The following is a 57,671-nucleotide window of genomic DNA, read 5'->3' as shown; positions in this document are numbered from 1 at the left end:
AAGAAATGGTTGGTTCCCATGATACCGAAGATATAAGCAAGGTCAGTTTAGCCACTGGATTACCTGTCATACTGGACGAAAGTCTTTGCACATTCAATGATTTATCACACTACATAGACCTCCCCGGAAAGTTTATAGCAAATATTAAAGTTTCAAGAGTTGGTGGGATTATAAGGGCGCTCAGACTGATTGAAGAATTGAAAAAACTGGGCTGGCCTATGATAGTTGGTTGTCATGTTGGGGAAACATCGCTATTAACACGAGCGGCTCTCATTCCAGCTTACGCAGCAGGGGATAGTCTTATAGCCCAGGAAGGCGCTTTTGGAGACTACTTGGTGGAAAAAGAGCCGGTTGATCCTATTCTGAAATTCGGCCAAAATGGGATATTGGATTTAAGTTATCCATATTATCTGGAAACTGTTCGAGGTTTTAAGTTAATACCGAAGGAAAACTGGAACATCGGTTTCGGTATGCAGTGCCGAATGCCTGATAGTATGGACCCTGACAGATAAATTATTTTAATTTATGAAATACCTTAAGGGGTTGATAATGAAATATTCCGTTTCATAAGTCGGTCATAATTTATAAGCTGAACCTATGAGTTATAGCAAAAACAAATAATGATTTACTTTTTATCTACTTAGACAATACTTATTTTCTGTTTTTAGGTATAAGATAAATATGGCTGAAAGACCTCGCAAAAAAAACGTTCAGATTCTCAATGCAAACACGGATATCACTTTACAAGAAAAGGAAGAAATTTTCCAAGCCACCCCGCAAGCAGCTGAAGCAAGCAATATTGGAACAGGCAAACAGCTTACTAAAGAATACCTGATTAATAAACTCAACTTCATCAACTTTCAAGATAGCACCATCCTTATTAATTTTAAACACATAAAATATGATCTGTCTATTTCCCTTCACGCCATGCCAAAACCCTGCTCTGGAAATCAGTTGGACTGTGTTTGGGTGGAAACAGATGGAATTGATAATAAAATACACTCCTATAAATTCAAAGACTTTTCGCTAGTAGACGGTACTAAACTTATTTCAGTGACACCGGAAGTGTCCGGCATGAATAATAAGGGAATAAGTTTTATACTGCCTGAAACATGTTATGAAATCAGTTATCGAAAAGTTGCCAGACATTCATGTGAAGGGATAAATGTTCAGTTCATCCAGAACAGTTCATTTTTTTATGGGATCCTCATAGATTTCAACGCTGTGTCTTTCTGTGTCGAACTCACAGCAGTACCTCCCCAGACCTTTCAGTGGCTTGATAAGAGTCTTAAAGTGAATATTATCTTATCCGACGAGAGTGAAACATTATACGGTGGGGAATGTAATATAATTAAAAGCACCGGAGGGCGTAAAACGAGACAATATATTCTTGAACCTTTGGAGCGCCAGATACAAAGATATCAGCAGAAAGATCACCGCAGCAAAAGACAGAAAATTATGCCTTCACCTGATATTGTCTTCAGGCATCCTTTTACCAAAAAACTGGTCAGATTAAAAGCCACTGATATATCGGGGTCCGGTTTTTCAGCTGAGGAAAAAGAGAATATGGCTGTGCTTTTACCCGGAATGATCATCCCTGAAGTGGAGCTTAACTTTGCAGACAAGTCATCGATCAAATGTAAAGCCCAGGTTTTATATAGACAAATCTCCTGCGGAGACGAAAGAGGTATACGGGTCAAATGCGGCATTGCTGTACTAGACATGCGACTTGAAGACAACATGAAACTTTTATCTATTTTGCATCATGAAAAAGAAAGCAATGCATATGTTTGCAACAGGGTGGACATGGATGATTTGTGGGACTTCTTTTTTGAAACCGGTTTTATTTATCCAAACAAATATGAATTTATTCAAAAAAATAAAGCGAAAATCAAAGATACCTACGAAAAACTTTACACCCAAAATCAAAACATTGCCCGACATTTCATATATCAGGACAAGGGCCGCATTCTTGGCCATATGGCTCTGGTACGTTTTTATAGCAACACATGGTTGATTCACCACCATGCGGCCAGGAAAGCAGCTCTGAACAGGGCGGGACTTATTGTATTGAACCAGCTCGGAGATTTTGCTTATAACTGTCACAGGCTTTATTCTCTCCATATGAGTTTTCTTATAGGCTATTTCAGACCCGATAATAAATTTGCTAACCGGGTTTTTGGAGGAGCTGCCAAGAATATAAAAAATCCAAAAAAATGTTCAGTAGATGCTTTTGCCTATTTTCATTTTGAAAACACACCTAGTATTAAACATGAGGTATCAGGACAGTGGGAATTGACCGAGACCCGGCGTGAAGACCTTGTGGAACTGGAAAAATTTTACGAACACGAATCCGGAGGGCTCATGTTGTCTGCGTTAGACCTTGAGCCGGAAATGGATGATCTTGATGAGCTCGTAAAAGAATATCAAAGGTACGGTTTTAAGAGGAAAAAATACTTGTTTTCATTAAAGATGAACAAAATGCTCAAAGCCATTGTCCTGGTAAACATATCAGATATCGGTTTAAATCTGTCTGATCTTACTAATGGCACCAAAGTGATTGTTTTAGATAATGATGAGCTTTCCCGGGGAGTGCTTTATTGGATGCTTTCATTGGTTTCAGAAAAGACAGGGCAAGAAAATGTATCCATACTTCTCTTTCCTGCTGTATATGCGGAGCAAAAGGCAATTCCCTTTGAAAAAATTTATAATCTGTGGATCTCAAGAACACAAAATTCAGACGAGTATTTCAGTTATGTTGATCGCCTGTTGAGATTTACTTAATATATATGATTTTTTATTGGTATCCAGCCTAATCATTCATAAGAATTCAATGATGAAATGGATCGAAGTAAAAGTAATTTTTGCTTGTCCTGCCAAAGAATTAGCCACGGATCTTATTTCAAACATATTTTATGAGTTAGGGCTTAAAGGGGTGGTTGTTGGAGACCCTGACATTAAACCGGCTGAACAACGGGGAAATAAAGATAAAATCAGTCCGGGTGATATTTCAGTCACCGGTTATATCCCGGAAGATAAACAGAGCCAAAAACATCTGAAAATTATAAAAGAAAAGCTATCCGCACTTGAAAAGGAATGGGGGATATTATCCAAAAGTATCTGCCGTACAATAGACGAACAGGACTGGTCTGAATCATGGAAAGAATTTTTCCACCCGCTCAAAATCACCCAGAAAATAGTGATCAAACCTTCATGGCAGGACTATGATGCCAATCCGGATGACCTTATCATTGAAATTGATCCGGGCATGGCTTTCGGAACAGGCACCCACCCCACCACAGCCTTATGCATCTCGATGATAGAAAAATATATCAAACAAGGTGATACCTTTTTAGATATCGGAACCGGTTCCGGCATACTGATGATCGTGGCAGCAAAGCTCGGCGCCCGGAAGGTCTGCGGTATAGATAATGATGAACTTGCCATAGACATTGCTGAAAAGAATCTAATACTTAATGGAATAGAAAATAAACATTTCAAACTAATGCCCGGAACTCTTACCGATAACGTAACTGAAAGATTTGATTTTGTTGCTGCCAACATTTTAACAGAAACCATATTGATTTTACTGGAAAGTATAAAACGTGTTCTTAAAAAGAGAAGTGTCTTTATCTGTTCAGGCATAATAGAAAAAAACAAAGACAAGGTGATTAAAAAGATGGTTGCATCCGGTTTTAAAATTAAAGAAATAGTTAAACGGGAAGAATGGGTTTCAATTGTCGGTGTTTTGCAGATGATTAGATTGTAGGTAAAAGTTTGAAGGTGGAAAGTAGAGGGAGAAAGCTTTTAGGGACAAATCATGCGCGATCACACAAAACTTAAGGCATTTGTGTTGGCCGACGAGGTGGTAATGATGGTTTGTCAGATGACCACAGAGTTTCCTAAATCGATTCATTGAGGTAACTGCACTATCAGCTAAGTTTGTCCAAACGTTTAGAATTCTTTCACAATCAAGATTCATCTCTGCTTGAAGCAAAGATTGTCGAAACAAAGAAGGTCTTGAATGGTTTAATTCGAGCGTTGCGAGATGATTGATATATTTCATCCCTCAGCCTTCCACCTTCTAGCTAAACACTTAAAAAAAGGAGGTAACTGGTGGCGAAAAAAAATCATGGGATAAAAGACTTAACGATGTTTGCAATGGATGTGATTAATAATTTAGGGGAAAAAGCGCTTTCTTATTACGGCAGAGGTAAGCCCCATATTAAATTCGATGAGAACCTTGTTACAGAGGCCGAAATCAGCCTGACCGAATCTTTTTCCGATCAGCTCCATTCTCATTTCCCTGAGCATCTGGTGTTCAAGGATAACCTGGAACTTACCGATTACTCCCATGAAGAAAACAGGTATTTATGGATCTTTGACCCCATAGATGGGGTTGCCAACTTTCAGGCGGGAATCCCCATTTGGGGAATGTCGCTGGCGCTTATTGAAAATTTCTGGCCGGTCTTCGGTGCATTCTATATGCCTGCCACCGGTGACCTTTTTCATGCCCAGGCCGGCAAAGAGGCTTTCCAGGGAAGCGAAAAGATACACATTTCAACTTCGGAGGCTTTTAATGACGAAAGCCTTCTTTTAACTTACTCAAGATTTCACAATCATTACAACTCCAATTTCCCTGGCAAAATGAGAGCGTTAGGATGCACAAGTGCTCATGTTTGTTATATTGCCATGGGCCGTGCCGATGCGGCTGTGATTACCAATGAGTCCTTCCAGGATCTTGCTGCTACCCGTGTGATTATTGAATCCGCCGGAGGAAAAATATTTAAAACCGATGGAAGTGAATTTTTCCTGAACGAGCATTTAAACGGAGAAAGAATTAAAGGACATCTTCTGGTCGGCAACCCGGACAATTTTTCGCAACTTAAGGATTATCTTCAAAAAATTTCCTGAAATATGAACAGCTCCGACGTTTCTGCAACACATATAAAAATTAGCAATGTTAAACGTCTAAAGGCGCTTTCGGAAAAAGAAATTAAAGATAAAGTCAGCGATTACTATACAAAATATTTTGCAGTGTACCACCTGCAGAGCCTTTCCCAAAGCAATCCCGACGTAATTGACCCGGAAACCATTGCAACCGTACACGACCTTCTGAAAGATCCTCAATATTCAGGACAGCGACAGGGCCTTTTTATTTTCCGACAGGCGGCTGAAACGCTTGGATCTATTATCATCCATTCCGATACAAAATACCTGGCCGAAATGGCTCTTTCCGCCATAAAAAATGTCCTGAAAACAACCACCGGATATGCGCACAGGGCTTGTGCTGAAACCCTGGGAGCTTTTCCTTTGAATATCAGCGGACCCAGCTTAAGGGATGCCGATATTAAGCGCATACCACTTGTGAACTGGCAGGAAATATCGAACAATCATTCCACCAATGGTATGCCGCCTGTCTTTTTCGGCAGAAGTCTTGCCATTCCGCTTGATAGTGCCAACCGGATGCTCGTACTCAAATTTGCCAGAAATAAGGACACTCCCCAGGACCTCCTCCAAGAATCCCTCTGGATGGAACATCTTCATCTGGCAAATTATTCTTTCCCCCTTAAGTTTAAGATCCCCCGGGCTATGAAGTTTAAAAATTCCCATGTCATCAGAATAAAAAATCTGCCTGCAAAATTACCTGAAAAGATCGATTTTCACCGGAAAGGATATGCCATAGGCTTTGTTGCCCACAAAGACTATTTTAGCTATCCGAACGATTTCAACAAGGGAAAACAACTCACTGAAAACCGGTTCAAAGAGGTGATCTTCCGCAATGCCTGGCTTTTGGGCGAGTTAACTTCCACAGGGATTATCCATTATGCGCCCATCCCGCTTTTCCACAACAGGGTTCAAAGGAACCGAAGGAGGGATCGGGGCGTTTATGAATGGTTTCGGGCTGGAAGACTCGACCGGTGGCTGGAGTCTTGCCTGTTTCCCAATTTTGGCCTTACAGGCATCAGGGATTTTGAACACTTCGTTTCGTTAAATGGCTATAACATTTATCGTCATATTGGCAATCATTTTCTAAGCCTGCTGCTGGTAACCGGCAGTTATTTCCGCATAAAGGATATCAACCGAATCGGTTTCGATAAAAACGGTAAACCCATTGACACCCGTGATCTCTTCACCAAACCGTTATTAAAAAAATTGATCCAGGGCATATTTTTAAATTATTTTCATGCTTTTACAAAAACAAATTTTACCGGCGAGCTTCCTCTTAACGTCGACGAACTTAGTTTGAGAATGATTGAAGAGATGGGAGTTGATCGTCATATGGAAGAAATATTCAGAGTTGCTGATCAAGAGGAAATGACGGATACGGAATTTAAGCGGTTTTTAAAAAATAGAAACTACTCTGATGAAGAAATCAATGATTTTCAAAAGGGAGAAAAAGATATCATCATCATGAGCGGTCCCCACCTTGGCGAATTTAACCATGATATTTCCCTGCCTGAATTGATCGAAGCAGTTGAAACAATGTCGGCATTATGTATCGCTGGAAAGTATCTACAAGGAAAAAATATTGACGGGGTTGAAAAAAAATCGGAAATGAGCAACAATGCGTACGTTGCCTGACAATAAAATATATTTATCAATTTGTAACCGTTCACCAAACATTGAAACTATAAAATAGAAATTGGAAATTTGGCTCAGATAAAACGTTTCATTAGATGCGTTTTCCATACCATGGTTTGAATTTCTTTAAATCTGCCGAATTTCCCATTTCAAGTTTCAAGCTGTGAACCACTTCATCTATTTAAAGCGAAAGGAAAAAAACTATGGCGAAAAAAAAACAACCCGCTGACAAGAAGGCACCGGCAAAAACCAAAAAAGCGCCTGTAAAGGCAAAAAAAGCACCGGCAAAAAGCAAAAAAGCTCCGGTAAAGGCCAAGAAAACCGCAGCACCTGTGAAGAAAGTCTCCAAAAAGGCAACAAAAGCTCCGGCAAAGGTGATAAAAACTGCGGCAGATCCAAAGAAGACAACCACCCGATCGAAAAAAGCATTTTCGGTTACCGAATTTAGTGAGATGACCTATTTGACTGAAAAAGGCGTAAACGATTGGCTAAAACAGGGAAAGCTCAACGGCGAAAAAGACGATAAAGGCAACTGGCTGGTTGACGCTACCAGTCTTCAGCTTCCTGTTATGAAAAATTTAATTCGCTGATATATCAGTTAGTTATCAGAGAACTACTTCGACTGTCACACACCCATGAAGTCTACTATAAATGGTGGCATGGCGCAGTTGCAGCCTGAATTCATCTGTGAAGAGGAAACAGAATGAGGATTAACTGGAATACAATCTGCAAAGCATATCCGGTAAACAAAGAGATGATCTGGCTCAACAACTGCGGCACCACACCTGCGGGAAACCATATCGTAAAGACTCTTTCCCGATTCATCGAAGGTTATGCTAAAAAGGGGGTTTTGACTGAGACCGCCGTTTATCCTGAGGTTCAGCATAATATAAAAAAAATTCTGGGCAATCTGTTAAATTGCTCTCCTGATGAGCTGTCACTTATACACAACACAGCTGAAGGTATGAATTTTATTTCCCACGGGCTGAATCTTTCCAGCGAAGATGAAGTTATTCTGCTGGAAAACGAATACCCCAGCAATATTTACCCCTGGAGACACCTTGAGGAAAAAGGGGTAAAGCTCGTCATTACCCCCATGGAAAGCTCCCCTGAAGCCTTTTTTAAAGCCTTTGAAAGGTCGATTACTAAAAAAACCCGTGTGGTTTCACTATCGGCTGTACACTGGTGCACCGGAATGCCTTTTCCTTTAAATCAGGTTGGGACCCTGTGCAGGGAAAACGGGATCGATTTGGTGGTGGACGGTGCCCAAGGGGTGGGGATGCAACCCATTGATATCCAAAAAGACAACATTTCCTACATGGCTTTTTCCGCATGGAAATGGTTATTGGGCCCCTTGGGAATGGGAATTCTTTTTGTTGCCAAAGAAAAACTTCCGCTTCTCAAACCGGTATTTATCGGAACGGATTCGGTGGTAGGGGCCGAAGAATATCTACCTTACAAATCGGAACTCAAACCATCGGCTGATCGATTCACTTTTTCTACCGCCAATTTCAATGACTGGGTATATTTAGAGGCTTCACTTAAATTTTTGTATGATATCGGGTTTGTTTCCGTACGTGAAAGAATATTCGAACTGAGCGCCCGCTTAAGCAAAGGGCTGACTGACATAGGCTTTAATGTTTTTTCAAACCAGTTTCCATCTTACCAAACAGGAATTGTGGCCTGTGAAAAGCATGGAGTCAATCCAGATGTCGTTATGAGCCATCTTAAAAGAAATCAGATCGTGGCTGCCAAGCGTCTGGGAAGAGTCAGATTTTCTCCCCATGTATATAATTCCAAGAAACAGATAAATGAAGTCATTCGTGTGCTTGAGAAAGTCTGAAAAAATATTTTCGCGCGAACCCTAAGTACATATATTCTTAAATACGATTACATATCATGCTTTATTTTCACCACAAAGCCGCAAAGCACACAAAGAATCTATTTTGATATAAAACATATTGTTGCAGCAATATAAACGCTGATTGATTCTCTCTTGCCGGCGTCCCTGTCCCGCAACGAGCGGGGTCAGCGGCAAAGGAGAAAATACTTTAAACTGCGGGTTCTCTGTGTCTTTAGCGAGTCCCTGCGAAGCAGGAAGAACCGGAGCGGTGAAAGGCATCTATATAAACCACATGATCGAATTAACCAATAAGCGCTTTAAAATAAAAATGGAGGTTGGAAAATGAAAGCATCTTTTACCCTTATACCTGCCGAATCCCGGCGGTTGATCGCAAAGGCGATCGTTCAAATGGAAGAAGTCAAAATTGCCCTGAAAAAAGCTTACATTGTGATAAACGGAGGTACCACCAACGGATATGTCGCCCAGGAATTGGCAGGGGTGGATGTTAAACCGGAGGAATTCACCGCAGGTACGGTTTCCCATCGGCTGTTGTGTGTGACCGATCTGCCACCAAAAAGGAAATTACCCTTTCCCATCATTCTTTATAAGGGGCAGCAAGTCGATAAAACAATTCCTGAAGTTTTTCAGGATTTTCATGTTGAAACAGTTCTGATCAAAGGGGCAAACTGCATTGACTCACAGGGCAATGTTGGTGTTATTTCTGCCGGCTTTGACGGAGGAACAGTCGGGGCAACCATTGGGACGGTGGTCTCCCAGGGCCTGAAGTATATTGTGGCCGTAGGATTGGAAAAACTTGTTCCTTCTGTGGATAAGGCTGCATCTGTTGCCGGTGCCAAGTCCCTGGATTATTCAATGGGTGCTGATTACGGCATATTCAAGCTTCCCAACGCCGTGGTGGTAACTGAAATTGAAGCCTTTAACATATTGGCCGGCGTAGAAGCCACCCACATCGGCTCAGGTGGCATCGGTGAGGCCGTCGGTTCTGTTAGCCTGATAGTTGAAGGGGAACAAAGCAGAGTAAAAAATGCCATCAGAATGGTCGAATCGATCAAAGGAGAACCGGTATTGCCCGGATTTAAGGGAACGTGTGAGACCTGTCCCTATTCCTGTATATTTGCCGGAAAAAAGGTGCAAGATCTTCCGCCATGGCTGGTTGATTAAGGGCTTTAAACCCTGCATCCAAAGGCATATGCGGGTGGCGAAATAATACCCGCACTGAACAAGTAAAATTTTTTATTGAAAAATATGCGATTGATCATCTTTCTAACAGTATTTTTAAGCTTATACGGCGGTCTTCATCTCTACGGATTTCTATCGGTGAAACGCGCGCTGGCCCTTGGGCCGAGGGAAAACACGGCTCTGATTCTGTTTATGGCCCTCATGATTTTCGCCCCGATCATTATTCGGATTCTGGAAAGAAACGACCTGGTCACCCCGGCCCGTTTTTTGGCCTATATCGGGTATGTATGGATGGGCATTTTGTTTCTGTTTTTCTCCTTTGCGGTGGCGCTTGATGCCTATCGCTTGATATTTGAAGCGATACAGCGGGCATATCATGCGGATTTTTCTCGTTTCAGTTTATCCAAGGCCCAATGCTTTTACATTCCTCTTGTTCTCTCTGTATGCATCACCCTGGTTGGTTTTTTCGAAGCCCTCAATATAAGGACGGAACGAGTGGTGATCAAAACCGACACGATTACAGCGAAAATCGGTCGACTCAAAATAGTTCAGATATCGGATGTCCATCTGGGTCTCATCGTGGGCAAACATCGGTTGAAACGGATTATAAAACAGATACAGGCGGAAAAGCCGGACATCCTGGTTTCAACCGGAGATCTTGTGGACGGACAAATGAACAACTTATCCGAGCTTGCCGGGTTGATTCGCAATATTCCCGCTAAATACGGCAAGTTTGCCGTCATGGGCAACCATGAGTTTTACGCCGGTCTGCAAGATGCCTTGAAAGTCACCACAGCTGCAGGCTTCAGGGTTCTTCGTGGAGAAGGGATGAACATACCCGGAGTTATCAACATCGCCGGAGTGGATGACCCTGCCGGGAAACGACACGGTCTGGAGCCAAATGTCTCTGTCAAGGACCTGCTGTCGAAACTTCCCCGGAAATATTTCACCCTGCTGTTAAAACACCGCCCACGGTTAAATGAGGACGAGATGGGGCTTTTTGACTTGCAGCTGTCCGGGCATACGCACCAGGGCCAGATATTTCCTTTCAGCCTGATTGTGAAATTGTTCTATCCGAATTTCAGCGGGCTGATCAATCTCAAAAATAATTCCTACCTTTATGTAAGCAGGGGAACCGGCACATGGGGTCCTCCAGTGCGGTTTCTGGCTCCACCAGAGGTTACCGTTTTCGAACTGATTCACCAAAGCAAAGCCAATCATCAAACAACCCTGAGGGGAAATTCTTAAATATAGATGCAAATGACATCCACACCAAAGCCACCACCCCTGCGTATAGATCAGGTCAAGAAAAACCCAATGTACCTGTTTCTGGCGGTACTGACCATCGCGTCCACGATAGGTTTGCAGGCCTGGATCACCTTGTTTAACAATTTTGCCGTTGAGATTGCCAGCCTGGACGGTGACCGCATTGGTATCATTCAGTCGGTCAGGGAAATTCCCGGCTTTTTGGCCCTGCTGGCCGTATTTGTCATCCTCTTTATCAAAGAACACCGGCTTTCAGTTTTGTCCATCCTCTTTCTGGGTATAGGCCTGGCTGTTACCGGCCTGTTTCCTTCCTTTGCAGGATTAACCCTGACCACCCTGGTAATGAGTTTCGGCTTTCATTATTACGAAACCACCAACATGTCATTAACCCTTCAGTATTTCAACGAAAACGAGTCGCCGTGGGTGTCCGGCAAACTGCGTAGCCTGGCCGCGGCGTCAAGCATCGGCATCGGGCTGTTTATTTTTCTACTGGCACCCATTTTGAATTTTACCCAGCTTTACCTCGTCACTGGCGGGCTGATTGTTGCCGCAGCCGTGTGGGGATTTGCCCAGCATCCGGCAGACCCCCACATTATCCCCCAGCGAAAAAAGCTGATTTTTCGTAAAAAATACTGGCTGTTTTACTTCCTGTATTTCATGGCCGGAGCCAGACGACAGATATTTATGGCCTTTTCCGTTTTACTGATGGTTCAAAAATTCCATTACTCGTTGCAGGAGGTCACCCTTTTATTTGTGATCAACAACATTATCAATTATTTTTTAAGCCCCATGATCGGTAAAGGCATTATCCGTTTCGGTGAGCGCAGGGTATTGTCCATGGAGTACCTTAGCCTGATTTTTGTCTTTCTGGCCTATGCGTTTGCCAACTCCAAAATGATTGTGGCCGGGTTATATATTCTGGATCATATCTTTTTTAACTTTTCCATCGCCATCCGAACCTACTTCCAAAAGGTGGGGGATCCCCGGGATATTGCCCCCACCATGGCCGTGGGATTTACCATCAATCATATTGCGGCCGTTTTTCTGCCAGCCATCGGCGGTCTGCTGTGGGTGATAAATTACCGTATCCCTTTTATCGGCGGTGCGGCCATGGCTTTAATCTCACTAATTGCCGTACAAAAGATTAAAACATGAATCGCTAAATAAGAACTCGCCCGGGTAAGCCTAAGCCCCGAAAATGTCTCCATATTTTATGCATCCCGTGCTGGCCGGCTTTACATGATCATTGCCTTCTTTTTTATCTGTTGACCTAAAATAAAAAACCCATATTTTTAATACCTGTTAGATAATATAACATTTTCTTGACATAAAATCTAACATGTTTTAAAGTATCTTTAAAAGGAGGAAATAAAATCATGGATAGGTTTTATAAAAATCTAGGTGTAAAGATTAAAAAGATAAGAGAAAAAATAGGCTTATCTCAAGAAGCATTGGCCATTAAATTGGAAATAAGTAGGGTCGCTATTTCTCAGATAGAAAACGGGAGCAGAAAAATTAGTGCCCAAGAAATAGTTAGGTTTGCTAAAATGTTTAATATTCCTACGGATGTACTGTTAGATGTTAAAAAGGATATTGAGATTATTTTTGAAAAAGTCATGAAGAAAACCAAAAAAAAACAAGAAATTAGAATTAGCGTTCCTCAACGGAACCTGCAAAAATTCAAGGAGGTATTAATTTATATTCTTGAGCAGGTGGGGTCTAAACCAAATGTAGGGGAAACCGTTTTATATAAACTTCTTTATTTTATAGATTTTAACTTTTATGAGAAATATGAGGAGCAATTAATAGGAGCAACCTATATCAAAAACCATCATGGACCCACGCCCAAAGAATTCATAAAGGTTGTAAGTGAAATGGAGGGTAAAGACTTGGTAAAGGTGAAAGAAAAATATTTTCAATATCCTCAGACTAAATATTTACCTTTAAGAAAATCCGATCTTACCCAGTTCAAAGCGCACGAAAAAGAAATGATTGATGATGTTTTAAGCAATTTATCGAATATGAGTGCTTCTGAAATTAGTGAGTACTCCCACAACGATGTTCCCTGGCAAACCACCGAGGATGGGGAAGTGATTGAATATGAATCGGTATTTTATCGGACTTCCCCGTATTCAGTGAGGAATTATAGTGAAGAAAATATTTACTGAAGTACGGAGACTTCCTGAATTTGACAAAGATTTCAAAAAGCTGACCAAAAGGTTTAAAACCCTTCATGATGATATGGAAACTTTTATTAATAAACAGCTCAAACTTACTCATAAGCTGGGAGTGAACAATAAAGGCGTTGTTCATATTCCGAAGTTAGGAATTGAAACTCCTAAGATATACAAAGCAAGAAAATTTGCCTGCAAAGCTCTAAAAGGACGTGGAGCAATGAGCGGCATAAGAATCATCTATGCATATTATGAGAATGAAGACGTTATTGAGTTTATTGAAATCTATTTTAAAGGCGATAAGACAAACGAAGACGAAAAACGAATTATGAAATATTACAAGCATAAGTAGGAAAGGCTGAGGCGGAAAAGCACTTGACCCCTTGCTTCCTGGGCGTAGCCAAAAACGAAGCCTGGAATCCCCGAACCCCTGGACCCTCTTCTCCAACTAATTTGAGAAAAACCAAAAAAAGGAGGAAAAAATGAAAAAATCTATGGCAATCCTTACATTATGTTCATTTCTATTCGTAACGGGCTGTGCGACCCTTTTCCCTGCCGGTTCTATCTACACCAATATAAAACTTCCAGTGACAGCCACCGCAAACAGCGGAACCGCAACCAAAATAGGCACATCCCAATGTACCAGTATTCTTGGTGCCGTTGCGATTGGCGATGCCAGCATTGAAACTGCTAAAAAGAACGGTGACATAACCAAAGTGTATCATGTTGATTATGATGTAAAGAACATCCTGGGGATCATCGGCACATACAAGACCACCGTTTACGGAGAATAACCCCATTAAACAACCGCTGAATAAATGAGTACATCCGATGTCGGTGAGATGCAATACCCCTCATTAACGCGGTTGATTTGTCCGAATAGGCAATTGAGTTGCGACACCCATAGGCTAGAAAATTACATTAATTATCAAAATGAATTGCCAGAATACATTTTCTTTAATAGTATAAAGTTTCAACACAATAACTTAGGCCCCTTAAAATAGCACCTGAAATGGTTTAATCAGAAGAAAAATAGAATAAACATGACATACAAAATTGGACAAGTCTTTCCTGGGGAGTTGACTCCTGACCAAATCTTGCAGGCACCTGTTTTGGTGCGAGGCGAGGGTGTTTATTTGTTCGATGAATCCGGCAAAAAGTACTTGGATGCCATCGCTGGCATCGCAGTGGTGAATGTTGGCTACGGGCGAGAGGAAGTTATCGAAGCGATGCAGCGGCAGGCCAGAGAATTGCCCTATTGCATCTCCAACATCTTTGCCAATCAGCCCTCGCAACTACTGGCAGAACGATTGGCAGGTCTAACTCCGGGCGATTTGAATCAGATTCACTTTGTCTCCGGTGGGTCCGAAGCCGTTGAGACGGCGATCAAGCTGGCACGCCAATATCACATAGAAACCGGGCAACCCGACAGACATCTGGTCGTCGCCCGCCGACAAAGTTATCACGGCGCGACTCTGGGCGCTCTCTCAGCTACCGGTATGAGCGGACGTCGAGATAAATACCTCCCCTTACTCCTCGATTTTCCTCATATTGCGCCGTCTTATTGCTATCGCTGCCCCTTTGGTCAAGAATATCCCGGCTGCGACCTAGCCTGTGCTCAAGAATTGGAGAAAGCTATCCTCAAAGCAGGTCCGAATAAGGTCTCCGCTTTTATCGCCGAGCCGGTGGTAGGCTCGGCTAGTGGCGCAACGGTACCGCCACCGGAGTATTTCCCTCGCATCCGCGAGATTTGCTCTAAGTATGGTGTCCTGTTCATCGCAGACGAGGTTATCACCGGACTGGGTCGGACGGGTAAGAACTTTGGCATTGACCATTGGTCTGCCGTACCAGACATGATGACGTTAGCTAAGAGCCTGGGCGGCGGTTACACTCCCCTGGGCGCGGTTGTTGTCAATGACAGATACCGCCGAGTCTTTGAAGACAAAGGTAGTGCATTCGAACATATTTTTACCTACGCATCCAACCCTCTTTCTACGGCGACCTCTTTGGCGGTACTAGATATTCTCGTCGAAGATGACCTAGTCAACAGATCGGCTCAAATGGGCGAAATTTTGTTCCTTAGAATTGGTGCTCTTCGGAAAAAACATACCACGATAGGCGATGTGCGAGGCAAGGGTCTCTTATTGGGAATCGAACTGGTTCACGATCAGGAAACCAATGCACCCTTTTCTCCTGACCTGAAGGTTAGCAAGCAGTTAGGGAGTGTGGCTATGAAAAATGGGTTGATCATCTATCCCGGAGCTGGGAGTATCGACGGTGTGCAGGGCAACCACTTTCTCATTTGCCCGCCCCTTATAATCAGCGAAGAAGAAATTGACGAGCTGGTAGAAAAACTGGATGTGTCTCTCTCCCAACTGGAGCAAAAAGTACACTGACGGTGTCTCAAGTAAAGCGCAATAGTTTGATGAGGCTGGAGCAGAGGAATATTTTAAAAAACCTGATATTGATGAGTTCATAAAAAGTCCGATTTAGTGGGATTGATACACCTGATACCCCCAGTAATATTGATCAAGTATATGGGAAACGATGATTTAGGGACATAAGATTATTAAATGATGTCTCTCGTAGTTCACATAAGACATATATGGAAGGAAGAAACTTTTACTACTTCATTTTCCTAATGCGCACTTCTATTCCTTCCATACCTTTTAGTAAATTCACAATCTTTGATGTATCCGTATCACCATAGTGATAGGGATAAAGAATTTTCGGTTTGAATACCCTCACAGCGTCGGCCACCATTTCCGGCGTCATGGTGTACGGCAGGTTCATGGGCAGGAATGCAATGTCTATCCCTTTAAGCTCTTTCATTTCCGGAATGTTTTCGGTATCACCCGCCACATAAACCCGCTTGTCGCCAAAGGTAATCACATAGCCATTACCGATGCCCTTTGGATGGAAAGGCATGCCTTCACTCCGCATATGCACGATATTATAGGCCGGTACAGCCTCAATTTTTAACCCTCCCACGGTTCTGATATCTCCATTCTTCATCACCATACCGCCCTTAACCCGGCCTGCGCAGGTTTCGGTTAATACCAAAAAGCTTTTGTCCGTTCGGATGAGCTCCAGCGCTTTCAGATCCAGGTGATCACGATGCTCATGGGTCAAAAGAATCATATCGGCTTTCGGCATGTTGGAATAATCGGCCAGCCTGGTCCACGGATCAATATGAATCACCTTCCCGTCAAAAGTAAACATCAGCGTACCATGGCCGATAAAAGTAATTTCCAAATTACCGGCGGATGTTTTTATAATGTCCCTTTCAAATCCTTGTGCAAAAGCAGTAAAGGCAAAAAAGGCAGCAAACAAATTGGCTGTTATAAATAATCTGGTCATATGACACCTCCTTGTTTTTACTAATTTCCCCCTTGATACTCACGTGAAAGCGACTTTATAACTTCAGGATTTTCAGGTCCGCAGATCCGGATACATTCGTCAAAGAGTGTTTTAGCAAATGAGAACAACACCTGAAATTCACCAAAGGTAATCAAACGATCCTTTTGGAGAATATTGAAGGCCAGGCAAACAGGTCGCCATGCTTTCCTTCCGTAACTTTCAACTGCCATATTTATGACTTCGGGTTTACAAAGAGGAAGAAAACCCCTGTCAGGCAAAGTCACATAAAGCATCCTTGAAATCACTCTTGCCGGCAGATCACCATCGGGATGACCGATACATTTGCCCTGTTGGGTGCAAATGCCAACCGGCCCGTGATGTGCCGATATCTCTCGTTTTAAGTCTATGGAACAACGATAGTACAACGGCACAATCCATTGGGTAAAAGCCTTTACAGCGGCTCCTCTATCCGGCCATTTGGGATATGGCCTCGACAGCAGTGTTTCGAACCACCCGTCATCCCATATGACCACACCATGTCGGATTGCATGAGCCAATGGCATCGAAAGTTTAAACAGACATTTAATCGACTTTTCATCAAAAGATACAATCTGGATCTCAACCGGATCTTTGCTTTTTTTTCTCAAAGCCAGTTTAAGATCAAGCAAAGTTTTATGAAATCCGCCGACATGCTTCCCTTTTTTCATCAGAACCAAAAAATCGATATCCGAATGTCGCCCGGCTTGACTTAAAGCATAGCTGCCAAACATCAGTAAGGTATGAATCCATTTTTTATAAGAATCGAGCTTGGCCTTTATTTCGTTTATTGCCCATTGGCCCTGCGCCGATTGTGGACCCAAGCCGCTTTTTTGAGCCGCTGCTTTAAGACTTTGTATTTCACTCATGATGCATCCCAACAGTCAATACCGTTGGCTTAAGCTTTTTTAGCAAACGGAATCTCTCTAAGCTTCCTATCATATTTGCAATGTATGGAGCTGTCATCATTCAGTATATATTAAAGCAAATGATTTTTTGATACAATACATAACTTGAATCTGTGCAACAATTAGACAGCTTCAATATTAGGGACTCCTCGGATGTCTTCGATACCGTGTCAACCCTTGCTTTTTAATACTTCGCAGACTGCCGCATCCAAACTGCTCTGCGGGTTGATCATTTCTGAGGCCACCCTGGCTTTTTGGATGATCAGATCATTTGACAGGCATTCTTCGATAGCTGCTGAAAGTTTTTGGGGGGTTAACCTTGATCGCCATATCGGTTTTGGGCCAAGATAGGATTGATATATCTGATGCCCCCAGTAATATTGATCCAGTATATGAGGAACGATGATTTGAGGGACACCACTGATTGCAGAGGTGGCGGTAGTGCCTGCCCCACCGTGATGGATCACCGCTGCCATACGGGGAAAAAGTTTTAAATGCGGATATCTCCTGATAAAAAAGACATCGTTTGAACTTGAAAATTCGGACGGCTCGTCCCAAAATTTGCCAATAACTACTCGCTGTCCGATTGACCGTACAGCCTGTACAATCATTGGGACAAGCCTGGTCTGATCCTGTTTTGGCATACTTCCAAAGCCTGCAAAAACAGGAGCCGGACCATCCTTTAAGAACGCTTCTAATTTAGGAAGATGTTGATCCGGCTGGTTTAAATGCAAGTAGCCGGTTTGAGTAAAGGCGACATCAACGTCTTCTGGGACCTGGCCAATCACCCGGTCGGAAGCCACGATTACCTTTCTACTCAAAATATGCTGCCAGGCATCTTGGACGGGTTTTAATCCGAACTCCTTACGCCTCATATTAATTAGCCGGGTTAAATTGAACTTATCAAGCACCTTGGCCGTTTCCCAGGTCATTCGGTTATACCATTTAGGAAATCCGTGATGTTTGAAAGCCGGGAAAGGATAACACCCAGAGGGTAAAAGTTGTGGTGTAAATGCGATATAGCGGTACTCAATACCCATTAGCTCGGCCACGGTGGATAAGCCAAATACCAAAGATGCACCCACAGCCAGATCCGCCCCGGTGATGATTTTGTTAAAAATTTCGAATTGGGAAATCAATTCTTTACGGACATAATGAATAAAACAAATACCGGAACGGAACGAATGGGCATTCTCCATCCCATCGATGAAGGCAGTCACATCCCCTCCCAGAGGGTAAAAGGGGCATCCGGCCTGCTTTGCCCACCTCGCCTTTTCAGGAGGTCCGGCCAAAAGGATATCGTGCCCGGCCGCTTTCAGGGCCAACGAGAGGGCCATCATTGGTTGAACATCGCCGCGAGAACCAAAGGTTGCCAGAACTATTTTCATGCGTGGCTCGCATAGTTTAAATAGGGAATGATGACGTCGTTTTTATTGCTGCGGGTACCATCGTAAGTGATGGAAACCACAGGAATGCCGGTATTGGTTTTAATATCCCTGGCCATGGCCTCAGTAATTAAGGCCGGACAGCAAAACGCCGGGCTGACTTGCACAAACAGAGAAATGTCCGGATGAAGCTTGGTCAAATAATAGATCTTCATAATGTTGTCCATGGATTCGCCGGTATTTTCAATGCGGACATTATAGGCGGACAAAATTTTCTCGGCAGATTCATTGTATTCGGGTACCGGCTCTTTTAAAATGCGTCCAAAATATTTGGCGTATATTTTTTCCAATTGACTGATGGTGGCCACCAGGGCTTTGCTGGTGAGTACGCTTAGATATTGTCCTTCAATAAACCATTTGCGTAAATATTGGTTGGCGACCATTTTGGTGTATGAACTGTAGGGCGTGGTAATGACTTCGCCACCGTTTCTTTCAATAAAGCGGATTAAATCCTGGTTCATCACTTCATTGTCCCGCAGGTACAAATCGCCGAAAATGGCCACCTTGGGACGATTTTTTTCCGGTTTGGTTTCAATTTCCGCAAAAAGATCCACCACACTTGCCACGGCATTTTCCTTTGAGGATTTACCGTAAAAAGCATCAGACAGAATCTGGACACTTTTTTGGATGGTTCGGTCTGTGATCCCGGGTTTGATTTCATAGGGCCGGATTTTACAGCCCATCTTGCGGAGCATTCCGCCAAACATATACGCAAAATAGGTGTTGATGGGCAATTTAAGCGAGATATCTGCAAACGAAATGGCGCCTTTATAAACGCTGGCCTTTTCCATGCCATGACCATACGCATGAAGGATGGTGCGGATGTGATGGGGATACAAACACAAATTACAGGCCAGGCTGGAATGGGGATTCCACAGTATGGTTTTGGCCGGGTCCAGGTGATGCTTTTTCACATAATCGATGAATTCCTGAGCGATGATGCTCAGTGGAATACACTGGCCGGTATTATACCGCAGGCTTTTTTGAATACTGGTTTCGGTTTCTTCCAGTACGCGGGCGTCAATGCCGCTGTTTCTAAGGTTGGCCACTATCAGGTTCAGAGAGATATCATCCCAGTTGGGAATAATCAAGGTCTTGCCGGTTAGTTGTGTTTCAGTCTTTGGTATCAACGACGATGGATAGGCTACAGGTTTGGCCGTTTTCCTGCCTTTGCTTTGGGACCAGTGGTTTTGAAAAGATCGGATTCCTGCCTCGATGCGGGTTTCATACCCGACACTGGAATCGTGCTCGTCCAGCTGAAGAATTAAATACGGTTTATGGTGGGCTTCCATTATCTTTTTAAAATAATCGGTGATAAATGAATCCGGCGAACATTTAAAAGAGGTGACCAGCACCGGATAGGCACCGGGAGTCCGGGCGGCTTTTTCGGCGGCTCTTAATATCTCGGACGCATAATACCAAGGCAACTCGTTGAGAAGTGGTTCAATGGCTGCAAAATCCTTTTTATCGGGCGAAAGCATGTCATAGGAAAACGTTCGAATGCCTAACGCAGCAAATATACCTGGAATTCCTTTATTCATAGATTTGGACAGCACGGTATAGGGACGTCCCAATAATACCACATGAATACCATCTGCTGTTTGGGATTCTTGGTGATAAATCGTTTTAAGATTCTGTATACCGGCCTGTTTAAATTTCAGGGCCTGATCATAGGCAGCGGCCACTTCAAAGAAATTGAGATTACCGGTGACAATCGGTTTCAGCATTCGATACAACTGTACTTTGGTATGATAGGGGTTATACAGATAATTCACCAACGGGGTTAAGAACCGTTTTCTTTGCTTTTCTTTACCGATACTCATTGCCAACGGCGTGGCATATTGGGTGTAGTAGCAATACTGCCGGCGGGTATCTTTCTCGCCGGTTTTTTTTTCCAGATAAACCGGTAAAAAGATGTAATCCGGAGCGCCGGTTTTATTTGATCCATCAGCCAGTTCCAGTAAATAATGGACATGCCAGTGCCAGGCGGTCATTGGCGCACAAAATTCAGCGCCGGTCAGGTTTTTGCCTTTTTTCATGGCATCATGGCAGGAAGCACTGGTAACTGTTTTGATATTTAACCGCTTGAAAAATGTTTGCCATAAGGGCAGGTCTTCATAAAGATGCAGTGCCGCCGGGATGCCTATGGTCAATGGCTTTTTTTTTGTTTTAGTTTCAATAAAGGCTTTTTTATGTTCTTTCAGCAGATCAAACCCGGAACGATTGTTGTTGACAAATTTTTTCGTTTCATAATCACGGCCACATAAAAAACCATAAGCCACCGGGGTATGATGTAAATGCGCCACGGTTATTTTACAGTGGTTGGTGCACAGTTCGCAGACTTCAGAAGTCACCGGAATCTTTTTTTTGTACAAATGGATACCTCTGAATCGGGACGGCAACTTTTCCTGTTCAGCCAGCATTAACGCGGTGCCAAGTGCACCGGTTAAATGACAATATCTTGATACGTGGATCGGTTTGTTAAGCCGTTGCTCAAAAGCCGCCACCAAAGCCCTGTTTTTGGCAGTGGCACCTTGAAAAAATACGATTTGACCGATGCTGTTTTCAATAGCCACCTTGGTGAGGTAATTTTCGCAAATGGCATGAAGCACGGATGCCAGGACCTCATTCACACTGTATCCTTCGGATAGCAGATGGTTTAAATCTCTTTCCATGAATACGGTGCAACGATCACTGGTAATCGGTGATCGTTGATTTTCCGTGCGGGCTGAATAGTCGGATAGAGGACATCCCAGTTTTTTGGCCTGCTCTTCAATAAAGCTGCCGGTACCGGCGGCACATACGGTGTTCATAATGGAGAATGTGACCTGCTGGTTTTTTAAAGTGGTGAATTTCGAATCTTGTCCACCGATTTCGATGATGGTATCCACGTTTGGATCAAGGTTGCACGCGGATTTGGCATGGGCAGTGATCTCATCAATCACCAAATCTGCTCCGATGATTTTTCCAGCCAACTTTCGCCCCGAGCCGGTGGTACCGGCAGCGATAATATTGAAATGAATCCCCTTCTGGTGAATCACATCATCCATTGCGGCAAACAGGTTCTGCACCGCTTCAATCGGGCGACCGGCAGTATAAGTATAGTATCCGGCTAAAACCGTCTTGTGGGGGTCCAGCAATACTGCTTTTGTACTGGTGGAACCGATATCCATTCCCAAGTAAACATCATAGGTATCTCCCGGTGATAATTCTTGATAAATATCCACCTCCACCCGGTTCTGTTTGCCGGCAACATCACCAGGGTAAACATAAGAGTCCGCCGCAGTAAAGTCAGGATATTGACTCAAAATAAGTGATAATGGCTGGTAAGCGTATTTTTTTCGGGAGATAGGCTGGATCAGTATTTCTTTGGCAGATTGAATTTTCAGCGATTTTTGTCCCTGCCATTCAGCCATAAGCTTTAATCCGGCACCGATCGCGCCGAACAGATGAGACATATCGTTTACCACCACATCTTCTCCGATTAACTCACTGATATGCCCGGCAACAGACTGGTTTCTAGATACACCGCCGGTAAAAATAATGGGTGACCGGTGTGTTTCTCCGGTGAAAAGTGTATCCACAATATTTTTGGCCAGACCGTGGCACAGACCGTCGCAGATCTCATCTAAGGTATAGCCTTCCTGCTGGGCATGAACCAGATCGGTTTTGGCAAACACGGCGCAACGGGAAGCAATTTTGGGCAGAGCACCATCATTTTCAAAAGCGATTCGGCTCAACTCCTCAATACTGTCTAAGTTCAGCCGTTGTGCCTGCTGGTCAAGAAAACTCCCGGTTCCGGCTGCGCATGATGTATTGGCTTTATAACCGGTGTAATTCCCTTCGTCATCAAAACGAACCACCCCAAATTTTTCACCGCCAACCATTAAAATTGATCCGATCGAGGGGTTAAATTGCCGGCAAGCTTCAATCACTGCCACAGGATTGTCAAAGCGGCCGCTGGTTCGGATGATGTCCGGAGTGGAGGTGGTGGCCGCAATCCCGCAAATGGCCGAAAGATCAAATTCTTTTAGAATGCGGAATAGCTTTTCAACAATTTTACCTTGATGAAACACATACGCACTGTTTATGACTTCTTTTAAAGGATTTATCTCGACTACGCCGATGGAAACCGAACCAATGTCGACAGCCAGGATATTATAAGGGGGTTTCATGGATCATCTCTTTGTAGATCGTTTTAATGATTACAAGGGCCATGTTCAACAACCCAATTCCAGATGGCAGATTTTTCCGCACCTCGGCAGGGGAAAATCAATTTTTCAGTCTATATCAGCGTGACATATCACCGTCACTTTTTCAATAAAAACGAACATCCTACCAGCAAAAGTTTTAAGTACCCCAATGCGGCATGATTTCCATGGCAAATGGTATTGCATTCCGTAAGGTTCAGTGCCATAAGATTATACGTCTGTCTACTATTGTATCCGGAAAAGAATTCTAGTGAGAAAATGGCCCGACCTGCCGGGTTTATTGGTTAGGGCAATCAATAAAAGAGGAGCCTGGTGATGGAAAACATCCAATTTAATCCCAAAAGAATAAGCAGAGAATATCGACAAACCATCCATGCCACACCGGAAAAAGTGTTCCCGCTCCTGTGCCCGGTGCGTGAGGCTGAGTGGCTGGATGGCTGGCAGTATAACATGATCTATTCTAAATCCGGCTTTGTTGAAGAGGGGGCTGTATTCAGTACGCCATGTGAAGGTGAAGAGGATACGATATGGACCGTCACCAAACATAATCCCAAATCATATCAAGTTGAATTTGTTCGGTTTACTCATCGCTCCAGAACATGTGTGCTCAAAATAGCGGTGACATCCAAAGATGGGAACAGTTCGTACGTAGATGTTTCCTATACGTACACCGGCATTACCCCTGAAGGAAACGACTTCATCAATCGTTTCACCGAAGACTCATTTCTTGAAGCGGTCATCTTTTGGGAAAAATCGATGAACTATTTCCTGGAAACAGGCAAGAGATTGACCAGGACTTAATCAGGCAGCCAGGGTGATATCCTCTGTATAGTGTTAACCAATCAGATGACCTGATAAGTGGATCAGACTTATTTTCTTGATTTATGGTTTAAAAGCAGCGTATATTGTATCAGATTAACCTTGAAAAATTTAAAGGAACCACCCGACAATCTTCTCTGAATTTTACATAATACGAATCTAGCTGTTGCTAAGTTTGGTGACAAGCCGGGAAAAAGGGTTGCGGGTTTGAAACAACTTATTGAAAGGAGACCACCATGTGGGAAATTATTGCAGATGCGAAAGAATACGGCATCGAAATACTGGAAGAAGGCATAGCCAACGGACAAATGGCATTTGAAGATCAAGATCGTATGAAATGGGCGGAAGAAATCGGTACCTTTGCCATTAAGATGTCCAGTCTGGCCGAAAAAGCCAAACAGCTTCAGCAGCTCTTAATCAGCGATGATCAAATTGTCACCACGCAGGCGTCGCTGAAAACTTTAAAAGTTCAAATGTTTAAAATCAATGACGCCATGACCACCGCCCTGGAAGTGGCCCAGAAGATCGAAAGCGAATTTATTAAAAAAAATAATGCCAAGTAACCGGCGAACCCTGAGACTGTTGGCTTTTTTTTCAGAAGGGATGCAGGTTTTTCTTAAATTTAGGTCATACTGTTTGGCAGCCAGGGCAACAGACACTAATTGTTCAAACTACAAAGCCCACGGCTGCCACCAGTTTGAGGTGGTCAGCCGCATTTTATCCAGACGGATTAAACACATACCGTTTGTTTTTCACCTCAACATTCGGCGGAGTATTTCCCTTTTTTTCAAAAAAATCATAACCTTGCCTAAGGTTCTGCCAGAATGGATACCACCTTGAATTCATGTGCTTTTGCATGTTTTTGCCCGTCATGCGAAAAGGGAATATGTGAACTCTAAAAAAGGGCTGACCATTTCTCAATGCCGCATCGGCAATCGCATAAATTTCCTCGATTTTTTTATCCGTCATGGCATAACATCCAATGGATACACAGTCTCCATGCACCATCAATGCCCCACCCGTTCGTTGATGAATTCGATCATATCTGTTTGGGTAACCCAGATTAAATGACAGGTGAAAAGTGCTTACCGGATTTAACTGATCGGGTTTTACATAATAAAAGCCTTCCGGCGCCTGTCCATCACCCTTTCTTGTTTTAGGGCCCAACGATCCAAAACCATAGGTACAAATAGGAAATTTTCTGAAAAGGGTGAAACGGCTGGCCTGCTTTACCCATATTTCAAGTTCTTTTTCCTCCTTGAAGATTCTGAGGTAAATGGGTGCACCAAACTTAAGCTTCTTGCGGGCAAAATCTCTTTCCAGCTGTGGTTTTACCCTGAAAACTGCCTGTCGTGATCGATTACTTGAAGGTATGCTCCCCCCGGCAACTGATAGAGCCGATATTGTAAAAATGGCGAGTAAGGCAGCTAACACCATTGGTTTTTTCATAGTGTCCTCTCTCGTGGTTCAGAAAGGTGAACTGTTGTCGGTATGGCCTGTTTAACTGTGGCTATACGTTATAGTAATTCTCAAAAATATGTTCCGTCTTAAATGAGAAAAGTGTCTGACGAGGATTGCTCGCTTTTGGGTTAAAGTTATTTCTCCCAGGACTGCATTTCTACTATATTTCCTTCAGGATCTCTAAAATAAACAAATTTTAGCATACCCACACCATTGACCATTTTCCGGGTAACTTGGCCTAATTTAGTAGCACCCCTGTATAGCGCATCGCTGAATTTTTTCTCAACATCTTCGACTTCAAATGCAATATGCGCAAAGCCGGTAAAGTTAGCCATGACCGGTTCACATTCATGGGTATCTTTATAAGAGAATATTTCTAAAGTGGGACCGCTGTTCCCGTGTCCGGGCAGCAATAAATGAACTCCCTCTAATTTTGCACCGGATAAACCAGTGGCTTGATCCAACCACTCACCGGAAAGTTCTCTTACCGGTGGTTTTACCGTGCAGTCAAACACATGAATGTAAAAATCTGATAATTTTTTCCAATCTCTTGCCACAATATTGGTGTGAGCATATCTCATGATTTTATTCCTTTTCTACCTCCTATAGTAATTTTCAAATGGTAAAAAAATAATGATTGCTTTATGTTATCAATTTAAGGAACCTCCGGTTTAATAAATCTAAAAGCTGGATCTCTTCCAATTCAGTCAGGCAGAATAAGATGGTCAAGAATCAGCCCGTTGAAACTATCACTACCCGGTGAAATAAACAACCAGCCTAAATGAAGAAGACAATTCCCACAGACGGCAACTCGCCAGCTGTATCCCTTAAACCAGCTGAACTCATCAGATGCCGGTCCCGCATACCCACATCCTGCAGCAGACTTGAAACAGCCTATATGATAAACAACACCATGCGGATTGGCAAACGTATGCTGGTGAGCGCCCTGCATTTCGATACGCTCAGCCGGGCCTGTTATCACCTGATGACACTGGCGGCAGAGAATGAATTTGCCTGTGTCCGGCTCTTGCTCTTTTGTTTCACCCTCAACAATATAACCGGGTTCTTCACCGCTAAATTTCTCAGACGGTTGTCGAAAAAAAATACCGCTGTCATTATTATTTGTAATCATTTCCTGTTTCGCTTGTCCGTTGCTGGTGGTGAATGGTGACTCGGCTATTTTTGGCCGAATTAAACTAAAAGCAAAATAGCAGAAAATAGAATTTTGGTAAAGTTTTTAAAAAAAGCCAAGGGGTTTTGACTTTTAAACAACTTATTCATAACAATTTGATTTGATTAACAAAATATTTTCGATCGCATGGCGGTCAATTGGCAGCTCAGGTTTCACACCCATTGGTTCATTCCAAACCATCAATCTAATTGTTGACAAAAGCGTGTATTTCAAGGTTTAAGATGACGAAAATTGAAAAATCGCCAGTATTCAATATTACGGTAATAAACGATAAAATTTTAAAGCAGGATTGTTGCCATGAAGATGTGGAGAGAGCCTCTTGATTTGGGGGAGAAATTGCTGCCACCGGCAGAGATCCATATTATCGAAAGCCGATGCAAAGGGTGTGGTCTTTGTGTGGAATTTTGCCCGCGCGGTGTTTTAAAAATGTCCGATAAGTTTAACCAAAAGGGATATCATCCGCCTGTTGTAGAGGAACCTGCCGCCTGCGTGGGATGCCATTTCTGTGAAGAAGTTTGTCCGGAGTTTGCCATTTTTTGTGATCATTCGTATGATCATTTGAACGACAAATAAAACCGGCAAGGCAAATCTGCTTTAGGCGCTTTACCACCCTGAAAGGAGGTTAACAGATTGACATGTCAGCGAGTTTTGACCGGAGAGCATTTTATCAACGGCGACGAAGCATGTACTGAAGGTGCTCTGGCTGCCGGATGCAATTTTTTTGCGGGATATCCCATTACTCCGGCCACAGAGGTGGCGGAAGCAATGTCCAGACGGCTCCCGAAGCTGGACGGCACCTATGTTCAGATGGAAGACGAAATAGCATCCATTGCGGCGGTACTCGGCGCGGCCTGGGGCGGGGCAAAATCCATGACTTCCACTTCGGGCCCGGGTTTCAGTCTGATGATGGAAAACATCGGCCTGGGTGTCATCACCGAAACACCTTGCGTGGTAGTCAACATTCAAAGGGGTGGGCCATCCACCGGTCTTCCGACCACCTGCGGCCAAGGGGACATCATGCAGGCCAGATGGGGTTCCCACGGACATTATGAAATCATAGCGATAAGTCCGAGTTCCCCCCAGGAAATGTTTGATTTCACCATCAGGGCCTTTAACCTTGCCGAGACTTTTCGTATTCCGGTTCTGATTATGGCCGATGAAGTGGTGGGCCACACCTTGGAACGCGTCACTATTCCACCTGCAGAAAAAATTAAAGTGGTAAACCGTAAAAAGCCTTCAAAACCACCAGAAAAATATCTTCCGTATAAAACCGACAGTTCCCTGATTCCTGTGTTGCCGGATGCGGGGGATGGATACAAGATTCACATTACCGGCCTTACCCATGATGAAAGGGGATATCCTGTACCGGATGCCCAGACTCAGGAAGTTTTAATCACGCGCCTGATCAACAAAATTCGCAACAATCGAGATGCAATCATAGATTATGAGGAGCATTTCTTGGATGGAGCAAAAATTATTATCGTCACTTACGGATCTTCCGTCAGGCCCGCGCTAAAGGCCATGCGCGATTTGCGCGATGATGGCCTCAAAGTCGGTTTGCTTAAGCTTAACACCATCTGGCCGTTTGCCGAAGATTTGATCAGGAAGTTGGCAAAAAAGGCAAAAGCCTTTGTGGTGCCGGAAGTAAATTTCGGTCAGATCGCCCTTGAAGTGGAACGATGCGCATCCGGACAGGCCCTGACAAAATTAATTCATCATGCCGGAGGGGGTATCCATACGCCACAGCAAATCACGAATGCGGTACAAAAGATCCTGCCTGAAATCGGAACTAAAAGGAAGAGGAAATGAAACCAAAAGCAAGCAAAAAAACGGCCAGGCGCTCACCTGCTAAACATCCAAAGGACGAACTCCTGAGGAAAGACCGCATCCCCCATATATGGTGTCCGGGGTGTGGCATCGGAAGTGCTTTTTCATCCTGTATCACGGCTTTAAAGAAAACAGGAATCAATTACGACCGACTTGCCGTTGTTTCCGGAATCGGATGCACCGGAAGGGTTGCGGGATACCTTAACCTCGATTCTTTTCATACCACCCATGGTCGGGCCATCCCGTTTGCAACCGGACTTAAACTGGCAAAACCTGAAATGAATGTGTTTGTTTTTTCCGGCGAAGGAGACCTTTTCTCCATAGGTGGCAATCACTTTTTGCATGCAGCCAGAAAAAATATCAACATTTCGGTTATCTGCGTAAACAACATGAACTATGGGATGACAGGGGGGCAGGTCTCAGCCAATACTCCGACAGGCGCCAGAACATCCACCACTCCGTATGGAAATTCCGAAGTTCCTTTAAATCTTCCCTCTCTGGCAGCAGCATGTGGTGCTGTTTATGTGGCACGCTGGCTTTCCCTGGACGTCAGGCGGCTGGCGGAATCAATTCTGGAAGCCCTGTTAAAGCCTGGTTTTTCCTTTGTAGAAGTACTTGCCCCATGCCCGACGGCGTTTGGACGGCGTAATCGCCTTGGAAGTGCTCTGGATATGATCAAGCTTTACCAGAAAAACAGTGTGATCAAAAACGAAGTCCATCCCGACGAAACAGTGATTGAGGAGGGGAAGAAAATGGTCCTGGGAAAATTCATCGACACAGAACGCCCCACTTTTCTGGAAAGGCTTGCTAAAACATCAGAACTAAAAAGTACTGCCTGGCCGAAAAAAGAGATGGCTGCACAACGATAGGAGGCATTATGGCCGCTAAAAGTCAATACCAAGAAATCATTATTACCGGATTCGGTGGCCAGGGGATTATTCTTTCAGGGAACATCCTGGGAAAAGCGGCGACCCTTTTCGAGAAAAAAAATGCAACCCTCATACAGTCCTATGGACCTGAGGCTCGCGGTGGTGCCTGTGCCGCACAGGTAGTTGTTTCTACTGAAGCTATTGAGTATCCTTATATAGAAAAACCCCACATTATCATCTGCATGTCCCAGGAGGGTTTCGATATATACGCCCCAAGACTGGTTGAAGGGGGAAAACTTTTTACAGATTCCGGCCTGGTAAAAATCGATCCCGATAGGGTTCCAAAAGATGTTAAAACCCATTCCATACCTGCCACGGAATTTGCCGAGGAGATGGGTGTAAAGATGATGGCAAACATCATTATGCTGAGCTTTGCAATTTCCGCTACCGACCTGGTCTCTTACGATTCACTCAGGCAGACCATCGAAATTTCAGTGCCAAAGGGAACTGAAAAGAAAAACCTGGCCGGAATGGAAAAAGGATTTCAATACGGTCTTGATTTGAAAGAAGAGGGGAAGTAAATCGGCATGACCTCCTCAACCGGCATACTTATCATCGGAGCAGACCTTCAGGGGTTGCAGGCCGCCTTAACTTTAGCCCACCTTGGAAGAAATGTGACTCTGATCGATAAAAACATAGAAATGGCTTCACCGCCGGGAAACTGGACAGATAGGGGAAAGCGCTGGAGCCAATACCTTTACACCCAGGTTCTTTATCATCCCCTTATAGAATTATTCACCCAAACTGAAGTCACCCAGGTTAAAAAAACCGTGAACGAGGTCCAACTGGAACTGACTCAAAGACCCATGTGGGTTTCCCCCGACCTGTGCGTGGATTGTCGAAATTGCCTGGTATCATGCCCTGTCGAATTTCCAGATGGCCGCAAACCTTTATTCGAGCTGTCATGTCCTTCAACGATGACCATTGACAAGCGTCAGCCTGCTCCATGCAGAACGGCCTGCCCCCTAGGCATGAATCCGCAGGGTTATATTGCCCTGATTGCACAGGGTAGATTCGAAGAAGCGTATGAACTTATCTATGACGCAAACCCCCTTCCGGGAATATGCGGCCGGGTGTGTCACCATCCGTGTGAAGCGGTGTGCCGTCGTCAGGAAGTCGACGAACCTGTGGCCATCTGTACGTTAAAGCGTTTTGCCGCAGACCAGGCTGGAAAGAAGGGAAAAAAGCCGGACACAGGCGATACTTCTTTTCCTGCTGGACCACGAGTTGCGGTTATAGGTTCAGGGCCTGCAGGTCTGACAGCAGCGTACGATCTTGCAAAGGCAGGGTTTCGCCCGACCCTTATCGAGGCTGAAGAAAAGCCGGGAGGCCTTTTGTGGCAAGGAATTGCGCCATATCGACTTCCCAGAAACATTATTGAAACAGAGATCGCGCAGATATTGGCTGCAGGCGTTGACCTGAGGCTTAACTCTCCGGTGAATTCTTATCAGGATATTAAAAAATTGAAGGCCGAAGGCTTTCGCGCCGTTCTCTTGGCCACAGGTGCTTCCAAAGATCTCAGGATGAACATAAAGGGTGAGGATCTTAAAGGAATTTACGGCTGTGTTTCCTTCTTAAAGGACCTGTGGAAAAGAAAAACTTTAAAGCCCCCTGGCAGGGTCACAGTGGTAGGTGGAGGAAATGCAGCTGTTGAAGCAGCCCGTGCAAGTGTGCGGCTTGGGGCGCAATCTGTGACCATTATTTATCGTCGCACCAGAAAAGAGATGCCTGCCGATCCCCATGAAATTGAGCAGGCGATTGAAGAGGGAGTAAAACTAAAACCGCTAACCGTTCCGGTCGAATTTGTAGGAAAAGGCGATGGACTGGCACAAGTCAAGTGCATCAAGATGAAACTTGGGGATAAGGATGCTTCGGGGCGGCCAAGGCCGATTCCTGTGGATGGATCCGACTTTCTCATAAGCGCAGACACAGCCATTATAAGCATTGGTCAGAAGGCGGATATTCCTTATGGTGTTGGAGGCAATCTAAAACTAAACCAAAGGGGTACGATTAAAGTTGAGGCCGGAGGCCAGACCAATATTTTCGGAGTCTTTGCTTCAGGGGATGTGGTCTCAGGCCCCTCCACTGTTGTGGAAGCCATGGCATCCGGGCGAAAGGCGGCAAGCACAATTATTTATGCTCTTAAACCCGATTCGGTCCCTAACAAAAAAGACGACCCTGTAATTTCCAGCGAGGAATATGAACCGATCTTAAAAGACACACCGATTAAAACGCGCACGGTTCCTTTTCATCGGAAAATATCGCAGCGGATAAAAGATAAAAGTGAGGTTATTCGCTCCTTGACAGCGAAAGATGCAATTGATGAAGCCTCCAGATGCCTTCAATGCGGAGTTTGCAGCGAGTGCCTCAGATGCGAGACTGCCTGTGATCTGAATGCGATCAGCCATGAAAGGACAGCAACCCGAAGGAAATTGCATTTTAGCAAAGTCATCTTTTCCCGCCAAGGGCAGATACCGTCCAAACTCAATTCTTCAGCAATGATCTCCATTGAACGTTTTGGAAAGAAAGACTCCTGGGCAAAAGCAATTGTGGCAGGGCGTGCTGCCGCAGTCAAAGCCTTGGCTGGAACCACTGCTGTTGCAGTAGAGCCAACTTCCCACCAATACCTTGGTGACGGAGAGCCAAAGATTGGAATTTTTATCTGTTCGTGCAACGGAACCCTGAACCAAAATAATCGGCTGGATGAGATGATACCCCCGCTTATCGATATTTCCGGTGTTGGTCATGTAGAGGTTCTTGTTTCCGCCTGCCATCCGGAAAAAGGGCGCAGAATCGAACAGGTTATTTCTGAAAATAAATTAAACGGCGCCTTGATCGCTTCATGCACCTGCTGTCATTTCGCTTTTGCCTGTGAATCATGCAACGTCCAGCGTATCAGATTAAAACATCGTCTTTTTACAGAAGCAAAATACAACCCGAAAGATATTGCCCTGATCAACATCAAGGAAACCTGCCTGCTTCCTTTTAAAGAAGACGATAAAACCGCTATCGATCGGTCTCTGCGGATGATTCGATCCGGGCTATGGCAATTAAAAGATTCTAAAAAGCGGTTGGAGGAAAAAGAAGCGCCCTGCCCCCAGGCCATAATCCTGGGTGCGACCGAAGCCGGAATTTCCGCAGCCAGAGGATTAAAAGAACAATTTGCTTCAGTGGTCGTGGTGGATCACCTGAAGGTGGGAAATAGAATTGTACAGGAACTGTCAAATTCCGCTATAGAGTTGATCCGTCCGGTCAAGCCGGTTAGACTCGATGGCCGACGGGGCAAATTCACCCTTATTCTGGAAAAGGGAAATTCTTTGTTATCCACCAAAGAGAAAAAAAGCCCGAAACTTACTTTCCGGAAGAGGGGCAAGCGATTGCAAAATTTGGACATTAAAATCTTAGATGAAAATCCCAGATATAAGAAACTTCAAGCGGGTATCATTATTGTTGGACGAAAAGAATTCACCCACATACCCCATCAAAGGGATTCCTTTGCCACAGGACTTCATTCCGTCGGTGACCGTGCCTTTGGCAGTCTTGAAACCGACATCCCCGGCGTTTATCTGGCTTCATGGTCACAGGTGAAGAAAGCTTCCGGGACGGCATCAGGAATGTCAGCTGCCGGCGAAGCACTGGAAAAGGCTTCCAACCGGTCCGATGCATTTGACAGCCCTGTTGACTGTTTTGTGGCACATGCAGATCCTGAATTGTGCCGGGGATGTGGCAAGTGTGCAGATATCTGTCCCGAAGGGGCCATCACCCTGGAACAGACAACCCGTGGGACTGGTTCGTCATGGATCGAACCGGGGCTTTGTACAGGCTGTGGAAACTGTATCCCGGAATGTCCCACCGGTGCCATAAGTTTACCCGAATCTGAACAATGGTATTTTGAAAAGGTGATCAATGCCTTATTGGAATAATAAAAAACCGATTTTGGCTTTTTTCTGCAGCTGGGCACCGTATCGGTGCTACATGGATCTTTGCAAATCCGAATCCTCTTTTTATCCATTGATTTATCCCGTAAAGGTGATGTGTTCAGGACGTGTGGACCCTGCCATGGTCCTCTTTGCTTTTGAGAAAGGTGCGGAAGGGGTGATGGTTTTAGGTTGCAGGAATAATGAATGCCGGTATGGTCCCGGACCGGAACAATCCAGGAAAACAGCAGCACCGATAAAGGCACTCATACAGATTCTGGGGCTGGAACCCAAACGGTTCAGATCTGTTAAACTCTCCTTTAATGAAAAAAGCAGGCTGCTGGAAGAAATCGACTCCTTTGCCGAACAAGTCTATAAACTGAAAAAATCGCCATTCGTGGCGTAGCATATTGAGGAAATCCATTGGATCAGGACTATACTCTAGCCAAACTTATTGAGAAGTATCAGATTTTCCACTGCGTTGAATGCGGAAAATGTACCGGAGCCTGCCCACTGGCTCAGGTAGACAGGGATTTTTCTCCTCGACTGGTCGCCAAATACGCCATTGAAGAAGGTCTTGGCAGTGACTATGTCAAAGAGAAAGTCTGGACATGTCTTACCTGCGGGCTTTGTAATGACCGATGTCCCATTGGTATCTCTTTTACCGAATTTATTCGGTCTGTACGCTCCCTCTTCATCACAGAAGAATTCAACGGGCATCTCAGTCATGGCGGGGCTTTACAAGGATTGATGCGCATGCAAACAGCACCCGACCTGAGCCAGAATCGCCTGGACTGGGTCAACGACGAACATAGAATTAGCTCCCACGGAGAAATACTCTACTTTATCGGCTGCCTCACCTATTTCGAGACCTTCTTTTCCACCATGAACCTGAAACTGAAACAGATTGCCGCTGATACCGTTAAAATACTCAACTCTGTGAGTGTTACGCCTGTTGTTTTACCTGATGAGCGCTGTTGCGGACACGATTTGATCTGGACCGGCGATGAAAAATCGTTTCATAAACTGCGCCGCCTTAATATCGAATCTTTTAAAAAAGCCGGTGTTAAAACAATTATCACCTCCTGCGCGGAGTGCTGTTATACATTGAAAAATCTTTACCCACAATCGGCCGAGCCGTTTCCCTTTGAGGTGATGCATATAAGCGAATATCTGCAAAAAATCGGTTTTTCGGCAAAAAAAGAACTAAATAAAATTGCGACTTATCAGGATCCCTGTCGACTGGGACGTTTTATGGAAATCTATGATGCACCCAGACAGCTTCTGGAATCGGTGATGGAACTCCGAGAAATGCCCCATTTTCGTGCCGGTTCATGGTGTTGTGGTAATTCTGCATGGCTTCACTGTGATCGTTACAGCAAACAGTTGCAGGTTGAACGTCTTATGGAGGCCAAGGGAACAAAGAGCGATTTAATCGTTACCGCATGCCCCAAATGCCAGGTACATTTAACCTGTGCCATGAATGATGTCAACCTGATACAGGATCTTTCCATGAAAATCAGGGATATTTCTTCTATACTGGCTGAATCGATAGAATGAATTAATTGATGGCCTTTGCATCAATTGGAATCATACAGATCTATATATAAAACGTAAAATTCAAATACCATATCAAGGTCAATGGGTTGTTGTCAGTTGTCCGTTGTAAGGACACATCAAAAGGCGCTTTTATAGACATGCCGCTGAACACAAACCACTGACTATCAACAAACGAAGGAGGTTAGTCAATGACCGTTGCACAGGCTGCTTTAAGTATCCCTGAAGAAGAGATACGGACAGGCGTTTATATTTGCCAGTGTGGTTTAAACATTGCCGATGCCGTGGATTGTCAGGCTGTGGCTGAATGGGCAAAGGACCTTGAGGGTGTGACTGTCTCACGGGACTATTCTTATATGTGTTCCGACCCTGGCCAGCAGTTGGTCAAACAGGATATAACTGAATACGGCTTAAACCGTATTGTGGTTGCTTCCTGTTCACCAAGGCTTCACGAACCCACCTTTAGGCAGATGTGCGCCGAAGCCGGACTCAACCCATATCTTTTTGAGATGGCCAATATACGTGAACAATGTTCCTGGGTCCATACTCACCAGAAAGAAAGTGCCACTGAAAAGGCCAAGGATCTGGTGAAGATGGCTGTTTCCAGGGCGAGATTGCTTAAACCCCTTGAGGAACAGGAAGTGCCGGTAACCCAACAGAGTCTTGTTATCGGCGGAGGCGTTGCAGGAATTCAGGCTGCCTTAGACCTTGCGGACAACGGTTTTAAGGTCTACATGGTTGAAAAAAAGCCGTCCATCGGCGGGGTCATGGCACAGCTTGATAAGACCTATCCAACCATGGACTGTTCTATCTGAATTCTCGGTCCTAAGATGACGGATGTCGGTCGACATCCAAACATTGAGATGATTACTTTTAGCGAAATAAAAGATATCAAAGGGTATGTGGGCAATTTTGATGTCACGGTGACCAAAAAGGCCCGTTATGTAAACGAAAAAGAATGTACCGCCTGTGGAGATTGTGCCACCGTCTGCCCGGTACTTGTCCCGGATGAGTTTGAAATGGGCCTGGCTTCCCGCAGGGCGATCTTTATCCCCTTTCCGCAGGCTGTTCCCTCCTCCTATGTTTTGAATTCTCAAGATTGCCTGGGCCAGGATCCGTTGATCTGCGGCAAATGTAAAGAAGTCTGTGAGAAAGGGTGCATCGATTACGATGCGCAGGATGAGGAGCTTTCCTTCAAGGTAGGAACCATTGTAGTGGCCACAGGGATGGTGCCATATGACCCGACCCCTTTGAATGAATACGGATATACCCGTTTTGCCAACATGTTAACCACCATGGAATTCGAACGGTTGATTAATGCCGGGGGGCCGACCAAGGGGGAAGTGGTTCGACTGAGCGATCTGAAAGTCCCCAAGTCGGTGGCCTTTATTCAGTGTGTGGGATCCAGATCACCCGGAAACAAGGAGGCAAATCCTTATTGCAGTAATATCTGCTGTATGAACACCATAAAGGATACCCTAATGCTCAAAGAGCATTATCCTGATATGGAAGTAAAAGTGTTCTATATTGATATCAGGGCGTTCGGCAAGGGTTTTGAAGATCTTTTTCAACGCTCCAAAGGCAAGGGAGTAAAGTATATCAGAGGGCTTCCCGGAGATGTACAGGAAGATCCCCGGTCACAGGATTTGATTCTCTTCGCAGAAAACACGTCCACTGATCTGCTGGAAAGGCATCGCAGCGAACTGGTGGTTCTCTCCCAGGGGCTTGTTCCATCAAAAGATATGAACAAAATCCAGGAAATGCTTGCCCTGCAAAAAACCTCGGATGGTTTTTATCTCGAGGCACATCCCAAACTTCAGCCGGTGGATTCCGCTTCATGCGGAATATTTTTCGCCGGTACGGCCGAGTCCCCCAAGGACATTAAAGATGCGGTGACCCAGGCCTCCGCTGCTGCTGCAAGGGCTGCACGTATCATGTCTCCGGGTAAGATTACCGTTGAAGCCATTACCAGTCGCGTGGATGAGGAAAAATGTACATCATGTGGAGTATGTGCCAGGGTTTGTCCTTATCATGCCATTACGGTTGACAAAAAGAACAAAAGGCCTGCCGTAGTCATAAAGGCGGCATGCGCCGGATGTGGCACCTGTGCGGCTGAATGCCCTTTTGATGCGATTGAAATGAACCATTTTACCGATAGCCAGATTCTGTCCCAGGTTGATGCAATTTTAGACCAAGAGCCGCTGGAAAAAGTGGTCTGCTTTGCCTGTAACTGGTGTTCATATGCCGGAGCCGATTCTGCAGGAATCGCCCGTCTGAATTATCCGCCAAACATACGCCTTATCCGAACCATGTGTTCCGGCAGGGTGGACGAAAAGTTTATCTGGAAAGCCTTTAAGGCAGGGGCACCGGTTGTCCTGCTCTCAGGCTGTCATTTTGGCGACTGTCATTATATTGATGCGAATCACTGGACCAAAAAAAGGGTTGAAAAAATCTGGAAAAAAATGGAAAAATGGGGTTTACGAAAAGAGAGGCTTCAACTCGAATGGATCAGTGCGGCTGAAGGCGTTCGTTTTTCTCAAATAATGACAAAGATGGAAGAACTTCGCAAGACGGTGACCAAAAAGGAAATTGCAGCAACAAAAAAGAAAATCGCCGATAATCTTAAGAAGAAAAAAAGAAAAAAAGAATAATGAAAGAGCGCCTATTAAAAGACTCCTTTCTGGGGATAAAAATAGTCCCTTTGAGCAGAGGGGAGGCGCTCTGTTTTGTCAGTACCTATGACCGACCTTTTCTTCTCAGCAAAGTAGCCGGTATATTCACCATCCACGATTGCCACATCCTGGAAGCCGATATCAAAATCCGCGATGGAGTTGCCACCGACCTTTACAAAATTCGCTTCCCCCGTAAATACGAACCTTCTCTACTGGAAAACATGCTCTTTGTTTCACTTCAAAACGTATTAAAAGGAGATACCAATATAGAAAAAGAAATTTTCCTGTGGGAAAAAAAGCACGAAGTCATACAAGATCAAATTACTCCAAGGTTTGAAGGCATCAGTGAAAACCGGTCTGCTCTGATCGTAAACACATCAAACAAAAAGGGGCTTCTTCATAAAATATCGTGGGCGCTCTCACTTGCCGGAATGAACATTGAAAGGGCGATTATTTCCGCCACTGAAGACATGAAGGCGGAAAATGTCTTCTGGATTGACCAGCGTTATGGAGATAAAATCACACCAGAGTATCGGAAAAAAGTGCTCGACCTCCTGCAGATTGTGGTCAACGAAGGAAAGGACCCTTTAGAGCAGGTATTCAGAAAAGAGATCAACATGATCTATCGACAACAGCTAAGGCGGCGCGGGAGCGGATTCCACACCGCACAGCTTTATGCGGATGTCCATCTCAGGCTGATCAAAGGCCTTTTTGACCGTATTAAACTTGAACTCGATATCTCCGATCAGCCTGTCCTCATTGGAGTATATGGAGGCATCGGTAGCGGCGCGATAGGATTTACCAGCGATATTGACTGTATCTTTCTTTTCGATGGTGAAAAGAAAGACGAGTATGATAAACTGAAAAGAATCTTGAAAAATGAATTTGAGCGAATATGTGGTCTGGAGGTAGATGAATCTTTCCTTGCGTATCATATCAATTACTTCTATCTGGGAAACTATGATGGGGGAAGTATTATTTCTTTTGATGATTTTTTTAATTACATCAACTACATCGATACTTTGCGAAATCAGACAGGAAACAGATTGTTTGAACCTCAGTTTTTCCATTATCCGTGGGCCTTCTCCATCCGATTCATCGGAAACCCGGAAGTGCGGGAGCAATTTGAACGCCGGATTAAAAAACTCCCCAGTAAAAGGAATAAAGAATACAGTAGCATCAAGGCCTATATACTGGGAGAAAAAGGAAGTGAAATTAAAAAAGATTATATATCTTATCTGCGGGGAAAGTACTTTCCAGCGGAATTGGAATTTTTCAATACCGAAAGCCTCAGAAAATTATATCTGACAGGGTCTTTTGCAGAATTTATAGAAGCGGTAACCCCTTACGAAAGTGTGAAATATATTTTCCGCAGGGGGGTTTTTCCCCTGCTCCACATAATTCAGGACAACGGGCATCGGACAGATATCGGTTTGCTGGGAAAAGAATACCGCCCTATTCTCCCTGCAATAGATTTTATGCTCAAAGCGTTTAACGTGCGAAAGACGCTGTTCATTATGGGCAGGTGGGATCTGAGCTACTTTCTCTACATCATGGATTCTAAAAGCGAGGAAAAGTTTTGTGAAAGCTATTTAAAGTATCAAAATGAGATTATAATTTTTGTAAATAAACTGATACAGTAAATCCAATCCACCATTTTCATGCAAGATTCAAATATTAAATTTCTTTAAAGAGGGAAATAACATCTGACCTTATGGGCATGGCCGATGTCTCGAAGCTCAGGGGCTGAAGAAGGGTCGCTGCATATGGAGGGTCTTCCTTTGGCTTCATATACCGGACAGCGCGGAGCAAATCGGCAGCCGGTATGGGGACGCTCAAAATCAAATACTCCCCAGGTCTCCTTCGTATTATCATTAGAGACTTTGGTTGCTTCCCGGCTCTTTTTTTCAACCAGGGAGGACCAGAGTATACTCGTGTAAGGATGGCGCGGTTCGTTTGCAATGCGGCCGGACATACCCATCTCCACAATCTGTCCCAGGTACATCACGGCAACTTTGTGGCTGATTAACTCGACAATACGCAAATCGTGTGAAATAAAAAGGTACGACAGCCCCAGATTGTTTTGCAGGTCTTTTAGCAGGTTGACCACCTGAGCCTGTATAGATACATCCAGAGCACTCGTCGGTTCATCCGCTACCAGAAACCGGGCACCTACTGCCAGGGCCCGTGCAATTCCCACCCGTCGCTTTTCCCCGCCTGAAAGCTCCCCGGGAAAGTTGGTAAGTTCACTTTTGCTTAAATTCACCTTTTCAAGCAGCTCATCAATTTTTCGGTTAATTTCCTTGTCACTCAGTTTTCGATGAACGGTGAGGGCTTCTTTAAGTATGGACTTAACGCGCATTTTCGGGTTGAGTGCTGCATCCAAATCCTGAAATATCATCTGGATCTGTCGTCTGAAAGGAAGGAATTCATGGGGTGAAAGTCGGGTAATATCTTTTTTTTCAAATATGATTTTGCCGGAGGTCACCGGTGTTAGCTTGAGCAAGGTCCTGCCTATGGTCGTTTTCCCGCAACCGGTTTCACCGACCAGGCCCATGGTTTCTTTTTCTTTGATGTAAAAACTGACGTCGTCCACAGCGGGAATAATTCGTTTTGATCCTTGAAATGGAGAAATTATCCCCCCTGGCTGAGTATAGTATTTTTTCAGGTTCTTAACTTCTAATATTGTTTCGGCCATAACTGTCTTTTTTAAATATATATACGTTTTTTATGGAAAAAGATTTGTGTCGTTGTATCCTGTAATGTTGATTTTCCGACAAGACCCCGATTAATCCGGGGTCAGGAACCGGAGTAAAGCCAGCACCTAATCTTGTGTTCGGAAGAAACATTCTCTAACTCCGGCTCTCCATGTTTACACTGCTCCCCGATTTTGTCCGTCACCCGGTTACAACGGTCACAGAATCTGCATCCTGCCGGTATGTTAATTGTATCAAGTACGTCTCCTTCAATCGCCTGTAGATAGCCTTTTTTGCGGACGTGCTCTTCGCTGGGAATGGATGCAAGGAGCGCTGCGGTATACGGATGTTTATACTTGTATCCGGGAGACAGAACATCTTTGGCAGGACCATGTTCCAGCACAGTTCCGCCGTACATCACTGCGACTTTGTCGGATAGCTCTCTGATGACATTAATATCGTGACTGATGAGCATGGTGGTGACTCTTAAGGTTGATTTCAGTTCAGCAAGAAGGTCGACAATTTTTGACTGGATGGTCGCATCGAGACCGGTGGTCGGTTCGTCTGCAATTAATAAATCAGGCTCAGAAGAAAGGGCCATGGCAATCATGGCCCTCTGGCACATTCCGCCGGACAATCCATATGGATTGTTGTTATATCTTAAGCCGGGAGAGTCTATTTTAACCCGGTCCAGCCAGTACAATGCCCGTTCCTTTGCTTCACTTCGATTTTTAATACCGGTATTAAGCATGATGGATTCAGTGATCTGCTTGCCGATGGTAATAAATGGATTCATTGAGATTTTGGGGTTCTGAAAAATCATGGAGATTTCCCTGCCACGAATGTGATGCATGATGCGGTCGATCTTTTTCTGCCATCCATTGTTGTCTTTATACACCTCCATTATCTTTCCGGAGTGCATGTGGACCCTGACATAATTCTTTAGGTCCGGAAGCAGATCCTGATAAACACTCTTCGTTTTAAATCTTATTTTACCGGTAATCACCCCCGGATCTGCATTAACCAGTCCCATAATCGACATGGCGGTAATACTTTTTCCGGAGCCGCTTTCACCAACGATACCGAGCATTTCCCCTTTTTCAACTTCAAGACTAATGCCATCTACTGAGCGGATAAAAGCCCGCTTACTCCTGGAATAGAAGTAGGTACGCAGATCATCGATTGCTAAAACAGGCTCTGGGTTCATTTCTTCTGTTTCCCCTCAAATATATTATTCAGCCCGTCACCCAGTAAATGAAATCCCATAATTGTAAAAAGTATTGCCAGTGCAGGTGCGGTGGATGGCCAGAACTTGCCCTGCATGAAATAGTTGGCGCCGGCCTGTACCATGTTTCCCCAGGAAGGGGTGGGTTCCTGGACACCAAATCCAAGGTAGCTGAGGCTGGTTTCCATCAGTATGGCTTCAGCCATTCCCAGTGTTGCCTGTATGATCAAAACGGAGCGGCAGTTATGCCACAGTATATGCTTAAAAATAATCACCCTGTTTTTCAAACCAAGAGCGGTAGCCGCCTCAATGAAAAACTTGCCCTTGAGGAATTGAATTTTTCCTTTTATGAGTGAGGCAACCACAGGAATATTGGTTATACCGATGATGACCATAATATAATAGATATCAGGCTTGAAAGCGGCAACCATAAGCAAAATAAGAACCAGTCGGGGAAATGAGTTTAGCAGATTGCTAATATAGGTAATGGAGGTATCGAACCCCTTGCCCCAATAACCGGCAAGCACCCCGAACCATGTTCCAAAAACGATGGCGATGGCAATCGCAAGCAGGCCTGGAAGAAAATATGCCTGAATTCCAATAATAAGTCTGGAAAGAATATCCCTGCCCATAAAATCAGTACCAAGGATATGGCCTTCGTGGCCCGGCGATTTCATCATTAATGCGAGATCAATCTTTTGCGGATCAAATGGAAGCAACTCGAATGCACCCAAAATATATGAGACAATCACCGTGATCACAATGAAAATCCCGTAGCTTACATACAAAAGGTTCATGGTCCCGGCCTTTTTCCAGAAAGGCACATCGGAAAAACCACTGACTTTAATTTTATGCTGGGAATATCTTTTCATCTTTATTCTTGGGATGCCCTTGGATTCACAATAATATGAACCACTCGCTGAATTAAACTGCCAAGGCGAACGATAATTGCCGCCATAAGGGTAATACCCATAATCAGCGGGTAGTCTCTATCCTGAGCCGCCTGCCACGCCATGCGCCCCATTCCCGGCCAGTTGAACACCTGTTCCACCACAATCGCTCCACCAAGAATAAACGAAATCTTTGACGCAATGATTTCTGTAATGGGAATCAGAAATCCCTCTTTAAACGAATGCTTCCATATGGATGCGCCCTTAGCACGGGCCGTCCGGATATAGTCTTCTGCAAAAACTCTTTCCATCTCGTCCCGCAGAAAACGGACCACCTCGCTAATCGTACCGTTACCGACACCTAAAACAAAAACAGGAAGCATAAAATAAATCCAGTTGAATTTTTTTGACATGGCACCAAAAGCAAGGGGAAATAAACCAAACTGGTGCATGGAGATATATATAACGATATAGCCGAGCCAGAATACCGGGAGGGCTGAAACCACATAGGTAAAAATAGTAGCCGGCCAGGTAAACAGGGTCATGCCGCGTCTTGCAGATATAATTGCTATGGGAATGGCTAATAACAGGGTGATAAACATAGACCCTATGGTCAGATATACCGTATTGATTGTGACCAGTATAACTTCCCGCAGCACAGGAAGACCGGAACGGGTGGATGTTCCAAAATTTCCATGGAGTATATTATACAGCCACGACAGATATTGAGAATACCAGGCGTCAGAGACAACTATGGTCTCATGAATACCTTTGGTTGCCGCTTCAGACATCATCTGGCCTTTTACCATAGCGCTGAAAGGGTCACCGGGTGACAGAAAAAGAATAATAAAAACAACAAAGCTGACTCCAAGCAGCAACAGCAAAGCTATCATCAACTCTTTTGAAATCAATATGGTGATGGGTTTGATAGAAGAAAGCTTCATGGTGGTGTCACATGGACCAGTGCAGGGTATCTTCAGATACCCTGCATTTATTTTGAAAGCGCGGTCGATACATCTGGATTACCGCTGTTCTGAAGTAGGTATGAACCAGTCATCAGCAAATGAAAAGAACTTGTAAGGATGAATCGCCACACGCCTTAATTTCTTGTTAAAAGCCGCATAGTTGGTTAAAGTCCACAGAAACGTGTACGGACTCTCATCTGCAATAATGGCATGGAGTTTCCTGTTTATGGTTCTTCGTTTTTCGTGATCAAGAGTCAGCTTGCTTTCAACAATCAGGCTGTCTATCTCAGGGTTGGAGTAAGCTCCGAAGTTGTTTTTCCATGGTCCGATTTCTGCTGAATGGAACAGGGAAGAAATATCAGCGGAATCATCAAAAACCCAGGAAGCAAATATGATATCAAAATCATGTTTAAGAAAAACATCTTCTTTCCAGGATAACCACTCTTTGAATTCTCCTTCGATATCAACGCCGATTTTATTTAGATAATTCTTAAAGGCCAGGACGACTCGCTTTACGGCTTCACTTTCCTTTGCGATGGGAACTTTCAATACGAGCGAAAGTTTCTGCCCGTCCTTTGCCATGATTCCATCATCCCCTTTCACAAACCCGGCTTCATTTAACAACTGAATCGCTTTTTCAGGATCAAAGGGAAGAGGTTGAACGTCCAAGTTGTAGGCCCAGCTTCCGGGCGCAAAGGGACCGGAAATAATAGTCCCCTGGCCATGAAAGAAAGAATCGAGCATTTCCTGCCTGTTTACCGCATAGGTAAATGCTTTTCTAACGCGTTTATCGGCTAACAGCGGGTTTCGTATGTTGTAGCCAAAAAATGAGTAGGACAACGCATTATAGGGCTGCAGGACATAACGCTTATCCCCTTGGATTTGTGGTATATCCCGGTGATTGACCAGTACAATCATGTCGATTGCATTAAAAAGCAGCGCCTGGCTCATGATATTCTGATCCGCAAAAGGCCTTGCCGCAAACTTGTTGATATGAGGGCGACCCTTGAAATAATTTTCATTTGCCACCAGTATCACCTCGCGATCGGCCGTAATGTTTTTCAGCATATACGGCCCTGTCCCAATCGGCTTTTGGGCAAACGGATCTTCCCTGGATAGAAATTCCGCGTTTGCCGGCCCGTGCTGGGGAATCACCTTGAAGCTGAACTTGGCAAGGGCATTTAAAATAGGCCTTTTGAGAGTAAACTGCACGGTATAATCATCCATCTTGGTCACGCTCTCAATAAACTCGTACCTGACCTTCATGGATGTGATGGTTTGGGGATGCATCATAATATGATAGGTAAAAATCACATCATCTGCCGTAAACGGTGCAGGCTCTTCTTCTTCTTTTGGATGCCAGGTGACATCCTGCCTCAGGTAAAAAGTATAGAACTTTCCGTCCTCCGACATTTCCCAGCGTTCAGCCAGTTCCGGTACAATTTCCTGCTTCTCGTTTATACCGACCAGGCCGTTAAAAATGAGTTCGGTGATTCGCATGGAAATCATATCGTTGCTGGTGATCGGATCCAACGTGGTCGGCCTGCCGTATTCACCGTAATTTAAAGTCCCTCCATCCGGTTTCCCGTCGTTTTTTGGTTCTGCCCCTGCCTGGGGCGCCATCATGATAAACGCAAAAAAGAAAATCAATAAAAGAACACTCGGTAACCTTTTCATAATTCCCTCCTCAAGGCTAATAGTGTGATACACTCAAACACTGCATTTTTTCTTTGCCACTATGAGTTTATGGCAATCATTTTTTATTTACCCGTCAAATCAAGATTCGGACTTTGGCAATATCGTTAAATTTCCACCGATGAAGTACTACGTTACCGCTAGTATTTCTGCTAAACCGAATCAACCGTTATAAAATCTTTGCATCTCCGGCACTCTTTTGCTCCATGGAATATACCCCCTGCATGGCAATCTGTATCTGCCGCACTGCCGGAAATTGCTTGCTTATTTCAAAATAAATTTCCAGTGCTTCGGAAAACTTCTTGGTCCTGTAATATGCCTCAGCGAGACTGACCAGCATAACCGGATCATTATATTCGATCTTGTTCTTATTGCTCTTATCTCTCCCTGCTTCCATATAGAACGCGGCCTTTAGGTAATCTTTTTTCTGCAGGTAGTATTTGCCAAGGGCGAAACTCATTCTGGAAAATGCCTTTCCTTCTCCGTTTTCAACCATAACGGACACTTTTTTAGCAGTCTTATGGCATTCAACCTGAAGCCGGCTGAATGCAAACAGAATATCTGAAAGCATGTAAGGGTCGGTTGTGGCCTGCGCCATATCACCAAGCATGCGCCCTGCCTGAGCTCGATCGCCCTTTAGGTTTCGGTTTTCAACCATCATTACCTTTGCAGTATTTTTGTACCTGGCCGGCATTTTGGCTGTTGAGGCAAACATTTCAAACACTTTGAGGGACTCATCAGTGTCCCCGAAGAAAGCATTTGCGGTGCCAAGGTAATACAGAGCCGGGCCTTTGACCTTCTCATCTGCAGAGGCTTTTTCCAGGTATTTAATACCGGCCTTTCCGTAAAGTATTGAAAGGCTGCTAAGCAACGACAGATCGTAGAAACGGATGATCTTGTTTTTTGCCATGGCTTCTTCGTAAGAAAATGCCTTCAAATTTGCATTCTTTATTAAATCAAGCCCCTTTTCCACCTTTCCGGTAGCGGCATAAACCCAAAGAACATTTTTAATCACCTGAATGGATACTGTGCCAGTTGATTTTTTCGCTGTCTTGAGTGCTTCATCACATATATTCAGCGGATTTCTCTTGGTGAGTCCGGATTTGCAATATGCTTTGGCAAGCGCTGACAGCACTCCAGGGTCTTTGGTCTTTACCGAAGACCAAATTGCGTTGGCTTTTTTCGGTTTTCCCAGCAAAAAATAGGAAACACCGAGGCTGACTTTTCCAATGGCTTTATCTTTTGGTTTTATGTTTTTGTCTGCAATGAATTTTTGCAAGATAGCTGCCGCTTTTTCAGGTTTTTCGGCCTCCAGATATGCCTGGGCTAAATATAATTTTACCAGCCGACTTTTCGCTTTGCCCGAAACCGCATCAATTTTTGTGAGGTAGTCAAGGTGCACGGATATTGAAGTGTGACGGAGCTCGCTGTATAATCTGGCACTGGAAAGATAAACCATGCCCAGGCTAAGATAGGCAGCGCTTTCCTCCCCAGGCTTGACAGATGGCAGATATGAATACAGCAGTTTACCCGCATCTTCATACAGATGCTTTTTATAGAGCTTCATCCCATTTTTTACCGGTTCGCCTGCGAAAGACCAAGCCCCTGAAAAAAATACAATCATCATACAAAGCAACACAGCTTTTTTCATACATTCCCCTTAAAATACGCAGTCGTTATTCCTTTTAGTTCGGCAATATGGCAATATAAATATGATCCCACTGTTCAACCTGTGCCCGAAATGCAATGGTCCCATCAGATGAACAAACCACATCGTGGTTCATTTTGGTGGTCGTCTTGAGAATCGCTTCGGTTTTTTCTTCCACATTAACTATATGTATCGGGTTATATGACTGCCGATCATTTTTTACATAAATGATTCTCTTGCTGTCCGGCATCCAGGCCGGGCCGCTTTCTATATCCGGGATTACATTGGTGGCAACCACCTTTGCATAAAGCTCTTCACCCTCAGTCGGGTCGGAACCATCTGCCGCTATCACCAAAAGGGCCCATATCTTTGGGTCTTGCTGCAAATTATAGTTGGAATAAAAGGCAATTTTTTTACCATCCGGCGACCATGACGGTCTCAGATCATCATATGACCATGTGGTAAGGGCCTTTAATGTCTCGGCGGGTTTTGTTATATCCGCAACCAGGTAAATATCATGATTCTCATTGGAACCGTAGATCATGGTTATTTTTTTGCCATCCGGCGACCATTGGGGATAAAGATATGTTTTCTCCCCGTTCGTTATTTGAATGGTTTCCTTTGTTCCAAGTTTCATCAGGTATACATCCGCTTTTCCGCCACGGCCGGAAACAAAAATCAACTCATCGGCTACCGGAGACCATTGCGGATGGCTGTCTTTTTCATCATCTTCCGTCAGCCTTATGGTCGATTCGCTGCCAAGCTGGGGCAAATGGTACAGGTCATAGTTGCCGCTTCCGCCATTGCTCATAAACACCAAGCTCCCTTCGGCGGGCGACCAGCTGATACCTGAATTATAGCTGATGTCTTCAGCAATGCCCGGGAAAAAAAACTCCATTTCTTCATTTTTTTTGTCAGCCAGCTTGCAGTAAATTTTTTGCAAAACAATCCCATTCAGCCCGGAAATGATAATTTCTCTTTTATCTCCTATACTTCGTTCAAATGCGATTTTTTTCCCTGAAGGTGACCACACCGGATTTGAATCATTATGCCCGGCTTGAATATCCATGAGTTCACGAACATACAGAGGTTTTAGCTCTTGCGGTTCTGTGGAAGCTTCTTTTTCCGGCTCGGCATCCTGTTTAGCTGTTTGAGATTTTTCTTCCTCCGGTTTTGTCTCATCGGCCGTCTCAGCCTGGCTGTCTTTTTCAGGTTCAGCCTCAGCTTCGGTTGAAGCTGAGGTTTCCCCTGCCTGTTGATGGTTTACGGGTTCCACCCCCTGTTCATCTGTCCGGGGTTTATCTTCCCCGGATTTGGTCTCTTTAATGAGTTGCTCCGAATTCTCAGGGATAGGTTCGGACTCAGGCGCGGGAACAGACTTTGGCTCAACCACTTCTGTAGACCGACCAGGTTCTTGTCCTTCATCCTTTAATTCCGCCTGGCTAACATTTTCTGTTTTTTGGTCTGCGCCAGGTGTGACCGGTGGGACATCTGCAGATATACCGTTGGTAGCAACCAGTAGTCCCCCGAGAATGATAACGATTAATATTCTGGTTTTTATCAATAATACCAAATTGCCAATCTCCCCTAAATCAAATCTTTTATCTGCCTTCGGTGTTTTTCTGCTGAGCTGCGAATTCTCATAAAGGCACTTTTTCCTTCAAGATTTTTTGGGAAAAAATCAAAATATTCTTTCCATGCCCGATCGGCTTTGGGAAGAAGAGAGCTCTTTTTAGTGATCAAATAAAGCTTATGAAATGAAATGGCCCTGTAATAATAAGTGTCGTGCACCGCCTCGTCAAACTGGAGATTGGGGAAAAACCGAATATTCTGTTTTGCCACCCTGAGTTTTTCGATGGCCTTGGCAAAATTTCCGGCAGCAGCCCGTCTGTCTTTCTGAACCAGTTGATTGCCCTTCTCATAATACGCATGCCCCAGGTTGGTATAGGTCACCGCAAACTGCTTATAGATAATCTGCCGGTTTTCCGGAAGCGAAAGCACATTTTCAAATTCGCGGATAGATTGATCATAGTCCTTCTTTTCATCCATATAAAGCTGCGCAAGCCTGCAATGAGCTCTGGAATAATCAGGGCTCTGTCTTTCTGTGTTCTTATAGGCCAGAATGGCTGCATCAATGTTTCCGCTTTGTTCAGCCATTTTTCCTATTTTCATGTAGTCTTTTAGAAATACGATCTTGTTATCGTTAAGATAATCCATCTCCGGCTTGTTGAATTCCATAATTTTTTCCCAATCCCGGTATTCGCCTCCCACAGAAAGCTTCACCTTACGGAATCCAAAATTAACCGGCGTGCCGTCCAGTATCGGTGTGGTGCCTATTTCGACACCATCAATAAAAACAACTGCTCCGGATGGAACGGAATCGACCTTGAATAAAGCGTTGCTGACATCAAGGGCAAATTCTTTGACCTCTTTGTTTTTTTCTACGCTAAAGGTTTCCTTAACCGGTTTATAGCCGTGACGGGACAACAGGATATCATGCTCCTCAAAAAGACGAACAGGCACAACCACCTTACCGTTAGAACGGGTGGTTCCCACCCAGGTATTATTAATATATACATTCACTCCCCACAGTGGTGGCGCACCAGGCTCCAGTCCCCCTTTTGCCAGTAACGTAAAGGAATCCTTTGAAGCTGCTTTTTCCTCTTCAAGATATCTGCGGCGGACGACCCTGTCTCCGATCTGTAATTGGTCACCTTCATTAACAGCAATTATTTTGACCCATGAATTTGCATCTTCAGTCTCGTTCACCTTGAGCGCACCTGCTTCACGAAAACCGGTAAATTTACCTGAACGGTTCAAAGTGGCCACCATATAACTAAACTCGTTGCCCCGCCTGATTTTAAAGTCGAGTTTACCGAGATTTAAGCGGTAACGATCTTCTTCAATGGCATCGATGACTCCTTCAAAGGGAAACTGGTCTATAATATTTTTAACGATCAGCTTTGCCGTATTTTTAATATTCTTTTTCATTCTAACTTTATTTATTTGACTTAAGATGATACTGCCATCGGCGGTGTTCACCGTGGTTTCAATGGTCGTTCCGGAATCGTCCCTGGTTACACTTCCCGAGATGATCATATCGACTGTTCGAATCAGCCTGGTCTTTTGCCAGCCCTTTGTGGAAACTGTTTCCATATCAAGGGTGGCCCGTGTCATCATGTCTCTAAGCGTGGCCTTCGGCACCTCGCTGAAACTTGAATATATAAACATGTTGTTGCTTATGGCTTCTTCGATTCTGTTTAAAACTTCCGACATATCTTCTTCCGGTGAATTATTCACATACCCGTAGAGACCCACCTTGATTGGTTTTGGCTTTTCAGGATAGAACATACGGTGTATCCTTTGCTTGCCTTTTGCCGCAATCGATGTTTCCCACTTAGCAGGTATATAGCCGGGCGCGGAGAGCGTTAGTTTAGCCTCTTTGTCAATTCTGCCTCTATAATTAAAGGTTATTGCGCCTTTGGCATTGGTCTTTCCTATTTGCTTTCCATTAACGTGTACGATTACACCGGAAACAGGTTTTAAAATACCATAGGAATATGTGCGGGTGACCACAGACACCTTTGATTTTATTCTTTTTGATTTTGTCGGTTTGGGCTTTGCCTTTGGTATGGTTTTGGCGGGCGCCTTTGCCGGGGTTGCTTTTGCTACCGGTGCAACTTGGACCGGAGCCTTTTTAACCGGTTTCACCACCACCACCGGTTGTTTCACTTCTTCCTTTTTTAACAGAGCAACCTCCAGGATTTGGCCAGGCATTGCCTTTACCTTTCTGTGCCAGGAAGTAAATCCATTTTTGCTGATTTTCAGGTCAACGCCTTTTTCAGGCAGGCTCTGATAATTATACACATACTCACCGTTTCCATCCGTTTTTGCACCTGATTTTCCGTCTATACGAATGGACGCGCTCTCAATGGGAGAACCGTCTTCCGATACAAATATGGTAAAATATTTGACAGATTTCAGCGCTGCCTTGAACTTGTAAATATCAACGACGCCATCCTTAGGCAGTTTCAACACAAAAGAATCTTTCCAAGGCTCGATATTATAACCCCGGGCTTCCTTATGAACAGACACCTGAACCTCTGAACCGGGTTGTTTCTTCATCTTTTTTGAAAAATACCCGCTATTGTCTGTCATTCCCAGTTCGTCGCCGTCTAGTAAAACCTTCGCATCGGAGGCGAACTTGCCATCCAAAGTCACATTCACCTGCAACTCGAATTCAGCCTTTTTCCCCATATCACAGGCAAAAAGCAGAAAAAACGACAGCAGAATAATGACTAATCTTATTATTTGCTTTACCATGGTATGTACCTCCTAAAAACATTACCGACGAATCGCACCATCGGTTTCGAAATAAGCTTAACCCAGGCAAAAGGCCTGTTACTTTTCCGGTCTGAGGATTCCCCTATGTAATGCTCGGAAACAACATTGAGTTTACATTCCGGGGGGTCGGATATTCACCTCGCCGGGATTAATAATTTTATCCGCATCAGAAGAAGCGCCCTCAATGGTTCTGCGCTTGCCTTCCGGGATCTTTTTTAACTGAAACTTAATTTTTTCACGCGTACTGCCTTTCATTTCTACAGTCCGCGTTTCAGTGTCAAACCCAATCCTGGTGGCTTCAACTTTATAAGTCCCGGGAACAATGGCTTCCTTTTCAGATTCAAACTCCCCATCTTCATTTACCACCACGGAATGAGAGGCTTTTTCCATCTTGGCAGTGGTATTAATCATATTTATTACCGTACCTTTTGGGTGTTCACCTTCTAAAGGCTCCATTTTGGCATTCACCAGCTCAACCTTGCCGTAAATTTTTGCCGAGCAGGCCGCCAGTAATACTAAAACAAATAGCAATAATAATAGATTTGTCCTATATTTCATGATTCACTCCTCCTATCCCTGTAGGAATATTGAAAAATTTCTACACCCCATTCTTGTTTGTTATAACTAATTATTTTTATTATCAACATAAATATCATTTTCTAACATATGTGGGTCCGTCCGGATTTTTTATGGAAACTGGGAAAAAACGGTTTCCTCCGGTCCTGCTTAAACAAGGTAAATTTTTAACTGCTTTAAGGTTTCTTCGTCAGGTTCTCTTATTACAGCGCCTATCTGAATTTCTCCCTCTTTTTTATTTATACGCAAGGTGTCACATTTAAAGTGAAGTTTGTCTTCGATTTGAGAAAGATGAAATGAAAGTTCAAAATGGGGAAGATCTTCAGCCGTGTTTATGTTTATCTTGGAACTTATGGGAAAACTAACCAATACGCCCCCCATGGCAATATCGAGAATGACGCATGCAAAGGTCTCTGTTTTTCCTCCGACCTCAATGGCCAATGTGGCGGGAAGGGCAACCTTGTTTCGCTTAAACGCACGTCGGTCCTGAAATCCACGCCGATCAGCTCCGGTTTCCGATAGCTGAAGATATCGCTCATCTTCCAGATAATCAAGGATGATTTTGTCGAGGAGAGAGGCCACCGTTCGCCGCTCTTTCTGAGCCGCTCGCTTGAGGGATTCACGAACCAGGAGGCTCATCCTTATGCTGTAAACGACATCTTTTTTCATCATGGTGGGACATAGTATGTCATTTGTAATACGATGTCAAGACAAAAATTCTATTGTAACTTGCGGGCTGTTTATCGGCAAACAGACAATTAGCTTAAGCGCTGAATATATTCATTTAAATCATTTCTGGCATTGGTGACGGTTAATGGAAAAAATACCAAATATTTTTTTAATTGGGCCCGGCATAATATTTAATTTGGGTCATAGACTGTATGGTGGAAAAAATTGGCTTCTCTTAAATTGATTTTATTCTTCCAGGTGCGTTTGCCCTTTTCCCATAACAAAATAGTCTTGAGATTTTTTGCCCGGTATAATATTATAAATCGTTGTCACTTAAGTTAAAGTAAAAATAGAAACCTCGAGCCTATTCTCCAACTGAGCAAGAAAATGGCCAATATTTTCAACCAATAGATTTTAATAAAAATGGAATATGTGGGCAACGATATGAGCGGAATGGATACGGTTGATATTAAAACGACTCTCAGCGATTCGGTAATCGATGTATTTGATACCATGCTTTCCCTGGAAGTTAAGATCTCAGAGACCGGTACAGAAAATTTAGTCGGCAATCGCTTTATGGGGATGGTTAAATTCGCCGGTGAAATGGTTGGAATCGTGGCCATCCAGGTGAGCCATGATTTTGCCCGCCTCATGACCGGATCCATGCAAGGAATAGGGCCTGAGGAAGTTGAAGGTGATGAGGAAATCAAAGATTTACTTGCAGAACTGAGTAATATTATAGGGGGCAAGCTGAAGTCAACTTATACGGATATTGGTTTATACTGCAAGCTTACTACGCCTTCCATTACTACAGGAAGCGATTTCACCATGCAGTCTTTGAATATGGACCAATATGAAAGGCTGGTTTTTCTCAGCCAGGGGCATCCGATTATCGTTGAAGGGGTGGTCAAACAGGGCAAAGCCGATTCCGACTTAAAAACATCTGCGGGAAAAACAAAACGCCCACCCATAGATCCGAAAAAATTTAAAGCCATCAATGTTAAAGACAAAATTACCGGTTCGGTAACGGATATTTTTAAAACCATGCTTTCCATGGATGTTAAACGAGCGGAAACAGTGTCTAAAGAAAGTGTTGAAGGGATTCGCAATGTGGGTTCAGTGAATTTTGCCGGAGATATAACGGGAATTATCAACTTTCAGGTCAGTGACGAGTTCGCCCGTTTGATGACTGCGTCCATGTTGGGTATGGAAATTACAGAACTTGAAGGACAGGAGGAAATTAACGATTTTATTGCTGAGATCAGTAATATTATAGGGGGGAACCTGAAGGGATCTTACCGGGATATCGGCATAATCTGTGAACTCTCAACCCCTTCAATTACAAAAGGAAACGATTTTAAAATTGAGTCTCTTAATATGACCACCTACGAGAGGTTTGCTTTCAAATCGAATGAGCATGACATTTTTGTGGAAGTCGGTATAAAAACTTCCGATATACTTCGGCCGGAACTCCGACCTGAAAAAGATATCCATTATTCTGTCGATGAAGGAGATACCCCAAAGGATAAGGAGCCAAAATCACCTGAAGCTGTGGATGGCAAGGCCGCTGAAACAGCGGAGCCGAAAAAAGCTCTAAGTGTCGATGCAGAATCCACCGGAGCTGTTGATCAATCAGCTGCCTCATCCAATATTGTCTCCCAGGGGCCGGCTGACAAATCTGATGATATGAAAACCGCAAGTGTTGCCATTAAAAATGAAGTCGGCAAAACCACAGAGCGCTCAGAATCCAAAGCTGCGGGTAATGATGAAAACAGTGCAAACGAAAACGGGCAGGCAAAGAAAACGGACGGGATTGTTAATCTGGACGTCATTCTTGATATTCCTTTGGAAATAACTGTGGAGTTGGGCCGTACCAAGATACCCATACATGAGTTACTGGAAATCGGTCCTGGTTCTGCTGTTTCCCTGTCCACTCTTGAAGGTGAATCGGTTGATATACTGGCAAACAATACTTTAATTGCCAAGGGGATCGTACTGGTTAAAAACGAAAAATATGGGATTCGCATCACAAAAATTACCAGAAGCATGGATCGAATCAAGGGCCTGCTATAGCTCACGTCAAATCAAACCTTGTTATGGTGTCCAGCAACCGGTATTCGCTATCATAACCATGTAAAACCACTAAAAACGCAGCCTCTGCAGAAAGTTTTTCATTTTTGCTTGTTTGGTTATGCGCTAACGTTGATGTTTTGGCCTATTCCTGCAGCCCTGAGCATTTCAGACATCTGGATCTGACTCTCGGCAAGGCTTTTCATTATCGCCATTTGTGCTTCAGTTATGGCTTGCAACTCGTTTACCACTGCTGCAACAGCGGCGGTAGAAACCGCAATTTGACTAACCTCCATTTCAATGCCTCCGTGTTATTATCGCTATCATCTACTACATCGACATAAAAAATAAAAACTTTAGTCTTTTTTGCCGGCTTGGTAGCGGGTGGTTATAAAATGAAGGACAATACTATTGAATTCTTCAGGAGCGTCGATAAAAGGCGTATGGCCGGCATCATGAATGATTCTCAGCTGGGCATCGGGTAATTTTTCATATCCTTTTTTGCCATGACTCAGGGGTAAAATTCGATCTTTCGCTCCCCATATGATCAGGGTAGGGTTTGTAATTTGGCGAAGTTCAGCTGAAGAAAATGGCGCAACCGTTCTTCCTTTGCCGTTTAGAAAGGGAAATTTTCCCCCCGAAGACCGAATAACCTCAACAAGATAGTCAATCCCCTCATGGTAAGGAAAGTAATCTGTTTTATACACCAGATATTTAACTATCTTTTGAACGGTTCGTCTGGTGGGAAATATATTGGCAGCTACCATGTTGAACACTGCAGCAGGGGAGATACCCCATCTTGCCAACCCTGCGCTGCCAACCAGTATCAGTTTATTAACCCTGGCAGGATTTTCATAAGCAAATCGAATTGAAATAGCACCTCCCTGAGAATTTCCCAGCAGGTTTATTTTTTCCATATTTAACGAATCGCAAAAACGGCAAAACCAGGTGGAAAAAAAGTTTTTGTCGTACGGTGCGTCCGGCTTATCGGACTCACCGTAACCGACAATATCAGGGGCAATCACATGAAAATGTTTGGAAAGCAAATTAATAACCGGCCCCCATAAGACCGCACCCCCACCTGCACCGTGAAGCAAAACAAGCGGTTCACCTTCTCCGGCTGAAAGATAAAAGGTGTTAATGTTGCCGGCTTTCACTGTTTTTGGTTCTACCGTTAAACCGCAAGCTGCAATCAGTTTTTTTCTTAAAGTTGCTATTTCCACGTTGTTATTTCCGATTGAATTTTATCGATTTCTAAGTCATTGAAAACATTGAAGTCTGCTGAATGTCCTTATACCATGGTTAAGTTAATAAAAATACAAAAATCAATTTATTTTTCATCAATACACAAATTTACACTTTTTAACACAATCCGTTTTGAATGTTTTTGGGTACCCCTTTTCATGGTAAAATACGATTAACCGGAATTGACAAGCGAAAAAACTCAGGTAAAAAAAGGTACAAGCATCTGTTATTGATTTTTATGGCACACCGGCTTATATTATGGCAACCATCTGCTGACGGATTCGGGAAAAATGAATTTCTTATACACCGCATCGAGATTGTAGAGATAACGATTTAATAAAACGATATATTCTATCTGCGTTTTGCGAGTTCAGTGAAAATAATTTTTATTACCCAGCCGTCAATCTTGAAACTTTAAATCTGCATTAGGGAACATTTACCCAGAGGTTTTATGACACTTCAAAGCATCGCAGGATTTATGGCTTTTACTGCTTTGGCTTGGCTTATAAGTGAACGCCGCAGTAAAGTCAGTTTAAAAGTTGTATGTATCGGTATTGTCATGCAGCTTGTGGTGGGAGTTGTGCTGTTAAAACTTCCTCTATTCAGGGATTTTTTTCTGTTTCTAAACCGTCTGGTTCTTGCCCTTGAGGAGTCAACTGCGGCAGGAACATCCATGGTTTTCGGTTACCTTGGCGGGGCGACGCTGCCTTTTGACGAAAAATTTCCCGGGGCCGGCTTTATACTGGCATTTAGAGCTTTGCCACTTATTTTATTAATGAGTGCTTTGTCCGCTCTTTTATTTTACTGGAAAATCCTTCCCCTAGTGGTAAAGGGCTTTTCATGGTGTCTGCAAAAAACAATGAGCCTGGGAGGAGCGGAGGGACTGGGTGTTTCAGCAAATATATTTGTGGGAATGGTGGAATCGCCCCTTTTCATACGTCCATATCTCCAATTTATGACCAGAAGCGAGCTTTTCACCCTGATGACGACCGGAATGGCAACCATCGCCGGAACGGTCATGGTTCTGTATGCCAGTATCCTGGGAGACAATATCCCGGGTGTCATGGGTCACATTCTGACCGCCTCAATAATAAGCGTTCCTGCGGCTGTGACCATTTCTAAAATCATGATTCCCGAAACAGAAAAATTGACCTCCGGCGAGATGATTTCCCCAGAAAAGGCATCAAGTTCCATGGATGCCATCACCAAGGGAACCATTCAGGGGGTGCAGCTCCTGATCAATATTATCGCTATGCTGGTGGTACTTGTCGCCCTGGTGCATCTTGTCAATCTGATACTTGGTCTTTTTCCTCAAATAGGAGGAAAATCCCTAACCCTCCAAAGAATTCTGGGGATACTGATGGCTCCGGTCGTCTGGCTTATGGGTGTTCCCTGGCAGGAGGCTGCAACGGCCGGTTCACTAATGGGAACCAAAACCATTCTCAATGAATTCATTGCTTATCTCGACATGAGTCGTCTTGCTGAAGGGGCATTAAGTCCACATAGTAAAATTATCATGACCTACGCCATGTGTGGTTTTGCCAATCCCGGAAGCCTTGGCATCATGATCGGAGGTATGGGAACCATGGCACCGGAAAGACGGGATGAAATCGTTGCCCTTGGTTTTAAATCCATTATTGCCGGAACTCTTGCCACCTGCATGACGGGCGCAGTGGTGGGGATTATCGGTGGATAAAGCTTGTTTTAAAAGATATATCTGTCCAGAAAATATTTATTATATGATAAATTTATTCCTTTTTCAAATTGAGAAATGGGGGTATGAGAATGCAATTCTGGTTTTTGCAGTTTATTGAGATGAGACAATAAGAGTTCATATTTTGATTTTATCACCCAGAGAATCTCACCAATCGCTCTTTAAATGTTAATTTTAATCTCGGCCCAAAACCCGACCCGATTTCCCATATATGAATTTTACACCATTGACTTGACACCAACAGAAATTGTGAGTATTAAGCTTTTTTTATTTATAATGGTAACGGTTTTTAACAAAGTAGAAGGGAGATTGTAATGCGCAAAATTGGAGGAAATTTGTTGTTTTTATTGATTGGAGTCGCTCTTATCACCACAAGCTGTGCTGTCAACCAGAAATATACCGTGACACAAGCTGCCCCTGATTTTAAATTTTCCGGTACGGACATCATTTCTGTAGGGGTACAGGACCAGCGTGAACCTATCATTTCCCAAAGAAACAAACCGCAGTTGTCCGGTATCATTCGTGGCGGCTG

General features: G+C 44.0%; 47 protein-coding genes (1 of these 47 running past the window's edge). 28 read left to right on the top strand and 19 right to left on the bottom strand.

Annotated elements, in window-relative coordinates; translation table 11 throughout:
• The 14 genes from SWH54_12485 to SWH54_12420 form a co-directional block, all read left to right on the top strand.
• Positions 1 to 512, top strand: partial view of an enolase C-terminal domain-like protein gene (locus SWH54_12485; protein ID MDY6792076.1) — the end only. It extends 673 nt beyond the left edge of the window; only the last 512 of its 1,185 coding nucleotides appear in the window; its start codon lies off the left edge, out of view; its stop codon occupies positions 510 to 512.
• 169 nt (positions 513 to 681) lie between these two features.
• The gene (locus SWH54_12480) at positions 682 to 2,784 is read left to right on the top strand and encodes a PilZ domain-containing protein (protein ID MDY6792075.1); all 2,103 of its coding nucleotides are present in this window, start codon (positions 682 to 684) and stop codon (positions 2,782 to 2,784) included.
• 49 nt (positions 2,785 to 2,833) lie between these two features.
• Complete coding sequence (gene prmA / locus SWH54_12475; GenBank protein ID MDY6792074.1) at positions 2,834 to 3,769, top strand: 50S ribosomal protein L11 methyltransferase; 936 nt, start codon at positions 2,834 to 2,836, stop codon at positions 3,767 to 3,769.
• A 347-nt stretch (positions 3,770 to 4,116) separates the two neighbouring features.
• Positions 4,117 to 4,914, top strand: coding sequence for an inositol monophosphatase family protein (locus tag SWH54_12470; GenBank protein ID MDY6792073.1), 798 nt, complete (start codon positions 4,117 to 4,119; stop codon positions 4,912 to 4,914).
• 3 nt (positions 4,915 to 4,917) lie between these two features.
• Positions 4,918 to 6,585: a SidJ-related pseudokinase gene (locus SWH54_12465; GenBank protein ID MDY6792072.1), complete on the top strand. Its 1,668-nt coding sequence runs from the start codon at positions 4,918 to 4,920 to the stop codon at positions 6,583 to 6,585.
• Positions 6,586 to 6,788: 203 nt separating this feature from the next.
• Positions 6,789 to 7,175, top strand: a complete 387-nt coding sequence (locus tag SWH54_12460; protein MDY6792071.1) for a hypothetical protein — start codon at positions 6,789 to 6,791, stop codon at positions 7,173 to 7,175.
• Between the two features lie 113 nt (positions 7,176 to 7,288).
• Positions 7,289 to 8,428, top strand: a complete 1,140-nt coding sequence (locus SWH54_12455; GenBank protein ID MDY6792070.1) for an aminotransferase class V-fold PLP-dependent enzyme — start codon at positions 7,289 to 7,291, stop codon at positions 8,426 to 8,428.
• A gap of 342 nt (positions 8,429 to 8,770) precedes the next feature.
• Positions 8,771 to 9,610: a hypothetical protein gene (locus SWH54_12450; protein MDY6792069.1), complete on the top strand. Its 840-nt coding sequence runs from the start codon at positions 8,771 to 8,773 to the stop codon at positions 9,608 to 9,610.
• 156 nt (positions 9,611 to 9,766) lie between these two features.
• A complete protein-coding gene (locus SWH54_12445) occupies positions 9,767 to 10,876 on the top strand; it encodes a metallophosphoesterase (GenBank protein ID MDY6792068.1) in 1,110 nt (369 codons plus the stop codon).
• A 12-nt stretch (positions 10,877 to 10,888) separates the two neighbouring features.
• Positions 10,889 to 12,049: an MFS transporter gene (locus SWH54_12440; GenBank protein MDY6792067.1), complete on the top strand. Its 1,161-nt coding sequence runs from the start codon at positions 10,889 to 10,891 to the stop codon at positions 12,047 to 12,049.
• Positions 12,050 to 12,270: 221 nt separating this feature from the next.
• Entirely contained in the window at positions 12,271 to 13,062 is a 792-nt protein-coding gene (locus SWH54_12435) for a DUF4065 domain-containing protein (protein MDY6792066.1), read from the top strand.
• Positions 13,043 to 13,420: a hypothetical protein gene (locus SWH54_12430; protein MDY6792065.1), complete on the top strand. Its 378-nt coding sequence runs from the start codon at positions 13,043 to 13,045 to the stop codon at positions 13,418 to 13,420. The genes SWH54_12435 and SWH54_12430 overlap by 20 nt, the downstream gene beginning before the upstream one ends.
• Before the next feature lie 130 nt (positions 13,421 to 13,550).
• Positions 13,551 to 13,862: a TRL-like family protein gene (locus SWH54_12425; protein MDY6792064.1), complete on the top strand. Its 312-nt coding sequence runs from the start codon at positions 13,551 to 13,553 to the stop codon at positions 13,860 to 13,862.
• A 249-nt stretch (positions 13,863 to 14,111) separates the two neighbouring features.
• The gene (locus SWH54_12420; protein ID MDY6792063.1) at positions 14,112 to 15,464 is read left to right on the top strand and encodes an aspartate aminotransferase family protein; all 1,353 of its coding nucleotides are present in this window, start codon (positions 14,112 to 14,114) and stop codon (positions 15,462 to 15,464) included.
• A 229-nt stretch (positions 15,465 to 15,693) separates the two neighbouring features.
• On the opposite strand, the gene SWH54_12415 is transcribed toward SWH54_12420, so the two are convergent.
• The 4 genes from SWH54_12415 to SWH54_12400 all read right to left on the bottom strand — a co-directional run bounded on the left by SWH54_12415 (position 15,694) and on the right by SWH54_12400 (position 22,992).
• Positions 15,694 to 16,428, bottom strand: coding sequence for an MBL fold metallo-hydrolase (locus tag SWH54_12415; protein ID MDY6792062.1), 735 nt, complete (start codon positions 16,426 to 16,428; stop codon positions 15,694 to 15,696).
• A 20-nt stretch (positions 16,429 to 16,448) separates the two neighbouring features.
• On the bottom strand, positions 16,449 to 17,333 hold the full coding sequence (locus SWH54_12410) for a nucleotidyltransferase domain-containing protein (protein ID MDY6792061.1): 885 nt from the start codon (positions 17,331 to 17,333) through the stop codon (positions 16,449 to 16,451).
• Between the two features lie 209 nt (positions 17,334 to 17,542).
• Positions 17,543 to 18,760, bottom strand: a complete 1,218-nt coding sequence (locus SWH54_12405; GenBank protein MDY6792060.1) for a glycosyltransferase — start codon at positions 18,758 to 18,760, stop codon at positions 17,543 to 17,545.
• Entirely contained in the window at positions 18,757 to 22,992 is a 4,236-nt protein-coding gene (locus SWH54_12400) for an acyl-CoA dehydratase activase (GenBank protein ID MDY6792059.1), read from the bottom strand. Before SWH54_12400 ends, SWH54_12405 begins: the two co-directional genes overlap by 4 nt.
• Before the next feature lie 351 nt (positions 22,993 to 23,343).
• Between SWH54_12400 and SWH54_12395 the strand changes: the two genes are divergently transcribed.
• Both SWH54_12395 and SWH54_12390 read left to right on the top strand, forming a co-directional pair.
• Complete coding sequence (locus SWH54_12395) at positions 23,344 to 23,829, top strand: hypothetical protein (GenBank protein ID MDY6792058.1); 486 nt, start codon at positions 23,344 to 23,346, stop codon at positions 23,827 to 23,829.
• Between the two features lie 254 nt (positions 23,830 to 24,083).
• Entirely contained in the window at positions 24,084 to 24,410 is a 327-nt protein-coding gene (locus SWH54_12390; protein ID MDY6792057.1) for a hypothetical protein, read from the top strand.
• A 154-nt stretch (positions 24,411 to 24,564) separates the two neighbouring features.
• Here the strand turns inward: SWH54_12390 and SWH54_12385 are convergent, their stop codons facing one another.
• The 3 genes from SWH54_12385 to SWH54_12375 all read right to left on the bottom strand — a co-directional run bounded on the left by SWH54_12385 (position 24,565) and on the right by SWH54_12375 (position 26,440).
• Positions 24,565 to 25,296, bottom strand: coding sequence for a murein L,D-transpeptidase family protein (locus tag SWH54_12385; GenBank protein ID MDY6792056.1), 732 nt, complete (start codon positions 25,294 to 25,296; stop codon positions 24,565 to 24,567).
• Between the two features lie 146 nt (positions 25,297 to 25,442).
• On the bottom strand, positions 25,443 to 25,889 hold the full coding sequence (locus SWH54_12380; protein ID MDY6792055.1) for a VOC family protein: 447 nt from the start codon (positions 25,887 to 25,889) through the stop codon (positions 25,443 to 25,445).
• A gap of 122 nt (positions 25,890 to 26,011) precedes the next feature.
• The gene (locus SWH54_12375; GenBank protein ID MDY6792054.1) at positions 26,012 to 26,440 is read right to left on the bottom strand and encodes a cereblon family protein; all 429 of its coding nucleotides are present in this window, start codon (positions 26,438 to 26,440) and stop codon (positions 26,012 to 26,014) included.
• Positions 26,441 to 26,797: 357 nt separating this feature from the next.
• On the opposite strand from SWH54_12375, the gene SWH54_12370 reads away from it, so the two are divergent.
• From SWH54_12370 to SWH54_12330, 9 genes are all read left to right on the top strand, one after another.
• Positions 26,798 to 27,073, top strand: a complete 276-nt coding sequence (locus SWH54_12370; protein ID MDY6792053.1) for a 4Fe-4S binding protein — start codon at positions 26,798 to 26,800, stop codon at positions 27,071 to 27,073.
• Between the two features lie 57 nt (positions 27,074 to 27,130).
• Positions 27,131 to 28,309 carry a 2-oxoacid:acceptor oxidoreductase subunit alpha gene (locus SWH54_12365; protein MDY6792052.1) on the top strand — a complete coding sequence of 393 codons (1,179 nt, stop codon included), beginning with the start codon at positions 27,131 to 27,133 and terminating at the stop codon, positions 28,307 to 28,309.
• Positions 28,306 to 29,196 (top strand): 2-oxoacid:ferredoxin oxidoreductase subunit beta, encoded by an 891-nt coding sequence (locus SWH54_12360; GenBank protein MDY6792051.1) that lies wholly within the window; start codon positions 28,306 to 28,308, stop codon positions 29,194 to 29,196. The genes SWH54_12365 and SWH54_12360 overlap by 4 nt, the downstream gene beginning before the upstream one ends.
• A gap of 8 nt (positions 29,197 to 29,204) precedes the next feature.
• Positions 29,205 to 29,777, top strand: coding sequence for a 2-oxoacid:acceptor oxidoreductase family protein (locus tag SWH54_12355; protein ID MDY6792050.1), 573 nt, complete (start codon positions 29,205 to 29,207; stop codon positions 29,775 to 29,777).
• A 6-nt stretch (positions 29,778 to 29,783) separates the two neighbouring features.
• A complete protein-coding gene (locus SWH54_12350; protein MDY6792049.1) occupies positions 29,784 to 33,179 on the top strand; it encodes an FAD-dependent oxidoreductase in 3,396 nt (1,131 codons plus the stop codon).
• On the top strand, positions 33,163 to 33,579 hold the full coding sequence (locus SWH54_12345; GenBank protein ID MDY6792048.1) for a hydrogenase iron-sulfur subunit: 417 nt from the start codon (positions 33,163 to 33,165) through the stop codon (positions 33,577 to 33,579). The genes SWH54_12350 and SWH54_12345 overlap by 17 nt, the downstream gene beginning before the upstream one ends.
• 17 nt (positions 33,580 to 33,596) lie before the next feature.
• On the top strand, positions 33,597 to 34,733 hold the full coding sequence (locus tag SWH54_12340) for a (Fe-S)-binding protein (GenBank protein ID MDY6792047.1): 1,137 nt from the start codon (positions 33,597 to 33,599) through the stop codon (positions 34,731 to 34,733).
• Between the two features lie 188 nt (positions 34,734 to 34,921).
• The gene (hdrA2, locus tag SWH54_12335; protein ID MDY6792046.1) at positions 34,922 to 37,381 is read left to right on the top strand and encodes a CoB-CoM heterodisulfide reductase HdrA2; all 2,460 of its coding nucleotides are present in this window, start codon (positions 34,922 to 34,924) and stop codon (positions 37,379 to 37,381) included.
• Entirely contained in the window at positions 37,381 to 39,045 is a 1,665-nt protein-coding gene (locus SWH54_12330) for a hypothetical protein (GenBank protein ID MDY6792045.1), read from the top strand. Before hdrA2 ends, SWH54_12330 begins: the two co-directional genes overlap by 1 nt.
• Before the next feature lie 44 nt (positions 39,046 to 39,089).
• On the opposite strand, the gene SWH54_12325 is transcribed toward SWH54_12330, so the two are convergent.
• The 10 genes from SWH54_12325 to SWH54_12280 all read right to left on the bottom strand — a co-directional run bounded on the left by SWH54_12325 (position 39,090) and on the right by SWH54_12280 (position 52,113).
• A complete protein-coding gene (locus tag SWH54_12325) occupies positions 39,090 to 40,100 on the bottom strand; it encodes an oligopeptide/dipeptide ABC transporter ATP-binding protein (protein MDY6792044.1) in 1,011 nt (336 codons plus the stop codon).
• Between the two features lie 101 nt (positions 40,101 to 40,201).
• Entirely contained in the window at positions 40,202 to 41,305 is a 1,104-nt protein-coding gene (locus tag SWH54_12320) for an ABC transporter ATP-binding protein (GenBank protein MDY6792043.1), read from the bottom strand.
• The gene (locus SWH54_12315; GenBank protein ID MDY6792042.1) at positions 41,302 to 42,195 is read right to left on the bottom strand and encodes an ABC transporter permease; all 894 of its coding nucleotides are present in this window, start codon (positions 42,193 to 42,195) and stop codon (positions 41,302 to 41,304) included. The genes SWH54_12320 and SWH54_12315 overlap by 4 nt, the downstream gene beginning before the upstream one ends.
• A gap of 2 nt (positions 42,196 to 42,197) precedes the next feature.
• Positions 42,198 to 43,157: an ABC transporter permease gene (locus tag SWH54_12310; GenBank protein MDY6792041.1), complete on the bottom strand. Its 960-nt coding sequence runs from the start codon at positions 43,155 to 43,157 to the stop codon at positions 42,198 to 42,200.
• 78 nt (positions 43,158 to 43,235) lie between these two features.
• Positions 43,236 to 44,855 carry an ABC transporter substrate-binding protein gene (locus SWH54_12305; GenBank protein ID MDY6792040.1) on the bottom strand — a complete coding sequence of 540 codons (1,620 nt, stop codon included), beginning with the start codon at positions 44,853 to 44,855 and terminating at the stop codon, positions 43,236 to 43,238.
• Positions 44,856 to 45,042: 187 nt separating this feature from the next.
• The gene (locus tag SWH54_12300) at positions 45,043 to 46,524 is read right to left on the bottom strand and encodes a tetratricopeptide repeat protein (GenBank protein ID MDY6792039.1); all 1,482 of its coding nucleotides are present in this window, start codon (positions 46,522 to 46,524) and stop codon (positions 45,043 to 45,045) included.
• 34 nt (positions 46,525 to 46,558) lie between these two features.
• Positions 46,559 to 48,094: a DPP IV N-terminal domain-containing protein gene (locus tag SWH54_12295; GenBank protein ID MDY6792038.1), complete on the bottom strand. Its 1,536-nt coding sequence runs from the start codon at positions 48,092 to 48,094 to the stop codon at positions 46,559 to 46,561.
• A 14-nt stretch (positions 48,095 to 48,108) separates the two neighbouring features.
• Complete coding sequence (locus tag SWH54_12290; protein MDY6792037.1) at positions 48,109 to 50,844, bottom strand: PEGA domain-containing protein; 2,736 nt, start codon at positions 50,842 to 50,844, stop codon at positions 48,109 to 48,111.
• Between the two features lie 132 nt (positions 50,845 to 50,976).
• Positions 50,977 to 51,423, bottom strand: coding sequence for a carboxypeptidase-like regulatory domain-containing protein (locus SWH54_12285; protein ID MDY6792036.1), 447 nt, complete (start codon positions 51,421 to 51,423; stop codon positions 50,977 to 50,979).
• 168 nt (positions 51,424 to 51,591) lie between these two features.
• Positions 51,592 to 52,113, bottom strand: coding sequence for a PilZ domain-containing protein (locus SWH54_12280; protein ID MDY6792035.1), 522 nt, complete (start codon positions 52,111 to 52,113; stop codon positions 51,592 to 51,594).
• A gap of 441 nt (positions 52,114 to 52,554) precedes the next feature.
• On the opposite strand from SWH54_12280, the gene SWH54_12275 reads away from it, so the two are divergent.
• Entirely contained in the window at positions 52,555 to 54,183 is a 1,629-nt protein-coding gene (locus SWH54_12275) for a chemotaxis protein CheX (protein MDY6792034.1), read from the top strand.
• A gap of 116 nt (positions 54,184 to 54,299) precedes the next feature.
• On the opposite strand, the gene SWH54_12270 is transcribed toward SWH54_12275, so the two are convergent.
• Positions 54,300 to 54,476 carry a hypothetical protein gene (locus SWH54_12270; GenBank protein MDY6792033.1) on the bottom strand — a complete coding sequence of 59 codons (177 nt, stop codon included), beginning with the start codon at positions 54,474 to 54,476 and terminating at the stop codon, positions 54,300 to 54,302.
• Between the two features lie 60 nt (positions 54,477 to 54,536).
• A complete protein-coding gene (locus SWH54_12265) occupies positions 54,537 to 55,403 on the bottom strand; it encodes an alpha/beta fold hydrolase (GenBank protein MDY6792032.1) in 867 nt (288 codons plus the stop codon).
• 473 nt (positions 55,404 to 55,876) lie between these two features.
• Here SWH54_12265 and SWH54_12260 point away from each other — a divergent pair, with 473 nt between their 5' ends.
• Positions 55,877 to 57,121, top strand: coding sequence for a nucleoside transporter C-terminal domain-containing protein (locus tag SWH54_12260; GenBank protein MDY6792031.1), 1,245 nt, complete (start codon positions 55,877 to 55,879; stop codon positions 57,119 to 57,121).
• 332 nt (positions 57,122 to 57,453) lie between these two features.
• Positions 57,454 to 57,671 (top strand): hypothetical protein (locus SWH54_12255; protein MDY6792030.1); only part of this gene is annotated, 218 nt, incomplete at its 3' end.

The sequence above is a fragment of the Thermodesulfobacteriota bacterium genome (assembly GCA_034189135.1).
Classification (GTDB): domain Bacteria; phylum Desulfobacterota; class Desulfobacteria; order Desulfobacterales; family JAUWMJ01; genus JAUWMJ01.
Note: the sequence above shows the minus strand (reverse complement) of the source record. Positions and strands in the feature narration are given on the sequence as shown.

Coding starts and splice junctions, on each gene's coding strand:
- SWH54_12480 (MDY6792075.1), top strand. CDS start 682: ATGGCTGAAAGACCTCGCAAAAAAAACGTTCAGATTCTCAATGCAAAC.
- prmA (MDY6792074.1), top strand. CDS start 2,834: ATGATGAAATGGATCGAAGTAAAAGTAATTTTTGCTTGTCCTGCCAAA.
- SWH54_12465 (MDY6792072.1), top strand. CDS start 4,918: ATGAACAGCTCCGACGTTTCTGCAACACATATAAAAATTAGCAATGTT.
- SWH54_12460 (MDY6792071.1), top strand. CDS start 6,789: ATGGCGAAAAAAAAACAACCCGCTGACAAGAAGGCACCGGCAAAAACC.
- SWH54_12455 (MDY6792070.1), top strand. CDS start 7,289: ATGAGGATTAACTGGAATACAATCTGCAAAGCATATCCGGTAAACAAA.
- SWH54_12450 (MDY6792069.1), top strand. CDS start 8,771: ATGAAAGCATCTTTTACCCTTATACCTGCCGAATCCCGGCGGTTGATC.
- SWH54_12440 (MDY6792067.1), top strand. CDS start 10,889: ATGACATCCACACCAAAGCCACCACCCCTGCGTATAGATCAGGTCAAG.
- SWH54_12435 (MDY6792066.1), top strand. CDS start 12,271: ATGGATAGGTTTTATAAAAATCTAGGTGTAAAGATTAAAAAGATAAGA.
- SWH54_12425 (MDY6792064.1), top strand. CDS start 13,551: ATGAAAAAATCTATGGCAATCCTTACATTATGTTCATTTCTATTCGTA.
- SWH54_12420 (MDY6792063.1), top strand. CDS start 14,112: ATGACATACAAAATTGGACAAGTCTTTCCTGGGGAGTTGACTCCTGAC.
- SWH54_12415 (MDY6792062.1), bottom strand. CDS start 16,428: ATGACCAGATTATTTATAACAGCCAATTTGTTTGCTGCCTTTTTTGCC.
- SWH54_12410 (MDY6792061.1), bottom strand. CDS start 17,333: ATGAGTGAAATACAAAGTCTTAAAGCAGCGGCTCAAAAAAGCGGCTTG.
- SWH54_12405 (MDY6792060.1), bottom strand. CDS start 18,760: ATGAAAATAGTTCTGGCAACCTTTGGTTCTCGCGGCGATGTTCAACCA.
- SWH54_12400 (MDY6792059.1), bottom strand. CDS start 22,992: ATGAAACCCCCTTATAATATCCTGGCTGTCGACATTGGTTCGGTTTCC.
- SWH54_12395 (MDY6792058.1), top strand. CDS start 23,344: ATGGAAAACATCCAATTTAATCCCAAAAGAATAAGCAGAGAATATCGA.
- SWH54_12390 (MDY6792057.1), top strand. CDS start 24,084: ATGTGGGAAATTATTGCAGATGCGAAAGAATACGGCATCGAAATACTG.
- SWH54_12385 (MDY6792056.1), bottom strand. CDS start 25,296: ATGAAAAAACCAATGGTGTTAGCTGCCTTACTCGCCATTTTTACAATA.
- SWH54_12380 (MDY6792055.1), bottom strand. CDS start 25,889: ATGAGATATGCTCACACCAATATTGTGGCAAGAGATTGGAAAAAATTA.
- SWH54_12375 (MDY6792054.1), bottom strand. CDS start 26,440: ATGATTACAAATAATAATGACAGCGGTATTTTTTTTCGACAACCGTCT.
- SWH54_12370 (MDY6792053.1), top strand. CDS start 26,798: ATGAAGATGTGGAGAGAGCCTCTTGATTTGGGGGAGAAATTGCTGCCA.
- SWH54_12360 (MDY6792051.1), top strand. CDS start 28,306: ATGAAACCAAAAGCAAGCAAAAAAACGGCCAGGCGCTCACCTGCTAAA.
- SWH54_12355 (MDY6792050.1), top strand. CDS start 29,205: ATGGCCGCTAAAAGTCAATACCAAGAAATCATTATTACCGGATTCGGT.
- SWH54_12350 (MDY6792049.1), top strand. CDS start 29,784: ATGACCTCCTCAACCGGCATACTTATCATCGGAGCAGACCTTCAGGGG.
- SWH54_12345 (MDY6792048.1), top strand. CDS start 33,163: ATGCCTTATTGGAATAATAAAAAACCGATTTTGGCTTTTTTCTGCAGC.
- SWH54_12330 (MDY6792045.1), top strand. CDS start 37,381: ATGAAAGAGCGCCTATTAAAAGACTCCTTTCTGGGGATAAAAATAGTC.
- SWH54_12325 (MDY6792044.1), bottom strand. CDS start 40,100: ATGGCCGAAACAATATTAGAAGTTAAGAACCTGAAAAAATACTATACT.
- SWH54_12320 (MDY6792043.1), bottom strand. CDS start 41,305: ATGAACCCAGAGCCTGTTTTAGCAATCGATGATCTGCGTACCTACTTC.
- SWH54_12315 (MDY6792042.1), bottom strand. CDS start 42,195: ATGAAAAGATATTCCCAGCATAAAATTAAAGTCAGTGGTTTTTCCGAT.
- SWH54_12310 (MDY6792041.1), bottom strand. CDS start 43,157: ATGAAGCTTTCTTCTATCAAACCCATCACCATATTGATTTCAAAAGAG.
- SWH54_12305 (MDY6792040.1), bottom strand. CDS start 44,855: ATGAAAAGGTTACCGAGTGTTCTTTTATTGATTTTCTTTTTTGCGTTT.
- SWH54_12300 (MDY6792039.1), bottom strand. CDS start 46,524: ATGAAAAAAGCTGTGTTGCTTTGTATGATGATTGTATTTTTTTCAGGG.
- SWH54_12290 (MDY6792037.1), bottom strand. CDS start 50,844: ATGGTAAAGCAAATAATAAGATTAGTCATTATTCTGCTGTCGTTTTTT.
- SWH54_12285 (MDY6792036.1), bottom strand. CDS start 51,423: ATGAAATATAGGACAAATCTATTATTATTGCTATTTGTTTTAGTATTA.
- SWH54_12280 (MDY6792035.1), bottom strand. CDS start 52,113: ATGATGAAAAAAGATGTCGTTTACAGCATAAGGATGAGCCTCCTGGTT.
- SWH54_12275 (MDY6792034.1), top strand. CDS start 52,555: ATGAGCGGAATGGATACGGTTGATATTAAAACGACTCTCAGCGATTCG.
- SWH54_12270 (MDY6792033.1), bottom strand. CDS start 54,476: ATGGAGGTTAGTCAAATTGCGGTTTCTACCGCCGCTGTTGCAGCAGTG.
- SWH54_12260 (MDY6792031.1), top strand. CDS start 55,877: ATGACACTTCAAAGCATCGCAGGATTTATGGCTTTTACTGCTTTGGCT.